Here is a 57671-nt window from a genome sequence, read left to right as displayed (position 1 = left end):
CCGGCAAGACCCATCAGCACCAGTGAAGGGTCAATGGCCATGATGGCGTCGATCACCGCCTGGCCTTGCTTCGGGTCATGGGCGATGCGGTTGTAGAGTGCGCCATGCGGCTTGACATAGCCGACGGTGACGCCGGCTGATGCTGCGAGGCCCTTGAGGGCGCCGATCTGGTAGATGACGTCGGCGATCAACTCGTCGCTCGTCACATCCATGTCGCGCCGGCCGAAGCCGACGCGATCGGGATAGGAGACATGTGCCCCGATCGAAACACCGTTTTCGGCCGCCGCCCGGACGGTCTTCAGGATGCCGACGGGATCGCCGGCATGAAACCCGCAGGCGACATTGGCACTGGAGACGATGGCGAGCATCGCCGCGTCATCGCCCATGGCCCAGGCGCCATAGCTTTCTCCGAGATCGCTGTTCAGATCGATGGATGTCATGTCGGTCTCCTCAAATCTGGCCCGGCCAAGGCGAGGCTGGGATTGCATGGAAAGTGAGAGGGGAAATGCCCCGTCTTGCAGAAACGGGGCGTTGCGTCTTAGCCGGCGGCCGAAAGCAGTGCGAAGATCGGGCCGATGGACTTGTAGCCCATGTACCAGGTCAAAGCGCAGGTGAGTACGCCCAGCACCAAAAGCCAGCGCGGATAGCGATAGCCGCCCATCAGGTCGGAGCGAGCCCAGGCCGCGTAGATGAAGATCGATAGACCGATTGGCAGGATGAGACCATTCAGACCGCCGACGAAGACCAGCATCTGGGCAGGCGGCGTTGTGATGATCACGTAGAAGAACAGCGAGACGGCGATGAAGATCACGGTCGCGATGTTGCGGGCGCGCTCGGTAATGTCCTTCTTGAACACGGTGATGAAGGACACCGAAGTATAGGCGGCACCAATCACCGAGGTGATGGCGGCAAACCACAGGACTGCACCGAAGATGCGGAAGCCGACATCGCCGGCGGCTGCCTGGAAAGCCTGTGCGGCGGGGTTGGCACCCTTGCCGGAGACATCGATGACGACGCCTGAGGCGACCACACCGAGGATGGCGAGGAAGAGCACGTAGCGCATCAGGCCGGTGACGGCGATGCCGGTCAGCGCTGCGCGATTGACGGCGCCGAGATTCTCGATGCCGACCTGGCCCTTGTCGAGCAGGCGGTGGGCGCCGGAATAGGTGATGTAGCCGCCGACGGTGCCGCCGACGATGGTGGTGATCGTGGCAAAATCGATCGTGCTTGGCAGGAAGGTCTGGAACAGCGCATCGCCGACGGGCGGCGCGGAGACGATGGCGACATAGAGTGTCAGGATGATCATCAGGATACCGGCAAAAATGATCAGCCGGTCAATGGCGACACCGGCGCCTTTCGACATGAAGATGGCGATGGCGATCAGGGCGCTGATTGCGCCGCCCCATTTGGGATCGAGCCCGAGCATGGCGTTGAGACCGAGGCCCGCGCCGCCGATATTGCCGATGTTGAAGAACAGGCCGCCGACAATGACGAGAATGGCCAGAACATAGCCGGTGCCGGGGATGGCGGCGTTGGCGATGTCGGAGGCGCGCATTTTCGTCAGGGTGACGATGCGCCAGATGTTCAACTGGACCACAAAATCGATGACGATCGAAGCCAGAATGGCAAAGGCGAAGGCGGCCCCAAGCTTGGTGGTGAACGTCGCGGTCTACGTGATGAAGCCGGGGCCAATGGCCGATGTTGCCATCAGGAAGACGGCGGCGGTCAGGGCCGCCCTGCGTGACTGGACGGATATGCCGCTGGGGCTGGTGCTGCTCTGGGAATGCGAATTCTGTTCCATGTTACCCTCTTTTTTGATCGCATATCGTCCGAAGTGTCTGCCGGATTGGACTGTCGATGTCTGCAGCGTCCTATCGTTTCACAATTCTGTCAAGATTGTTCAACGATTTTATTCTATCGTTCTACTAAATTGTTCAAATGTTGAGCGATTTGTTTCTAATTTGTGCAGGAAACAGGACCTGAGGTGCAGATTTTGGCCTTCTCTCCGCCGCAGTTCGGCCCTGTTCGCAGATCTGCTGGCGACACTGTTTCGACAGGGATCTTCCTTCCGGCCAGATCGCTACAGGAATCGCTGGCGATTAACTTGCTTTCGCCTGCGGCGGTCGGTTTCGTTTCTCTGCGAAGCACGATAACCATGCGGGCAAGTGGCGGCGTGCGTCTCAGGCCGCCGAAGGGGTATTCATGGCAGAGCAGGACACGACATCGGCACTGGCGCCACGACTGGCGGAGGAAATCCGCGACAGACTGATCGCGGGTGAATTGAAGCCCGGTCAACGCCTGTCGGAGGCGGCGCTCAGCGTCGATCTCGATGTGTCGCGCAATTCGCTGCGGGAAGCGTTCCGCCTGCTGACCAAGGAGGGACTGCTGCGCCACGAGCCAAATCGCGGGGTTTTCGTCTCGACACCCAGCATGGCCTCGATCATCGACATCTACCGGGTGCGGCGGGTCATTGAATGCCAGGCGATCGAGCGGGCCTATCCAAACCATCCGGCCGTCGCCCGCATGCGGGCTGCCGTCGACACTGCGCGAATCGCGCGGGATGCGAAGGACTGGAGCACCGTTGGCAGCAAAAACATGGTGTTTCACGCGGCGATTGTCGATCTGGCCGACAGCCGCCGGCTGAACGCCTTCTATGCGCAGATCGCCGCAGAACTGCGCCTGAGTTTCGGCCTGCTCGCCGATCCAGAACTCCTGCATGCGCCCTATGTCGAACTGAACGCAACCATCCTCGAAAGGCTCGAAGCCGGCCTGACGGCAGAGGCGTCCGAACTCCTGGAGGCCTATCTCGCCCAGTCCGAACGAACGGTCCTTGCCGCGTTTTCGCGCATAGAGGCCGCGAACTGAGGCTGCTTTGATGCAGCCCGCACGACAATGGTCCGCGCTGTCCCTGGCGATGGTCAGCGGGTCTGAGGATTAGAGACGGGCGTTGGCTGACGTTCTGAAAACGAAAAAGCCCGCCGCGGGAGGAGGTGCGGCAGGCTTTTCCTGATAGAACCGAACAGCGACCGGGAGGAGGAGTGTCGCCGTTCTCGCAGGCGTCCCCTTGGGAGGAGGAGCGGGGCGCCCGGTACACGAAGCTCTGCGGGAGGAGGTGCATTGCTTCGATGACCAGAAGATATCGTATTTTGCTGCATATTAAAGATGCGTTATTGCAGTGCAGCCATGCAAAAAGAGCGATGCTCTTTTCGGGCCGATCTTGTCGCAATCGATGGTGAAAGACCCTGACGTGCGCGTAGTCAGGGGCTATGCTCGCATCTGCGAAGCAGGAGCGAGCAGTTTGATGATGGTAGAAGAAGCGGTGGAATTGCGCGAGCGCATGACGATCCTCGGCGACCTCGAAGGGGCGTCCTTTGTTCCGTGGATCCGGCGGCATGCCGCAAAGCTCGGTCTTGATCATGTCATCTGCCATGCCAGTGCGGCGCGGATCGAACTCGAGATCGCCGGTCCGGAGGAGCTTTTGGACATGATGGAGATGGGCTGTTCGCTGGGGCCGATCGATGTCTGGGTGGAGCGGATCGAGCGTTCTGCGATCACCATCGAAACGCGCTAGAATTGTGATGGCCGTTTCCTGCATGCGGGCCTTGTGCTTGATATTTAATCAAGATTGCAAATGCGAAATATTTATGCAAACGTGTTCTGGTTGAAGGCCGGCGCCGCGGTGCCGTGCGATCAGCAAATCTATGATTTTGTTCAGAAAGTTTCGTCATGCTCTCCGATACGACAGGCTCGTGGACGCCCGTCGCCCTGTCACAAGATTTACCGGCTGGAACTGTGATCCCGGCTTATATCGTCAGCGGATCGATTGCGCTGTGGCGCAGCGATTCCGGGCGCATTGCAGCCTCGGCAGATCGGTGTCCGCATCGCGGAATGCGCCTTTCGCATGGATTCGTGCGCGGCGAGGCGATCTCCTGCATCTATCACGGATGGAGCTATGCCCAGTCTGGACACTGTCTGCGCATTCCAGCCCATCCGGGACTAAAGCCGCCGGAAACGATCCGGGTGGCGACTTATGTCGTCGAGGAGGCTGATGGCGTGATTTGGGTGGCTGCGGGTGCACCGGGCTCGATGCCACCAGGGCTCGATGGTTTCGTGCCGTTCCGGTCGCTGACAGTCCATGCCGCACGGGCCGCGATCGAGGACGCCGCCGGCGCCACCGCAGGTCCGGAAGGCCTGGTCGACATCACCTCGGGCGCCGGCAATATCCGGTTGCTTTTGTCTGCGCAGGACGGAGATCGGACCCTTGTGCATGTCCTGCTTGTGGGCGAAGCCGATGCTGCGACCCGGATCTCGGCCTCGCGGACCGTGGAGAGCCTGCGCCGCACGGCCGAGGATCGTCAAGAGAAGGCAGCCGCACAATGACGGATCAGGCGATGACGATGCAGGCCATGATTGACGAATGGTATCCGGTCGGCCTTCTCAGCCAGTTGCAGCCAGGCGGCCGCAAGACCGCCCTGATGGGTGCCCCGATCGAGGTCGCCTGCGACGCCGAGGGGCATGCAAGGGTGACGGCTGCAGATGGCCGCGTCCTTCCGGTGCGTGCGCGCTATGGCCATGTCTGGTCCTCGCTCGGCGCGCCGCAGAAGGAGCTGTTTCCCATCCCCGAGGCCGACCAGCCCGGACGTCGATTTGTTGATGTCGGCGTCGTCCGTGTGCGCTGCTCGCCCCTGCGCACTGTCGAGAATTTTCTGGATATCGCCCATTTCCCCTTCGTCCACACCGACATTCTCGGCGCCGAACCGCACACGGAGGTTCAGAACTACAAGGTCGAGATCCGCGAGGATGTCGACGAGGTCTGGGCGACGCAGGTGAAGTTCTACCAGCCGCAGGCGTCGAAATCGGCCAGTGGCGGCATCACGACGGAGTACATGTATCGCGTGCCGGCGCCGACCTGCTCGGTGCTCTACAAGACCTGCCCGCCGCGTCCGGACGAATGGGACGTCATCACGCTTTTTGTTCAGCCGCTTTCGGAAGATCTCTGCGATGTCTGGCCCTGGATGGCGCTGTTCGACGACGAGACGTCGATGACCGACCTCATTCATTTCCAGCAGACGATCTTCCTGCAGGATCGGTCGATCCTCGAAAACCAGATTCCGCGGCGCCTGCCGCTCGATCCGGGCATGGAAATCCCGACGCGGGCCGATCTTACCTCCATTGCCTATCGCCGCTGGCTCAAGCGGCACGACTATACCTATGGCGCGCAGCTGGTGGCCCAATGAAGCTCTACGACTACATCCTTTCGCCGAGTTGCTACAAAGTCCGCCTGATGGCGTCGCTGACCGGGGTGACACTTGACCTGCGTCCTGTCGATTTCCATCCGGGCGCCGAGCACAGGAGCGCTGCAATGCTGGCGCTGAACCCCGCGGGTTGCATTCCGATCCTCGAGGATGGCGACCTGCTCCTGACGGAATCCGCCGCCATGCTCGCCTATCTCGCGGCAAAGGCTGCGCCGGCATGGCTGGCTGGCGAAAAGCCGGAGGAGGCCGCGCGGGTTCAGCAATGGCTGGCCTTTTCCAGCCGGTTGACGGCAAGTCTCGGCGGCGCGCGGCTCCATGAAATGCTGCTGCGTCCCGGCGATATCGCGGTCTTGCAGAGGCAGGGCATTGCAGCGCTGCGCGAGCTGGAGGCGGGGCTGGTCGAACAAGGGGTGCGCGGTATGCGCTTTCTTGCCTCGGAGCGGCCGACGATTGCCGATATCGCCTGCTTTCCCTATGTGGCGCTGGCGCCTGATGGCGGCGTTGCGCTCGATCCCTATCCCGCGATCCGGCTCTGGTCGCGCGCGCTCCGGTCTCTGGACGGCTTTATCGAAATGCCCGGTATCCACCGGCTGCATGAGCTGAAGCCCGAACCGCCAATCCCAACGGTCGAGGTGTAGGATGACCGGTATCCTCCTGAAGAACTGTGCAGCGGTGATCGTCGACGACGGCAGCGGCCCGGTCGTGCGCCGCAATGTCGATCTCCTGACGAAGGGTCCGGCAATCCAGGCGATCGGCGAAAACCTCGGGCCGGACCTTCTGTCCGTCGGCACGACCGTGCAGGATGCAACCGGATGGTTCGTCTATCCCGGGCTCGTCAACACGCACCACCATTTCTTCCAGTGCTTCGTGCGCAACCGCACCGATCTCGACTGGACGAAACTCTCGGTCATCGAATGGCTGGACCGGATCTATCCGATCTTTTCGCAGCTGACCGAGGAATGCTTCTACCATTCGTCGGTCACGGCCATGGCCGAGCTGATCAAACATGGCTGCACGACGGCCTTCGATCATCAGTACAATTTCCCGAGGCATGCCGGAAAGCGGCTGATCGACCGGCAATTCGAGGCCGCTGATCTCTTCGGCATGCGTTTTCATGCGGGGCGCGGTGGCAATACGCTGCCGAAGTCGGAAGGCTCGACCATTCCAGACGCGATGCTGGAGACGACCGACGAATTCATTGCAGACTGCGCCCGACTGATCGACACCTATCACGACACCGATCCCTTCAGCATGCGGCAGGTCGTCGTCGCACCGTGCCAGCCGGTCAATTGCTACCGCGAGACTTTCGTGGAATCGGTGGCGCTGGCGCGCGATCGTGGCGTCATGATGCACACCCATGTCGGCGAGGGTGAGAGCCCGGTCATTCTGGCGCGCCACGGCAAACGCACTGTCGATTATCTGGAGGAGATCGGCTTTGCCGGTCCCGACGCCTTTTACGCCCATTGCTGGGAACTGACCCACGACGAACTGCAGACGATGGCGGCCAGCGGCACCGGTGTTTCGCATTGCCCGGAACCGGTCTATCTCGTCGGCGCGGAAGTGACCGACATTCCCGCGATGGCAGCTTTCGGGCTGCGTGTCGGCATCGGCTGCGACGGCGCGGCGTCCAACGACAATTCCAACCTGATGCACTGCCTGCATTCGGCCTACATGCTGCAATGCCTGGTGTCATCGACGCGCAGGCATCCGGTACCGTCCCCCGTCGAATTCCTTCGATACGGCACGACCGGCGGTGCCAGCCTGCTTGGCCGCTCCGACATCGGGCGGCTTGCCCCCGGCATGGCTGCCGACCTGTTTGCCATCGATACGCGCCGCATGGACTATGTCGGCACGCGGCATGATCCTTTGAGCCTGATTGCCCGCGTCGGCATCGGCATGGCGACGGACATGACCATGATCAACGGGCGGATCGTCTGGCAGAAGGGGGCGTTCGTCGGGCTCGACGAAGCGAAACTGTTTGCCGATGCCGAAGCGGCTCTTGCGACCATAGAATTCTAAAAACCAGAAGAGGGAACTGACATGCTGACCAATCTTACCCGCAGAACACTGATGCAGGGCCTTGCCGCCACCGGTCTCGCCGGCGCACTCGGCAGCCGTCTTGCGCTCGCCGCAGACGAACCGCTGGGCATCACGCTCGTGATCCCGTCGCCGGTCGGCGATGTCGGCTGGGGCCACGCGCTGGCCGCAGGCCTGGAGCCGATCAAGGCGGCCTATGGCGACAAGGTGAAGATCACCGTGCTCGAAAGCATTGCGGAAGGCCCCGACGCCGACCGCATCATGACCAAGACGGTCGCCGACGGGAACAAGTTCCTGATCGCCGGCTCCTTCGGCTATCAGAACGGCGCGCTACAGATCGCCCGTCGCGACCCGAGCGTCACTGTCCTGCATGCTTCCGGCTTCCAGGTCGCGCCGAACTTCTCGCCCTTTGCCGCCAAATATTTCCAGGGCACCTATCTGCTCGGCATGGCAGCCGCAGCGCTCTCCAAGACCGGCAAGCTGGGCTCGGTCTCGGCCTTTGCGATCCCCGAACTGATCACCTCCATCAACGCGTTTACACTGGGCGCCCAAAGCGTCAATCCGGACATCGAGGTCTCGGTCGTCTGGGTCAATTCCTGGTTCGATCCGGCCAAGGAGCAGGAAGCCGCCAAGGCGCTCATTGCACAGAAATGCGACGTGATCTTCTCCAATGCGCAGGACACGCCGTCCGTGATCGCGGCTTGCGAGGAAGCCGGCGTCTATTCGTTCAACCTCAACTCGTCGATGAAGAAATATGCCGAGAAGACCTATCTCGGTTGTGTCGCGACCGACTGGTCGCCGTTCTTCAAGGCATCGGTCGATGCGCATCTCGCCGGAAGCTTCAAGGGGGCCAATGCCTTCCTCGGCGTCTCTGAACAGGTCGTCGAGGTTGTCGACTGGAACCCCGATGTGCCGGCTGACACGATGACGAAGATCAAGGAGATCGAGGCCAAGATCGCCGATGGCAGTTTCTCGCCGTTCACTGGTCCCGTGACCAAGGCCGATGGCACCGAGGGTATCGCTGCCGGCGTTACGCCTGCCGATCCGGAGATCATTGCGATGGATTGGCACGTCAAGGGCGTCGCCACGCCGCTGCCGAAGTAAGCCATGAACGCCCCGCTCCTGTCGCTGCGCGGCATTTCGAAAAGCTACGGCCAGATCCACGCCAATCAGGCGATCGATCTGGACGTGGCTGCGCAATCGATCCATGCGATCCTCGGCGAGAACGGGGCGGGCAAATCGACGCTGATGAAGCTGATTTACGGCGTCGAGCAACCGGACGAGGGGACCGTCGTCTGGCAGGGACAACCCTTGCGCCTTGCCTCTCCCGCAGAGGCAAGGCGCAAGGGGATCGGCATGGTCTTCCAGCATTTCTCGCTGTTCGAGACCCTGACCGTTCTGGAAAACATCCGCCTCGTCGTACCCGGCCGGAAGGCCGAGCTTGCGCAGCGCATCAAGACGCTCGGGCAGGAGTTCGGCCTCGAAGTCGATCCGCTTGCCCATGTGCATGCGCTGTCGGTCGGTGAGCGGCAACGGGTGGAGATCATCCGCTGCCTGATGACCAATCCAAAGCTGCTGATCCTCGATGAGCCGACCTCGGTGCTGCCGCCGCAATTGGTGGAGAAACTCTTCGACACGCTGCGCCGCCTGCGGGACGGCGGGGTTTCCATTCTCCTGATTTCCCACAAGCTGGAGGAAATCCGGGCGATCTGCGACCAGGCGACGATCCTGCGCAGCGGGCGGGTGACCGGGGATGTCGATCCGCGCGAGCACGATACCCATGATCTCGCCCGCATGATGATCGGCCGCGACATGCCGGCGCCGATATCGGCGCTGCCTCAGTCGGGTGGCGAAAAGCGGCTGGAAATCATCGGCCTCGACCATAAGCCGGACGATCCCTTCGCTGTGTCGCTGTCTGGCATAACGCTTGAGGTGCGCGCCGGCGAAATCCTCGGGATCGCCGGCATTTCCGGAAATGGCCAGAGCGAGCTTGCCGCGCTGATTTCCGGCGAGACGGTTCTGGGCCGCGACCAGCGGGACCGGATCTACATGATGGGATCGGACGTCGGCAGGCTCGATGCCGCCGCGCGCCGGCAACGGGGTTTTGCCTTCGTTCCGGAGGACCGGCTCGGACGCGGGGCGGTGCCTGAAATGTCGCTTGTCCTCAACGGCCTGCTGACGGCGCATCCGCTGGGTCTGCTGCGGCACGGGCTTGTCGACAGGAAGCGGGCGATGGCGTTCACCCGCGACTGCATTCGCCAGTATGATGTGCGCACCCCCGGCCCGGATGCCGAGGCCGGAACGCTCTCCGGCGGCAATCTGCAGAAGTTCATCGTCGGCCGCGAAATCATGCTGTCTCCGAAGCTTCTGTTTGTCGCGCAGCCGACCTGGGGTGTCGATATCGGGGCGGCGTCCGCCGTGCGCAGCCGGCTGGTGGCGTTGCGCAACGAGGGCATGGCCATTCTCGTGATTTCCGAGGAACTCGAGGAACTGTTCGAACTTTGCGATGCGATCCAGGTGCTGCATCACGGAACGCTCAGCCCGCGGCTGGTGACACGCGACACGAAGCCTGAAGAGATCGGTCGCTACATGATCGGGGCACAGTCTTTAACCGGGGAGGAACACGCATGAGCTTCGCATCCGGTTCCCTTCTTCCGACGATGGTCCGCCGGGAACGCGCCTCACTTGCGGCGACGGTTCTGGCCCCCGTCCTTGCGCTGCTCGTTGCGCTGATCCTCAATCTCAGCCTCTACAGGCTGATGGGCCGCGATCCTGTTGCCATCGTCTATGCGATGCTTCTCGAGCCCTTCATGTCCTGGGCGTCGTTCTCGGAGGTGCTGCTGAAGGCCGGACCGCTGCTTCTGATTGCGCAGGGTCTGGCGATCGGTTTTCGTGCCAAGGTCTTTAACATCGGTGCCGAAGGCCAGTTCATTCTCGGTGCGATCTTCGCCTCGGCGATTCCGGTCTATTTTCCTCAGGCCACGGGTCAGTGGATCTGGCCGGCCATGCTGCTCTTCGGGGCCATCGGCGGGGCGCTCTGGGCATCAATCACCGCATTCTGGCGCGTGCGGCTCAATGCCAACGAAATCCTCGTGTCGCTGATGCTCAGCCTCGTGGCGGCGCAGCTTCTGAACTACCTGCTGCTTGGCCCGTGGAAGGACCCGAACGGTTTCAATTTTCCACAATCGGTGATGTTCCAATACGACGCCATGGTGCCGACCCTGATTGCCGGGACGCGTCTCAACGTCTCTTTCCTGATCACGCTTGTCCTGTCGCTTGCGGCCTTCGTCTTCATGCAGAAAAGTTTCAGCGGCTACAAGCTGCAGGTCGGCGGCCTTGCGCCGCGCGCGGCCGGTTATGCCGGTTTCAAGCAGGGTTCGGCGATCTGGCTTTCGCTGCTGATCGGCGGTTTTGCGGCAGGTCTTGCGGGGGCCGCCGAAGTCGCAGGCCCGATCGGACAATTGCAGCGGTCGATCTCGAGCGGCTACGGCTATGCAGCGATCATCGTCGCCTATCTCGGCGGCCTGCACCCGATCGGCATTGTGGTTTCGGCGCTGGTCATGGCCGTCATCTACATCGGTGGCGACAATGCCATGGTGTCCGCGAACCTGCCGATCGCCGCCGTGCGTGTCTTCCAGGGCAGCCTGCTGCTCGGCTATCTCATTGCCATCGCGTTTGTCCGCTATCGTCTCGAATGGCCGAAAACCGCCCCCAAAGCCGCGGACCGGAGCCCCTCATGAACGCCATCGAGTTCATTCTTGCCGGCATGCTGGCGGCCGCGACGCCGTTTCTTCTGGCGGCGCTGGGCGAACTCGTTGTCGAGCGCGCCGGCGTGCTCAATCTCGGGGTCGAGGGGCTGATGGCGCTCGGTGCTGTGCTGGCTTTCATCGTCGTCTATCAGGGCGGCGGGCATTTTCTCGGTTTCGTCGCAGCCGGGCTCGGCAGTGCGGCGCTGTCGCTGATCTTTGCCTTTGTCACGCTCGGCTTTCGCGCCAACCAGGTGGCGGCCGGCCTTGCCATCGGCATTCTCGGGCAGGGGCTGTCGGCGCTGTTCGGAAAATCCTACGAGAGCCTGACGGTCAAGGCTCTGCCCCGGCTGGCCGTTCCCGGTCTGTCTGATCTTCCTGTTGTCGGCGGCCTGTTCGTTCAGGACATCGTCGTGTGGATCTCCCTGGTCGCGACCTTGGCCATATGGGCGATGTTTGCCTATTCGAAACTGGGTCTCGTCCTCAGAGCGGTCGGCGAAAATCCGAAGGCGGCGCATGCCATCGGCTATTCGGTCATCACCGTCCGTGTGCTTGCCATTGCCTTTGGCGGGGCGATGGCCGGTTTTGCCGGGGCCTATGCGGCAGTGATCTACACCCCGCTCTGGGCCGATGGCATGATTGCCGGGCGTGGCTGGATCGCCATCGCCCTCGTCGTCTTCGGCACATGGCTGACCGGTCGCATTTTCCTCGGCGCCTGCCTCTTTGGGGCGGTTTCGCTCATGGGGCTGGCCGCGCAAGCGACCGGCCTTGATGTGCCCTCGCAATTGCTGTCGAGCCTGCCCTATCTCGTCACGATCATCGTGCTCGGCATCATTTCAGCCGACCGACGCCTTTTGAAACTCAACGGCGTCGCCTCGCTCGGCGAACCCTTCGAACGGTAACTACGCCGAAGGCCTGTCAACGAAGGCCCGCCAGCCGCCGAAGTCCGAGATATCGACCGCGTCTTCGAGGCCAACAGGTTCGACCAGAAAACCCTTGGCCTCGCTGCCATCACTCAGCAGGATCGTGCCGATCCCGAGGGGGGACGGAATGGCGGCGACAAACTGACCGAAGGCCGCGGCCGACAATCGCCAGACCTCGACCGCGATCTGTGCGCCTGTATCATCCGAGCAGCGGATCAGGCCGGGTTTTGCCGGTGTCTGGCCGGCAAGGCTGTACAGCCGATAGCTGGCAGCGGTCTTCGCCGTCCGTACGAAGCTTGCCTCAAGTGCCTTCAACTGGCCATTCAGCGGCATGCCGGAGAGATGCGCGCCGACAACCACCAGATCGATGCCAGGTGCGCTGATATCGGCCGTCGGCCGTGCCGGAGGCTGGGGCCAGCCAGTCGCACCGAGTGTCAGGCCGCTGGCCTGATGGATTCTCGCCGCAAGCGCTGCGGTCATTCCATCCTTGCCGGATGCGGCCAAAAGCGTGACGCTGGCGGGAAGGCCGTCGCTGCGGGTGCCGGTCGGCACGGCGATGCCGCACATGTCGAGCAGGTTGACGAAATTGGTGTAGGTGCCGAGACGCGAGTTCTCGCGGATCGGTTCCGCCGCGAGTTCGGCCGTCGTGTAGTGGCGTGGCGCTGTGGGCACGCAGAACAGATCGACAGAGGCGATCAGCGGTGCCACTTTCTGTTTCAATGCCTGCAGGGCATAGAGCCCGTTGAAGGCATCTGCGGCGGTCAGCGTTTTTGCGGCCCCATAGATTTTCCGGGTGACGGGATGGAACGAGGCTTCGCTGGCGTTGAAGAAGTCCTTGACCGCCGCATAGCGCTCGGCGACCCAGGCACCTTCATACAGCAGATTGGCCGTCGCATAGAAGTCATCGAACGGCACGTCGACGAGGGTATGGCCGAGTTCAACCAGCCGGTCGAGCGCCGCCGCGTAGGCTGTCTCCATGGCGTCGTCGCCAAAGAAGTGGCGGTCGTGTCTGGCCGGAACGCCGATCTTCAGGACGGGCGGCAGCGGGCCGTGACCGGTTGCCGGGACGGATTTGGAATAGGCATCACTGGGGTCGTGGCGCGCAGCGACGGAGAAGACCGACCATGCGTCGGCGGCTGTCAGCGCGAAGATCGAAACGCAGTCGAGCGTGCGGCAGGCGGGTATGACGCCCGTCGTCGACAGTGCGCCGACGCTCGGTTTCAGGCCGACAATGTTGTTGAGCCCGGCCGGGATGCGGCCGGAGCCGGCGGTGTCCGTGCCGAGCGCGAAGCTGACGATGCCGTGTGCGGTTGCGACCGCCGAGCCGGAACTGGAGCCGCCGGGCACAAGCGAGGGGTCGATCGCATTGCGGGGGATCGGATAGGGCGAGCGCATGCCGACAAGGCCGGTGGCGAACTGGTCGAGATTGGTCTTGCCGATGACGATGGCACCCGCGTCCTTCAGCAGGCGCACGACGGTGGCGTCCCTGTCCGGCAGATAGGCATAGTCCGGGCAGGCGGCGGTCGTCGGCATGCCGGCAACGTCGATGTTGTCCTTGACGGCGAAGGGGATGCCCCAGAGCGGCTTTGCTGTCGGATCGAAGGAACCGAGCCCAGCCACCTGTTCAAGCAGGTCCTGCCGGTCCGCCAGATGCAGGAAAATGCCGGGATCGGCGATGGCCGCGATGCGCTCGAACAGCGTTTCGATCATGTTCGACGCCGGCCATCCGCCGGCATAGGCCGTGTGCAGGGAGCCGATATCGAATGCAGGCGTATCTGTCATGCCAGTTCCTCTTGCAGTATTTTCACGGGCCGATCCCACTGGATCAGGACCACGCATCCGGTATCGCTCCAGACGGAATGTTCGGAGCCTTCCCTGTTGACGACGAGGCTGCCGGGACCGTAGTCGCCGGCCTCGTCGGATTGCGTGCCTTCCAGCACCACGATGGTTTCGAGCCCCATGTGCCGATGGCGTGGCACAGCGGCGCCGGCTTCGTATTTCAACAGGGCCACGCCCGGCTGGTCGGTCTCGAAGGGCTGGATCCAGTGGATCGTCACCGCGTCGCGGAAGGGTTCGAAGGACAATGTCTTCCAGCCGCCAGCGGTCAGGCTTTCTCTCGTCGTTTCCGGCATCAGGCTATTCCTTTGATGATATCGTCGACCGAGCCGACCCAGCCGACAATGGCGCCCTGGGCGGTGATCATCGCAATTGCCGCCGTCTTGAATTCCGGGAAATAGCTTTCCGTCGCTTCTTCGGCGAGCAGGCATTCATAGCCGCGGTCATTGGCCTCGCGCATGGTGGTCTGGACGCAGACCTCCGTGGTGACGCCGGCAAAGACGATTTGTTCTATGCCGCGCGCCTTGAGGATATCGCCCAGCGGCGTCGCGTAAAATGCGCCCTTGCCGGGTTTCTCGATGACGATCTCGCCGTCGATCGGCGCGAGTTCGGAAAGGATCGCAGTGCCGGCTTCGCCTGCGATCAGCACCCGACCCATCGGACCCGCGTCGCCGATCTTCAGCGCCGGATTGCCGCGATTGCGTTTGGCGGGTGGCAGGTCGGAAAGATCGGGGCGATGGCACTCCATGGTGTGGATGACCGGCAGGCCAGCCATCCGGAAGCCCTCGATGAGGCGCTTGACGTCGGGAATGATCTTCGTGATCCGGCCGACATCATTGCCGAGGCTGGCGCCGAAACCGCCGGGCTCGGCAAAATCGCGCTGCATGTCGATCACGACAAGCGCGATGGCATCGCGCTTGAGCGGGAAGGCGAAGGGCTCTGCCTTGATCTCTGCTGTGTGTTTTTCTGGCATCAGTGATGCCCCGCCATATGCGCGCCGATCACGGAGATATCCGCTGAAAGTGCCGGTGTCTCGTAAACCAGCTTGCCGTCCGACATGACCATGATCCGGTCGGACATCTCGAGAAGTTCGTCGAGATCTTCCGAGAGCAGCAGGACGGCGGTGCCGGCATTGCGGGCTTTCATGATGCGGGCGCGGATTTCGGCGACGGCCGAGAAATCCAGCCCGAAGCAGGGATTGGAGACGATCAGCAAATCGACATCGCCCGTCAGCTCGCGGGCAAGCACCGCGCGCTGCACATTGCCGCCGGACAGAGAGGCGATCGGCGAGGCATGCGACGCCGTCTTGACCTTGAAATCGGAAATCAGCGACGCGGCCCGCTTGCGCATCGATTTCATGTCGAGCCAGAGCGCATCGCCGCCCGCTTTCTTCACATCGAAGGTGCGGAAGGCGAGGTTTTCCGTGACCGTCATCCTCGGGGCGCAGGCATTGTTCAAGGGCTCCTCGGGAATGAAGCGGACATTGTTGATGCGGGTTTCCTGCCGTGTGGCAGTGTAGAGCGCGCCCTTCACGGTGATGCTGCCGGCGTCTGCCGGGCGCTGGCCGGCCAGCACTTCGGCGAGTTCCTTCTGGCCATTGCCGGAAATACCGGCAATGCCGACGATTTCGCCGGCATGGACGGTCAGATTGCCGATGTCGATCGTCTTCAGCCCCGTGCGATCCGGCGCCCTGATGTCGCTGACCACCAGAATGGGCCTGGCGTCTGATGGCACCGGCAGGCGCGTGTCGAGTTCGGCAAGCTTGACATCGCCGATCATCATCGCGGCCATGTCCCGGGTGGTCAGGTCCTTGACCAGTCCGCTGCCCGCCATCTTGCCGCGCCTGAGAACGGTGACGGCGTCGGCAAACTTCGTCACTTCGTGGAATTTGTGGCTGATCATCAAAACCGTCAATTCGCCGCGTTCGGTCATGCCGCGCACCAGACCGAGCATCTCGTCGGCTTCGGCCGGCGTCAGCACCGAGGTCGGCTCGTCGAGGATAAGGAAACTGCGGCCGAGATATAGCTGCTTGACGATTTCGAGCTTCTGCTTCTCGCCCGCCGCAAGCTCGCTCACGGGACGGTCGAGCGGAATCTTGAACGGCATGCGCTCCATGAAGGCGGTGAGATCCCTGCGCTCCTTCGCCCAGTTGATGATCGCAGGCACATGGGTTCGGTTGATGACCAGATTTTCGGCCCCGGTCAGCGAGGGCACCAGCGTGAACTGCTGGTAGACCATGCCGAGCCCGTAGGTGGCGGCGTCGCGCGGCGACTGGACCGTGACTTCCCGGCCGTTGACGGAGAGAGACCCTGATGTCTGATGGTAGAAACCCATGATGCACTTGACCAGTGTCGATTTGCCGGCGCCGTTTTCGCCGAGAAGGGCGTGGAAACTCCCGGCCGGAATATCGATCGAGACAGTGTCGAGCGCTGTGAACGAGCCGAAGCGCATGGTCATGCCGATGGTCTGGACGCCGACGGCCTTTCCGGCCTGGGGCAGGGGCGTGTCGCGGATGTGGGCGATCATGGCAGTTGCCTTTCGAGGTTGGTCTGCGGGGCGCGGCTCGTGTTCAGCGTGTTCATGCGGTCGCCTTTTCGACGATGATGGCGACGGGGCCGCCACCGGGTGGGCCCTGATGTTCGGCGCCGCCGGAGACATAGAGGTCGGTCATGCCGAACAGACCGGAAAGCACACCGCCGACAAAGGCGCGCGCGTGGCGCGTCGCGGCAATATCGGAATCGTCGAGCATGGTGTGGCGCCTGCCGCGAACAGCGCCAGACGGATCCGGTTCGGCCTTGGCCAGGACGGCGGCAAGCTTTCCCGGTGGCAGACGTTCATAGGCGGCTCGAACGGAGGCCGTGTCGATCGCGTCCTGCATGACGGCATGGTCGATTAAGAGCGGCCCGGACCACGCGTCGCTCATGCCCAGCACGATGATTTCGTGATCGACAAGCTCGACGCCGGCTGATGTCGAGGCACGCCCGGAAAACAGATCGAGGCGATTGCAGATATCGGTGTCGTCTATCCCGTCGAGATCGAGTTCGCCGAGTGCCACGGCGACGCCCAGCGCCGATGCACCGCGCGAAAATCCCATGGATTTCAAGGTCTCGCGGGTGACAGTTGTTTCGCCGCGCGCATAGGTTTCCGTCACCCGCGCCAGCGTCAGCAGCGGACATTTGATCTGGACGAAATGCACGTCGCCCGGCTCGACGATCCCCGCATCCGCCATGGCCTTGCGGACGCCGTCGGCCACCAGTTTGATCTGTGCGCGACGTCCGAGATTTTCAGGCAACATGTCCGGTGTCCGCGATACGCCGATGGCCAAGGCCCGTGCCGGGGCGGCTTCCACCTTTGCGCGGCAGAAGACGGTCCAGTGCGGCGACAGCGCGCCCTCCGTGCCGCCTGACATGACGATGGAAACGCCGGTTGCGCCATGCCGGGCAAACAGGGCTTCGAATGCGCTTGTCGCGTATCCGCGCGTAAAATCATTGACGCAACCATTGCCCTCCGTCTTGCCGAGCACGGCGACGACGGTCTTTGGGTCGAGGCCGCCGGCAAACAGCGCCTCGACGCCGGAGACGTCGGCCGGGCCGCTGGCCGCAACGCGGTAGAGGGCAGCGCTTGGCGAAGGCATCAGGGCAGGGCCTCGATCAGCGATACGGAGTCCGAGATGGCGCCGAACACGCCCCCTTGCATCTTTACCATCTTGATGGCGGCCAGATGATTGCCGTAGTCGGTGGCGCCGCAGCAATCCTCCAGCATGACACATTCAAAGCCGCGGTCATTGGCCTCGCGCATGGTGGTCGAGACGCAGACATCGGTGGTGATGCCGGTGAGGATGATGTTTTCGATGCGCTTCTGGTTGAGAATGAGTTCGAGATCCGTGGCGCAGAACGAGCCCTTGCCGGGCTTGTCGATGATGACCTCGCCCGCGATCGGATAGAGTTCGGAAATGATGTCCCAGCCCGGCTCGCCGCGGGTGAGGATGCGGCCGCAGGGGCCCGCATCGCCGATGCCGGCGCCGATGCGTTGCGAGCGCCAGCGCTTGTTGGCGGGAAGGTCGGCAAGGTCGGGGCGATGGCCTTCACGCGTGTGGATGATGTGGTAGCCCTTGGCACGCATGGCCGAAAGCACCGCCTTGATGGGTTCGATCGGTGCCTGCACCAGGGACAGGTCGTAGCCCATGTGGTCGACATAGCCGCCTTTCCCACAGAAGTCCGTCTGCATGTCGATTATGATCAGGGCGGTATTATCGGGCCGCAGCGCGCCGTTATAGGGCCACGGATAGGGGTCTGCCTTGATAAAGTGCTGCGTGCCTTTTGCCATAGCATCCATCGTGTGAACTCCTATTCGCCCGCCAGTTTGAAAGTTTTGCCATAGGTGCGGACAGGTTTTTCGAAGCCGCAGGACGTGCCGTCGGTCACCTTGACCTCGGCTTCCCAGGGCAGACGGTACTGTCCGGCCACCAGATCGTGCATGTAGCTATAGGGCGCATCGCCGGCGCCGCCGGCAACCGCGACATAACCGCGATGGCCAAACTGGTAGATGTTGTTTTCGACGCCCCAGCCGAGGCGTGCCTCGCGCACCAGATCGGGCCGAACCTCGGCGGTGATGATCTCGTTGACGCGGCCGGATGTGCCATGCGCGATGATCGCGCCATCGAAATTGCAGATCATGCCTTCGCCCATCGAATCGAAGGTTCCGTCCGAGCCGCACATGCAGACATTGGCGGTGACCATGAGATTGCAAAACGCGTTCGACTGGTTGGTGAATTTCCAGCTGTCGCGGATCGGGGCCGTGTAGCCGGCCGTGCGGATCATGATTTCGGCACCCTTGTAGGCGCATTCCCGGGCCATTTCCGGGAACATGCCATCATGGCAGATGATCAGCGCCAGCTTGGCGCCTTTCGGGCCGTCGATCACGGGAATGCCAAGATTGCCCGGCTCCCATGGCTCCACCGGCACCCAGGGGTGCATCTTGCGATAATAGAGTTTCAGATCGCCCTGATCGTCAATGATCAGGCCGGAATTGTAGGGCATGCCATCGGGATTGAACTCCATGATGGAAAAACAGCCCCAGATGGAATTGTCCCTGCAGGCCTTTTTGAAGGCTGCGACCTCGGGGCCGTCTAGACGGCACATGATCTCCGGATTGATGTCCATCGACAGGCCGTGCAAGGCGTATTCCGGGAAGACCACGAGATCCATGGTGCCCTGATTGCGGCGGGCCTTGGCCACCATCGCGACGATGACCTCCGTCTGTCGCGCCAGGTCGTCCCGCGTCACGACCGTGGGAAGCTGCAATTGCACGAGCCCGATGCCGACGCCGTGTTCGGATTTGTTCAGTCCACCTAGACCGTTCATGCCAGTCTCCTATTTGGTAATCGAAAGCGCGCCGGGTGCACCCGCAAGCGAGCGCGTCGGCGAAGAGGTTGCCACAAGGATGGCGAGAGTGAGCACATAAGGGGCCGCGTAGAAGAGATAGTATCCCTGCGTGACACCGACCGACTGAAGCGCCGGGCCGAGCGCGCCGGCGCCGCCGAAGAGAAGCGCAGCAAGGAAACAGCCGATCGGGTTCCAGCGGGCGAAGATCACCAGCGCCACGGCCATCAGTCCCTGTCCCGATGAAATGCCCTCGTTCCAGGATCCGGGATAATAGAGCGACAGATAGGCGCCGCCGACCGCGGCGAACGATCCACCGGCGGCCGTTGCCAGCAAGCGCACCGTATCCGGGTTGAGGCCCATGGCGCGGGCGGCGTCAGAACTGTCGCCGACGACGCGCAGGATCAACCCGACCCGCGTATTCCTGAAAGCCCACCAGAGGGCGACCGCCAGAAGCGCGCCAATGACGAACAGGACATTGATGTTGAGGGCCGATTGGATCTGTGGCAGATCCGACCAGCCGCCCAGCGGAATGGATGGCAGGCGCGGCGCGACCGGCTGGATGAAGGATTTCCCGAGGAAGAAGGCTAGGCCCAGACCGAACTGCATCATGGCAATGCCGATGGCGATGTCATTGACCTTGGGGAACTTGCAGATCCAGCCGTGGATCAGGCCGAAGACGGCACCGGCGGCCATGGCGGCAAGGACCCCGAGCCAGGGCGAACCGGTCATCACGGCGACCGCATAGGCGGTCATCGCACCGAACACCAGCGTGCCTTCAAGGCCGAGATTGATGCGCCCGGAGCGTTCGGTCATCGATTCCCCGAGGCTGACGAAGATGAAGGGGGTGGAGACGCGGATGGCGCCCGCGAGGATGGCCAGGGGAACGCCCCAGAGGCCGATGCCAGTGTCTTCCATCAGACTGTTCCTCCTTTAAGCGCAGGCGTTTTCCAGAGGTCGGGATTGAAGATCTTGAACCGGCCGTAGAGGGTTTCGCAAAGCAGGATGACCACGAAGAGCGTTCCCTGAAGGACGAGCACGGTGGCATCCGGAAGCCCCATGCGCCGCTGGATCAGGCCACCCGAAGCGTCGATGCCGCCCAGCAGGATCGCAACCGGAATGACCGCCAGCGGATTGTGGCGGGCAAGGAAGGCGACGAGGATGCCGGTATAGCCGTAGCCGGCGGCGAGCGAGGCATTGGCGCTGCCCTGAACCGCTGCAACCTCGATCATGCCGGCCAGACCGGCGAAACTTCCGGCAAGGGCCGTGAAGCCGACGATCAGCCGCCCGACCGGCAGGCCCTGGATCTGGGCGGCGCGGACATTGCCGCCGGCGATGCGCGCCGCAAATCCGAAGCTCGTTGCCTCGATCAGGATCCACGAGAGGATGCAGGCGAGAATGCCGATCACCAGACCCCAGTTGACGTCCATGCCGGGAATGTTGCCGAGCAGGTATTCCGGCGGAAGCGGTGCCGTTGAGGGCTTGTTGAGGGAGGCCGGGTCGCGCAGCGGGCCTTCGATGACATGGTTCATCAGGGCAATCGCGATATAGGCCAATAGCAGCGAGGCGATGGTTTCATTGACGCCGCGATAGTGGCGCAGAAGGCCGGCCATGCCGATCCAGATCCCGCCCATGAGCATGCCGGCGATCGCCATGACCGGAAGAACGATGATGGGTGAGACGGAACCGGTCAAGGGCAGCGCGGCCGCTGCCGCCGCGACGCCACCCAGCACGACAGCCCCTTCTCCACCGATGATGACGAGGCCTAGCCGGGCAGGCAGAGCGACGCAGAGCGCGGTGAGCAGCAGGGGCGCGGCCCGGCTCAGGCTGTTCTGGATGGAAAACCAGCTGCCGAAGCCGCCGGTGTACATCAGCTTGAAGAGCTCGATCGGCGATTTGCCGACCACTGCGATGAAGATGGAAAAGAGCGCCAGGCCGGCAAGGATCGCCCCCAGCGAGATCGCCACCGGCTCGGCCCGCCGGGCGATCCATTCCAGGATCGGCCGGACATTGCCGTTGCTTGCGGATAACTGAGACAGGCTGGGTGTGTTTGCCTCGATCGTCATGGCGCTCTTCCTTTGGTTCAGGATGTCGAGCCGATCACGCCTTCGACGAGATAGGCCATGCTTTCCAGCTCGATCGCATCTTCCGCAAGTGTCTGTCCGGCCATGACGACATCGCCGCCCTTGTTGTCCTTGATCGGCCCCTTGTAGACCGCGAAGTTGCCCGTCATCATTTCGGCGTGGGTCGCCTCGAACTTCGTGCGGGCTTCGTCGGAAACGCCCGGTCCCAGCGGGCTCATCTTGACGAAGCCATCCTTAAGGCCGCCGCGAACGAAGTTGCCGAGCGGCGTGCCGGCCTGCGCCTCGGTGACGAATTTCGTGTAGACATTGCCCCATGCCCATTCCGCGCCGGTCAGGTATTTTTCCGGGGCAAGCGGGCTCTGGTTGGCGTGGTAGCCGCAGACGAAGGCACCGCGGCCGGCCGCCGTTTCGACGACGACCTTCGGGCTGTCGACATGGCAGGTGATGACATCGGCACCCTGGTCGATCAGCGCGTTGGTGGCTTCGGCTTCCTTGACGGCGAGCGACCATTCGCCGGTGAAGATCACCTGGCAGGTGATCGTTGGATCGACGGAGCGGGCGCCGAGCAGGAAGGAGTTGATGTTCTGCAGGACCTGCGGGATCGGCTTGGCGGCAACGAAGCCGATCTTCTTGCTCTTGGAAGCGTAACCGGCAGTGATCCCGTTGAGAAACTGGCCCTGGCCGATATAGCCGAAATAGGAGCCGGTGTTCACAGGGTTCTTGCCCTCCTGCCAGAGACCACCGCAATGGCGGAACTGCATGTCGGGATATTTTTCGGCGATGGCCAGCATGTGGGGGTCGAAATAGCCGAAGGAGGTCGGGAAGATGAGACCTGCGCCATCAAGGTTGATCATCGATTCCATCGTCTTCTGGACATCGACGGTCTCAGGCACGTTTTCCTCCTCGACAACGGTCACGCCGGACATGGCCTTGATGACCGCAGCACCTTCGGCATGGGCCTGGTTGTAGCCATAATCATCCTTGGGGCCGACATAGATGAAGCCGACAGTCAGGGCCGTCTGTGCCGCAGCGGGTGTCGTAATGAGAGAAGGGGCGAGACCGAAGGCTGCCGCACCGGCGGCCGTCGTCTGCAGGAAGCTGCGGCGATTCATGGGAAGGAATTTGGTCATGGCGGGCTCCTGGCGGCGCATTGCCGGGTTCAAAAGGGTCACAGTAAACTGTATGCAATGACCGTGCCATTTCTTAAAATGTTGTTTTTAAACGGTATATTTTCCCAGAAAATTTAGGGCGCGTAAACTGTATGCAATTTTTCTGCGCTTTGATCCTTTTTTAAGCATAGGTGAGCCCAAGATGGCTGCGAAAGCGATGCGGCCGCCGACCAGATTCGCAGGCATTTCCTGCGTCATTGACAAGCCAGAGCCTGCGCGGCATCTGTATGCAGTATGGGTTCAAGCAGATTCGATCCGTGAAAAGCGCCAGGAAAAAAGAAATCATCCGCTCCGGAACGACTGTCGAACAGATGGTGCGGGCGATCGCCGATCTGATCATCACCGGTGCCATGCGCCCCGGTGAGCGCCTGGACGAGATTTCCATGGCCAATCGTTTCGACGTGTCCCGCACCCCGGTGCGCGAGGCGCTTGGCCAGCTCTGCGCCATCGGTCTGGTCGAGCGCGAACCCAACAAGAGCGCCGTCGTGACCAATGTGACGCAGCGTCACCTCGCCTCGATGTTCGAGGCCATGGCCGAACTCGAGGGGATCTGCGCACGCCTCTCGGCGGAGCGCATGACGGTGGATGAGCGCCGGATGCTGGAGGCGGAACACATGGCGTCTGAGCGGCTGGTCAACGAGGGCGCAGAAGACGATTATGCGGCTCACAACACTGAATTCCACACGCGTCTCTATCGCGGCGCGCACAATGATCATATTTTTGAACTGGTGACCCAGACCCGCGCTCGTCTGGCGCCGTTTCGCCGCGCCCAGTTTCGGCTTCCCGGCCGTCTTTTGCGCTCCTACGAGGAACATCAAGCCATCGTAGCGGCGATCCTGCAGGCGGATGCGGCCAATGCAAGCCGCGCGGCCTATGCGCATGTCGCCACCGTGAGCGATGCCAGTGTCGTATTTGCCCGCGACGTGGAACCAGTCTCTGGAATCGATTGACGCCAGGCGCCATAGGTTTGGCTGAAACCCTGTCTCTCTCTTCCCGCGGCCGTAGATCTGGAGATACCCCTTACCCTTACGGCGAGACCCCTTTGACTGGCAGCACGGGCAATCGCGCGCCGTTGATGAGGGAGGCGGGCCGGGCCTTGTCTGGCATCATCCATGATGGCCCGAGCGCATCGCGCAACACTATTGTTGAATGAATTCTAATGTACGGACTTCATTGTTTTTTCCATTTCATCTTGCTTTTTTCAGCGGAACTTTTTTCGGCATGATGGGTTTTCTGGCCGAGGATCGCTGACCGATCCAGCAAGGAGAATTCGATGAAAAAGATACTTATCGCAACGGCGATTATTGCCCTGTCGACAGCGTCGGCTTTTGCCCAGACAGCGACACCGACTGCCAATCCTGAGGGTGATACGCCCGCTGTGGCCACGCCGTCGGAACAGAACGCGACCGCACCTGTCGAAGGCGCGAACAGCTTCACCGAGGCCCAGGCAACCGACCGTATCACGGAAGCTGGCTATACCGATGTGATGGAGCTCAAGCTCGACGACCAGGGCCTGTGGCAGGCCAAGGCCAACAAGGACGGCAAGCCGGTTCTTGTCTCGCTCGATTACCAGGGCAACATCGTCGCCAAGTAATCGCGGTACTCGCGACCGAATAACAAAACAATCAGGAGAAACACCATGACAAAGACCGTTACAGGACTTTTCGACCATTATTCCGACGCAACCGCTGCTGTCGATGATCTCAAGGCAATGGGTATTTCAGACGGCGATATCAGCGTTGTTTCCAACAATTCGGATGGCCGCTATTCGGATGACAACGACGCAGCTGAGGGCGCTGGCGCGGGTGCCGGCATCGGCGCCGCTGTGGGTGGCGCTGGCGGTCTTCTGACCGGTCTCGGCATCATGGCCATTCCAGGCGTTGGTCCGGTAGTCGCAGCCGGTTGGCTTGCAGCCACTGCAGCCGGTGCCGTAGCCGGTGCCGTCGTTGGCGGCGCGGCCGGTGGACTGATCGGTGCGTTGACGGATTCCGGCGTCGATGAAGACGATGCTCATGTCTATGCGGAAGGTGTTCGTCGCGGCGGCACGCTCGTGACTGCCAAGGTCGACGAACCTCTGGTATCCGAGGCCGAAGCCATCCTGAAGCGTTCCAACTGGGTGGATCTTCCGACCCGACGGTCCGAATATCAGGGCCAGGGCTGGACCCGCTTTGATGAAAACTCCGAGCCCTATGCACAGACGGAAATCGACGCCGATCGTGCGCGCTACGCCGGCCGACGTTCCTAACAGGCCATCGGTTTCCCATCTCTGCTTTTTCAGGGTCGTCCATGTGGCGGCCCTGATGCCATTGTCGAAAGCCAATGGCACTGTTTCCGCTTCAAGAGCGTCCGCGGGATGATCGACCTGCCTGGCGCCGGGTGGACGTTTTTGCATCGGGTGGCGCGCCATCACAATTCCGACCCCTATTTGATGAAAGCATAGGCAACTGATCATTCGGAGTTGCCTAAACCCGGCCTGTTTTGCGCAATATCGTTCGGCCCGAAGCGTGCCGACGACGGGTAAAAAAAACGGCCGCGCAACATCCAATCTATTCGTCTTCCCTAATAAAATATGATCCGCCCGTTTTTTTTAACAATTATGAAACACTAATTTTCAATACTTCTGCGAGCACCACGCCAGAGAGCGTGAGGATCATGATGATCCAGGTTCTGCGTCAGGACCTTCCCGCCGTGCCGATGTTTCCGAAATCTCCAAGGGTGGCCCTTCTGCGCGAAAGAGGCTGAACCCTTGTGCCGGCAATACCGGCGGCGAGGAAATTTCATGCTGTTTGGTTTGTTTACGCGTCTCTCCCTCACGGCCAAGATCGCGACCATTATCGTGATGGCCAATCTCATCGGTCTCGGCGTTACGTCGTATTTTTCCTGGACGTCCGAAACGGCAGCAGCGCTCGAAACAGCCTATGTCAACTGGCAGCGCAACACGCGGCAGATCGGTGAAATCGCCGAAGGCGGCGTCAAGTGGAAAAAGGCACCTGCCATTCGCGAAGCCTATTCCCTGTACCGCGCCTCGCCCATCGAAGGCATGGTGCATTTCGAAGCTGTCACCGGCAAGGGTGAAACAGCTGACAGCTGGACGTCAGACGGCGCTGACGCCGCTGTTTTGAAGGCTTCGGCTACTGAGACGATCAAGGCTGTCGGTGACGAGCCTGTCTGGAACAAAACCGGCGACGGCTTCGTGACGCTGGCTTTGCCGCTTGGCAAGGACAAGAGCGGCCAACGCATCGGCTATATCGCGACCGTCTGGTCGACCGAACTCATCTACGCCGAAAGCAACATGAAATCTCTGGCCTTTGCCGGCAAGCAGGCCTTGGTCATTGCCCTCGTCATCGGTGTTTTCCTGCTTGCCATGCGGCGCAATGTCGGCAGGCCCCTGGCCAAGCTGACCAACCGTATCGACGCCTTTCAAAAGGGTGACCTGGATAGCCCGGTGGCATTTCTGGAAAAGCGCGACGAAATCGGCGTGATCGCCCGGGCGCTCGACGCTTCGCTGAAGGAAGCGAGCGCCAAGCTTCTGCAGGAAAGGTCCGCCGCCATCCAGCGCGACGAGCTGGATGCCGAGCGTGTCCGCTTTTCCGAACAGGTCGGCGAGGCTGCCCGCAACCAGGCCGACGTCGTCGCCCGCATCGGCCATGCGCTGGAGCAACTCGCCGAAGGCGATTTCTCCCTGCGGCTTCCCGATCTCGGTCCCGATTTTGAAAAACTGCGCAACGACTTCCACAAGATGATCGACGCCGTATCCGAAACCGTCCGCGAAATCGGCGGTGCCACCGCAGCAGTGGATTCCGGCACGTCCGAACTTGCCCGTGCTGCCGACGACCTGGCCAAGCGGACCGAGACGCAGGCGACCTCGCTGGGCGAGACAGCCAATGCGCTCGATGACATCACCAACACCGTCCGTTCGTCTTCGACCCGCGCGGAAGAGGCCGGCCGCATGGTCGCCGAGGCCAAGACCGGCGCCCACAATTCCGCCGTCGTGGTGCGCGAAGCCATCGGCGCGATGAACAAGATCCAGGGGTCTTCCAACCAGATCGGCCAGATCATCGGGGTGATCGACGAAATCGCCTTCCAGACCAATCTTCTGGCGCTGAATGCCGGCGTCGAGGCAGCCCGTGCCGGCGATGCCGGAAGGGGATTTGCGGTCGTTGCCCAGGAAGTGCGCGAACTGGCGCAAAGGTCAGCCAATGCGGCAAAGGAAATCAAGAACCTGATTTCCGCCTCCAGTGCGGAAGTGGCGGCCGGTGTGTCGCTTGTCAATCGCACCGGGGACGCGCTGGGCCTCATCGAGGATCAGATCAGCCGCATCAACGACAGCATTGCCTCTATCGTGCAGGCCTCGCGCGACCAGGCGACCGGCCTGCTCGAAGTCAACAGTTCAATCGGTCGCATGGACCAGGTCACCCAGCAGAACGCCGCCATGGTCGAGGAAACCAACGCGGCCTGCCACGATCTCAGCAATCAGAGCCGTCTTCTGAAGCGCGCCGTCAGCAACTTGCGTATCGATGCCGGTGCAGAACAGCGTCCCGTCCAGCGTGCTCCGGCTGCGCCTACGCGCGTAGACCCCAGACCCAGCCCTGCGCGGCAGCCTGCACATCGCAGCTCCGGCGCCAATGCCCTCGCCTCTTCCCCCGATACATGGGAGGAATTCTGAAACTCGGGCAACGCCCCGATCGGGTCGTAAAAGAACACTCAATCTCAAAAAAGGAAACATCCATGACAAGCAAGAAAATTGCAGTTCTCGTCGCCTCCGCAGCGATCTTCCTTTCCGCCGGCATCGCCTCCGCTGAAGAAGCCTATGTCGCACCGGTCAAGGACTATCTGGAGACCAATGTGAAGACATGGATCAATGATCCCGTCATCATCGAAGCAATCAAGGCGCAGAACGCGGCAAATGCCGCCCTGACCCAGGCTGACGTCGATGCGCTCGACCAGAAGTGGCGTGCCGAAGTTGAAGGTTCTGACCGCGCCATGATCGATGGCGTTCTTGCGAACGCGGTCTCGGCCCTTCTGAAGGCCAAGCAGGAAGCGTCCGACGGTACCATCACCGAAGTCTTCGTGATGGATGCAAAGGGCCTCAATGTCGGCCAGAACGACGTGACGTCAGACTATTGGCAGGGCGACGAGGACAAGTTCCAGAAGTCCTTTGGCGCCGGTGCCGGTGCTGTCTTCGTCGATGAAGCCGAAAAGGATGAATCGACACAGATTCTGCAGTCGCAGGCAAGCATGACGATCGTTGATGAAGCGGGTGCGCCGATCGGCGCCGTTACCATCGGCATCAATCTCGATTCGCTCTGATCTGACGACTGCCCTGAAATCCAACGCCGTCAGCCCTCGCTGGCGGCGCTTTCCATTTGCTCCCCTGCACGCGACGGGCACCTTGCCTCTGGATGCTCCCGGTCGCTGGTATTAACCCTCCAGCCCCCTGATGTCGTCCGGGGTCAACCGGATATCGAGTGCCGAAAGGCTGTCCTCGAGTTCGGCGACCGTCCGCGGGCCAATGAGCGGGATCACCGGAAAGGGCTGGGCAAGGACATAGGCGAGCGCGATGTGGATCGGTTTGCGGCCGGTGCGGCCTGCAAGCTCGATCGCGCGGTCGCGACGTTTGAAATTCCGGTCGCTGTACCAGCAACGGACCAGTTCTTCGTCCTCCGTCTTGTCACGGCCGGCGCGGTCGGTGAAAAAGCCGCGGCCCTGGCTCGACCAGGCGAAGTTCGGCATTTGTCGCTCGGTCAGCCATTTTTTCCATTCGTCGTTTGATGCTGAAACACATCCGGCCCAGATCGGGTCCAGCATTTCGGCCAGCGAAAAATTGTTCGAGAGGGCAGCCGGTGGTGTCTTGCCGTGCGCCGTTGCGTAGGCGGTTGCCGCCTCGAGCCGCTCGCGCGTCCAGTTGGAGCCTCCGAAAATGCCTCGTATGCGCCCTGTGCGAACCTCGGCATCCATGGCATCGACGAACTCGCCGACGGGCACATCCGGGTTGTCCCGGTGCATGAAGTAGACGTCGACATGGTCGGTTTTCAACCGCTCCAGCGACTGGGTCAGTTGTTTGCCGATCCGGTCCGGATAGACAAGCGGCGAATGCGCGCCCTTGCCGATCACCACAACGTCCTCGCGCGGAACCCTGCGGCTTGTCAGCCACTCGCCGAAGATCGCCTCGGTGATGCCGCTGTTGTAGATCCAGGCGGTGTCGAAGACATTGCCGCCGGCCTCGTAGAAGGCGTCGAGGGTCAGGGATGCGGCAGCGACATTGGGGAAGAACTCAAAGCCGAGTGCCACGACCGAGGCCGGCTTCGCAATGCCCGGAATGAACCGGCGCGGGACGCTTTTGCCCGCCTTGACGGTTTCGCCGCGGATGTTGAACGGGCGCTGGGCTGCTTTCTCGATCCCGTATTCGAGGCCTATCGAGGCGCGCCACTGGTCGAGCACCTTGAGATTGCTGATCGAATCGGCCCAACTCATGCCGGGTGCGGTAAATTCCTGACGCCCGGCGCGAATGGCATCGCCGGCAGCATCCACCTCGAAGGAGTAAAGCCAGCGATCCTCGGCAACCGCGACCGTGTCGCGGCTTCCATCCTTGCGGATGATTTCGATCTTTCCCGTGCCGCCCTGGTGACCAGATGCAAACCAGAAATCCGCAACCTCGATGCGGCCCTCCGATCCGATAATGCGCAGGACGTTGTCCTGTCGCGCCAGGATCGAGCAGGAGACCTCTGCGACGATGCCGGTTTCAAACTGGAGGATGGCGGAGGCCCACTCGTCGACACCGGTTTCGCCGAGATGCCCGGCACCTGACACTTTCACCGGCTCCAGAAACGGTTTGCCCTGCGTTGCACCGGCAATCAGCCGCGCCATGGAGACCGGATAACCACCGACATCGAGAATCCCGCCGCCGGCGAGGCCGTTGGAAAACAGACGATGTTCCGGCCGGACCGTGCCCATGTCGAAACCGAAGCTCGACTTGATCAGCCGGACGGTTCCGATCGTGCCGCTCTCGACCAGATCAACGATCTTCGCGGTCTGCGGATGCAGGCGGTACATGAAGGCTTCACCGGCAAAGACGCCGGCCTTGCGGGCCTCGTTGTAGATCGTCTCCGCCTCATAGGCTGACAGCGCGATGGGCTTTTCGACCAGGACATGCTTGCCCGACCGGATCGCCTTGATCGCCCATTCGGCGTGGGAGGTGTGGGGCGTGGCAATGTAGATGGCGTCGATCGCGGGATCTGCGAGCAGAGCATCGTATCCCGCAACGATACGGGCGCCGGGAAAGCCCTCGGCCAGCCCGGGTTTTGACGGATTGCGGCTGGCAATGGCGACAAGAGTTCCCGTTTGGGAATGGGCGATGCCGGCTGCAAAGGTGCGGGCGATGCTGCCGGGGCCGATGATGCCCCAGCGAATGGTCTGCGTCTCGGTCATTGCGGTCTCCAGAATTGCCGGGTGCTGCGGCTAGCGGATACGGTTGCCGGCACTGTCGAAAAGGAAGGAACTGGCCGCGGAAAGACCGACGGTGAGCTTCTCGCGGCTGATTGCCGAGCGGGACTCGGCCCGTTCGATGATGATCCGTTCGTCTGCGGAGACATGGGCATAGACATAGCTGGTATTGCCGAGGTGCTCGGCGACATCGACCTCGACGACGAGGTCGGTATCGCCAGCGCCAGCTGCCCGGAAATGCTCCGGCCGGATCCCGATGCTGACCTCATCTCCTGTTTTTACGGCAGATGATGTTGCTGGAATGCGCAATTGTGCGTCCGGCTGGTTTTCAAGCGAAACCGTGATCACACCGCTGGCGACGGATGCGACCCGGGCTTTCAGGAAATTCATGCGCGGCGAACCGATGAAGCCGGCAACGAAGGTGTTGTTCGGGTTGTCATAGAGATCAAGCGGCGCACCGACTTGCTCGACGACGCCGGCTCGCAGCACGACGATCTTGTCGGCAAGCGTCATCGCCTCGACCTGGTCGTGCGTCACGTAGATGATGGTGGTCTTGAGCGTCTTGTGCAGCTTGGCGATCTCGACGCGCATGTGCACGCGCAGTTCCGCGTCGAGGTTGGACAGCGGTTCGTCGAACAGGAAGACATCCGGGTTGCGCACGATGGCACGACCGATGGCAACGCGTTGCCGCTGGCCGCCGGATAGCGCCTTGGGCTTGCGGTCCATCAGCGGGCCAAGTTCGAGAATGTCTGCCGCATCCGTGACGCGGCGTGCGATCTCATCCTTGGCCATGCCGGCGAAGCGCAGGGCAAAACCCATGTTTTCCCGCACGGTCATATGCGGGTAGAGGGCATAGGACTGGAAGACCATGGCGATGCCGCGTTTGGAAGGATCGACATCGTTCATCACAGTGCCGCCGATCGTCAGTTCGCCGGAGCTTATGTCCTCTAGGCCTGCAATCATCCGCAGCAGCGTCGATTTCCCACAGCCCGACGGCCCGACGAAAACGACGAACTCGCCGGTTTTGATCGACAGGTCGACGCCCTTGATGATCTCCAGTGCGCCGAAGCTCTTGCGTATCTCGGTGAGGCGGACATCGGCCATGATGGGTCTCTCAGTTGATGGTGAAAGCGGTGGTGCTGGTCGCGAAGCGGCGGCTGCTGACAGTCAGCGTCAGCGTGCCGCGCTCGTCGCCGGCCTCGATCCAGAACCCGGTGGCGCCGCCCTTCAGCGTGTGATCGGACGGGCCGATAATGCGGGCCGGACCTTCGAGCGAGAGCGATACCGGCTCCTCGAAGAACGGCAGAAGGTTGCCGCATTGGTCGAGCGCGCGAACGACGACACGCACGGCGTCCTTTTCTCCGGCCCGCAGCGCCGTGTCATCGGGGATAACCTCCAGCGTGGTCGGAACCGGATCGGCCGGTAGCGTCAGCGACTTCACGACCTTGCCGTCGACATAGCCGGTGAACGTGCCCTCGCGCCAGACACGGCCCCAGGTGCCGAATTCTTCGGGTGTCACGGACCGGAGATCGAGGACCACGGGCGGGTGCGCCAGATTCGGATAATTCTCCCTGTCGGGATAGACGCGCTTGGCCGGCCACTCCCCGAACGTCACCTCGATGTAATCGCAGTTTGTGAGGATGATGAGCGGCAGCACGCCGCCGATATTGCGTTCGCCACGCGCCCAGAATGTCACGGGCTGGAGCACGACGCCGTCCTTCGGCGCGCCCTGCGAGGCATAGGCATAGGCGGCAAGTTTCGGGATACGGTACATGTCGAGCACGCCGTGGTAGCAGATGCGGTCGCCCGCCCCGAAATCCTTGTGGGTGTTGTAGTCGAACATGCACCAGCCGGTGGAACCGGAAATATTGCTGTCGCCGGCCACCGCGTCCAGGATCAAAAGATGGCGCGTCACGTGTTCGGCCTGCCGCTGCTCCTGGTCGAAACGCTTGGTCGGATACATGTGCCCGTTATATTCGGTGATCATGTAGGGGATCTGCCGGGTGATGCCGGTGGTCTCCACCCGGTCGCGCAGGACGACGCGGCCGCGATTGTTTCCGGGCATTTCCTCCTGTCCCAAGATGAAGTCGTTCATCGTATAGACGTCTTCGAGCATTTCCGAGTTGGTGATGAAACGCACGCCGCCGGTCTGCCGTGTCGTGTCCAGTTCGCGGGCGAGCCGGTTCGTCTCGGCGTAGAATTCGTGATCGTCCTGGCTTTCGTTGATGCGCACGCCCCAGATGATGATCGACGGGTGGTTCCAGTCGCGCTCGATCATGCGGCGGACGTTCTCGATGGATTCCTTTTTCCATTCGTCCCCGCCGATGTGCTGCCAGCCGGGGATTTCCTCAAAGCACAGCAGCCCGATCTCGTCGCAGCGCTCGATAAACCATTTCGACTGCGGATAGTGCGAGGTGCGCACGATGTTGCAGGCAAGTTCGTATTTGAGGATGTCGGCATCCTTCTCCTGCGCCCGCCGGCCCATGGCATAGCCGGTGTGCGGCCAGCTCTGGTGGCGGTTGAGACCGCGCAGTTTCAGCGCGTGCCCGTTGAGGAGGAAGCCGTCGGGGGTGAATTCGGCAGTCCGGAAGCCGAAACGCTGCGTCACCCCGTCTTGCCCGTGTTCCGTCCCGAGCGCGAGCGTAAGGCTGTAGAGCACGGGATTGTCGATGTCCCAGAGATCGAGGCCGGTGAGGCCGTCGAATGACAGAAATGCGTCTTGACCGCTGACGGAGACAGAGGCAGTCGCGACTTCGCCGGCGCTCCCGTTCCGGTGGATCGTGGCGGACAGCGTGCCGGCAAACGGCCGGCCGTCCGGATTTGCGATGAAGATGCGCGCGGTGACCGATTTTCTTTCGGCAAGGGCGTCGGGTGTCTCGATCTTGACGTTTGAGATCGAGACCGGGCTTGCCACTTTCAGCCAGACGTCGCGGTAGATGCCGGCAAAGCAGAGATAGTCGATCTGCCCGCCGAAGGGCGGGATTTCAGGGTTTTCCGATCCATCGATCTTGACGGTTATGATGTTCTCGCCGCGCTTTAGATGTGGGGTCAAACGGGCTTCGAACGGCGTATAGCCGTCCTTGTGGGCGATGACCCTGTGGCCATTGAGATAAACCGCGCTATCGGCCATGGCGGCGTCGAAGACCAGCGAGACTTCGCGTCCCTCGAAGCTGTCGTCCCAGACCAGGACCTTCTGATAGGTAAAGGCTTTCTGATAGATGGTTTCATCGAAATAGTTGTAGGGGAGCTCCACCGCCGTGTGCGGCAGGCGGACGGTTTCACCGTTCAGCGGCCGATCGGTCGTGGCCGGGTCGAAACCCTCCGCAAAGATCCAGTTGCCGTTGAAGCTTTCATAACTGCGCATTGACGAAATCCTATTTCACGGAACCAAGCATGCCGGCCACGAACTGGCGCTGCATGATGAAGAAGACGAGGAGGGTGGGCAGCGTCGCGAGGATCGTACCGATCATGACGACGCCGAAATCGGGGTAGTAGGCGGAGGCGAGCGAAGAGACGACAAGGGTGATCGTCTTGGTCTCGTTGGACTGCAGCACGATCAGCGGCCAGAGATAGTTGTTCCAGCTGGTCATGAAGATGATCACGAACGCCGCGGCAAAGGTCGAGCGCATCACAGGCACGTAGATGTAGAGGAAGATCTGCCATTCCTTCAGCCCGTCGACCTTGGCCGCATCGCGCAACTCGGTCGGAAACGCCTTGGTCGACTGGCGGAAATAGAAGATGATGAAGGCCGATGCGATGGTCGGCAGCAGAATGCCGATATGGGTGTTGATCAGCCCGGCCCGTCCCATCATCATGAACAGCGGGATCATCAGGGCTGCGAACGGCACCATCAGGGTGAGCAGGACCAGCGCATAGAGGCGGTCGCGCATCTTCGAGCGGAACATCTCGAATCCATAACCGGCAAGCGACGAGACCGCGATCGTCAGCAGCGTCGTCAGGATAGACACCTTGGCCGAATTCCAGAACACCAGCGGCACGTCCACCTGGGTGAAGAAGTTCACCACATTGGTCGAGAAGGCCGCGCCAAAACTCGTCTTGCCCTTGATGATGTCGATCGATGTGTTGGTCGAGCTGATCAGCATCCAGAGGAAGGGAAACACCGAGACGAAGGCGGCGATCGACAGCGTGATATAGGTTGCGGTCTCGGGCAGAAGGCGGCGGACGCGCGGCGATGGTGTGGCGATCTGGGTCATGAACGCTCCCGTGCGGCATAGAATTGCAGGAAGGACAGAACGGCCACCATCAGGACGATGACGTAGGAGACCGTTGCGGCATAGCCGAAACTCGGCATGAAGCGGAAGGTCAGGTTGTAGATATAGAGGGACAGGGTGATCGTCGCATCCGCCGGGCCGCCCTTGCCCTCGGTCAGGTTATAGACCTCGTCGAAAAGCTGGATCGTGCCGATCGTCGAGATGATCGTGGTGAACAGGATCACCGGCTTCAGCATCGGTATGGTCAGGTGCACGAAGCGCGCCCAGGCGGGAACGCCGTCGATGCGGGCCGCCTCGTAGATCGACTTGTCGATGTTCTGCAGGGCCGCCAGGTAGAAGATCATGTTGTAGCCCGTCCAGCGCCAGGTAATCGCCAGAATGACCAGCACCTTTGCCCAGAAGGGCTCGGTCAGCCAGCCGATCGGCATGCCGATGAGACCAATGGCCATCAGTGCCTGGTTGATGACGCCATCGACCGAGAACATGCTCTTGAACAGCACCGAATAGGCGACCAGCGAGGCGACGCAGGGCAGGAAGATGGCGGTGCGGAAGAAGCCTGCGAATTTCAGCCGATCCATGTTCAGCAACGACGCCAGGATCAGCGCCAGCACGATCATGATCGGCACCTGGATGACAAAGAAGGTCGTGGTGTTGATCAGCGCCTTCAGGAACACCGGATCATTGGCGAGGCGGGTGATGTTCCCGAAGCCTGCGAATTTCAGCATCATGCCCTTGCCGGAATAAAAGGACAGAAACAGCGAACGGAAGATCGGATAGATCAGGAAGATGCCGATGAGGGTGAGGGCCGGGGCGATGAACAGCCAGCCGTTCACGTCGTAATAGCGCTTCAACCCGCCTGTTTTTGCAAGAGCCATGGTCGTCGTTCCGCTTCTGGAAGATTGGTCTGGTCGATCGCCTCTGCGCGCCGGGCGCCACCGGGCGGCCTTGTCGAAGGCCGCCCGCTTTCGCGGTGGACGGGCACGTCAGCACCCGTCGCTGGGAGGAGGACTGCTTACTGGATCTGGCCTTCGGCCTGACTCTGGATCTGCTTCAGGACCTCGTCGATATTGGCGCCCTGGGCAAGTGACGGAAGATGCGCAGTGACGGCCGTGTCCACCTCGTTGGTGAAGATGCCGTAGTTGACCGGCGGGACCTTCGAGAGCCAGTCGGAGAAGTTCTGCCAGACGGTTTCGCCGCCGAAGAACTCGTCCGCCTTCATGTAGGCTTCACCGGTGCGGGCCGCCAGCAGCGAGCCGACGGCGCCACGCTCCGTGAGGATCTTCTGGTAGAAGTCGATGTCCTTGGCGTAGGTTTCGTTGAGGAAAGCAATCGCCTCTGCCTTTTCAGCCGAGCTTTCCAGCACGTACCAGCTTGATCCGCCGAGATTGGAGGCATGCGTCGCGCCTTCGATGCCGAGGCTCGGAATGGGCGCAACGCCCCATTTTCCGGACTGGTCGGCCTGCGCCTTGACCGTACCGGTGATCCAGACGCCGGTGGTGACCGTCGCCACGTCGCCGGACGTGAAGCTGCCGACCCAGTCGGACCAGCCGGACGACGGCTTGTAGACGCCGGCCTGCAGGATCTTCTGCTGGGTTTCGAGTGCTGCCTTGAGGGCGGTGTTGTTTTCGATGCTCAGATTGCCCTCAGCATCGAAGTACCACTGGCCTGCCGACTGCATCAGGATGCGGGTAAAGCCGGCATCGGTGATGTCGAGGCCCATCATCTTCTTGCCGGTCTTTTCCTCGACCTGCTTGCCGATTTCGATGAAGCGATCCCAGGTGATGTCCTGGACATCCGCCGGCTTGAAACCGGCCTGCTCGAGATAGTCCTTGCGGTAGTAGAAGCCGGTGACGCCGCTGTCGAACGGCATGCCGTAGACCTTGCCGTCTACGGTCATCAGCTGCACCTTGTAGGGTGCGAAGCCGGAATAATCGACCGTGCCGCTCATCTCGGCAAAGGCGCCGGGGAAGGACTGGAGGTATTTCTGCGCGCCGTAGTCCTCGATCAGGACGATGTCCGGCAGCGCGTCGGTCGTGCCCGAAGACAGAGCTGTCTGCAGCTTCTGTTCAACGTCGGCCTTGGCAAAGTCGACGATGTTGAACGTTGTTTCCGGATGCTTGGCGGTGTAGCGCTCGCCGGCTTCCTTCATGATCGCGACGTTGAAGTTGGGGTCCCAGCACCAGATGGTCACTTCGCCGGCGAATGCGGCGGTGGTTGCAAAAAAGCTGGCACCGGCGAAAGCTGCAGCCGCAAAACGCGACAGAATTGTCCTGTTGTCCATGTATTCCTCCCGAGCGAATTTGGATCGGCATGGTCTCCTCCCGTGCCGATATGCAAAGATTTACCCAAAACTGGAAAACACGCAAGGAAAATTTAGTAAATATTTATTGCGCCTGCGAAGGGCTTTAAAAAGGCTCAGGAATTCATGGCCTTGCGACAGCTGTCCCTGTGAATCAGTTCTGTGGAAATGCGAACCTGCTTGCCATAGGCGCGACCGGCCAGGCGCTCCAGCAGGAGATCGACGGCGACTTCGCCGATGTGCTCGCCGTGAACCCTGACCGTCGACAGCGGCGGCATCAGGAATTGCGCGACGGGGATATCGTTGAACGAGATGACGCCGATGTCGTCCGGTATGGAAAGACCAGCCTCCTGGATGGCCCTGTAGGTGCCGATGGCCATATTGTCGTTGGATGTGACGATGACATCAGGCTTTTCCCGGAGTGCGAGCAGGTCGCGGGCGAGGCGATAACCGGTCTCCAGCCGAAGGCTTTGACCGGATGTGCAATCGGCAAGGGCCAGCAGTTCGGGATCGAACGTGCCATGCTGCTTCTGCCAGTCGATATACGCAGCGCAGCGCTTTTCGCCGAACGGGGTGACGGTGCCGTTCAGCTTTTCATGGCTGCCAATGAAGCCGATCCGCCTGTACCCGTTGGCCTGCAAGGATTCCAGGATCTTCACGGTGGCCATTCCCATATCGGAGAGGACACTGTCGATCTGCTCGATCCTCGGGTCGAAATCGGCAAAGACCACCTGCCTTGCATATTGCTGCAGCCATTCGATCTCGTTGTCGGAGTGTTTTCCGATGACGATGACGCCCGACGCGCCTTCCAGCAGCGAGGCCTCGGGAAGGGCATCGGAATGAAAGACCTTGACGATCTCGGTCTTGAGGTCGCGGCAGCGGTTTTCGATGCCGAGGCGGACGCCGACATAATAGGGATCGGCGATTTCATCGGACGGTTCGAGGAAGTGCACGATCACCAGTTTCGTCAAAAGGCTGGGCGCGGTTTGGCCGTTGGCCTTGTTGCGATTGCGCGGCGTCTCGTAGTTCAACGCCTCCGCCGTTTCGATGATCGCCTGGCGTTTTGCCGGAGAAATGGAAAGGGCGGGGTCATAGTTCAGGACCCGCGATACCGTGGCAGACGAGACGCCCACGGCCTTGGCGATTTCCTTGATCGTTACCATTCCCATCGTTCCATTTTTCCGCCTGCCGCCCAGCCTGCCACAGCCACGCATCGGAGGAAACAGATTTCAGTAAATTTTTACTGAGTGATTCCACGTTTTCACGCGTTTGTGGCGCCTAGCCCCGGCTTTGCTGCATATAGCCAAGGCCGGATCTGTTCAATCCCTGCCTTGCCGAGGCGCTTCACGGAAAAATTTACTGCGGCCCCGATCCCGGTCTCCAGGCCGATCCTTGCCGGTGCGTTGCGCTGGGGATCAGTATCTGAGCCTGTTTGCCAGGCGGTGGATATGCGCGGTTCCGACGCCACAGCAGCCGCCGATCAGCGATGCGCCGGCCTCCACCCAGCTTGCGGCGAAATCGCAATAGACATCCCCGGTCAGATCCTCGCGGGTGGCGTGGAGGGCCTCGTTGGCGGCGCCCTCTTCCTGAAGCGGTTCGAAGGCGTTGGCATAGACACCGATTGCGATCTGCGCCTTGTGTTCGCCAAAGATGTTTGCGGCCACGCGCACGGCGTCCGCCATCACTTCCGGACGACTGCAATTGAAGAGCAGGCCCTGAAGACCGGCGGAAACTGCCCAGGTTGCTGCCTGTTCAACGGTTTCGCCGGAACGCAGTCGTGGCAGACCGACGGTCGTTTCGGCGGGTGCGTCCGTCAGCGTGAAGGAAATCCACAGTGGTTTTCCGGTGCGGGCAACCGCCAGCCGCACGGCTTCACCCTCGGCGATCAGGGAGAGCGTCTCGCCCAGCCAGACATCGACGTAGGGTGAAAGACCGGCAACGAGGACGCAGAGATAGTCCTGGACCTTCGCCGGCTCGAAAAGCTGCGGCTCGTAGGACCCGAAAATCGGCGGCAGAGATCCGGCGACGCGCACCTTGCGTGCGGTAAACGCATCGGCTGCCTCGCGGGCCAACCGCCCGGACAGGGCGATCAGCGCTTCGCCCTCGGTGCGGAACCGGGTTTCGCCGATATGGAAGGGCACCAGGGCGTAACTGTTGGTGGTGACGACGTCGGCACCTGCCTCCATGAACTCCCGGTGCACGTCGCGAACGATGTCCGGCGTGTCAATCAGCGCCAGAGCCGACCACTCGGGCTGGCGCAGTTGCGCACCAAGGCGAACCAGTTCCCGGCTCATGCCGCCGTCGAGAATGAGGATATCGTTCATGGAATCGGCTCCGGTTGCGCGGTTTGCAGTCGGCCACGTCGGTATCGCAGCGCCCGGGCACATTAATAGGCCACTTCGACGTTCTGCCGCAAATTTTCACACAGAATGCGGCGTAAGCACACAATATCGCCCAATGAAACGGGAGAACCGCAGCCTGCTTGTTCTTGACGTCGTCGAAGGATATGCCTGCCACGCGGCACAAGCGCCGCTTGCGCCATGAACGGAGGCGTTGGAATGTCGGGACCACTCGATGCGTTTGACCGGAGCATTCTGGAGATCGTCCAGAGAAATTGCCAGTTAAAGGCTGAAGTCATCGCCGAGCAGGTCGGGCTATCGGCGTCTGCGGTGCAACGGCGGCTGAAGCGCATGCGCGAAGATGGCGTGATTGCAGCCGAGATCGCCGTCGTCGACAGGAAGGCAGCCGGCAATGCAATGACCTTCATCGCCGGCATGGAGATCGAACGCGAAAACTATGACGCGCTGTCGAAATTCCGCCTCTGGGCCGACAGGCAGGACCATATCCAGCAGGTCTATTATGTCACGGGTTCGGTCGACCTCATTGCCATCATTACGGCAAGGGATGTTGGCCACTACGACGAAATCACCGCCGGCATCATGGCGCAGAACCCGCAGATCCGGCGGATCCACACCAATGTCGTGCTGAAGGATATCAAGCTGGGCCTCTTCGTTCCCGTCGATGCCTGACCGGTCAAGGGTGGGCGCCGGGCCTTGTGGTTGTCAGTCGATGTCCTTCAGCGCATCCAGCGGGCCCATCAGCGCAGTGCGCGGCGGCACCAGTTCCGGGCGGATCAGGTGCAGTTGCGGTGCCGAGCGTGGCTGGTCGATGATTTCGAAGGCCTTGGCGATCATGCTTTCCACGTCCTGGCGGATCATGATGACGGGAAAGGGCAGGAAGGAACCGAACGGGTCGTAGTCGTAGCAGCCGACGACGATATCGGCGAAGGTCTCATGCGGATGCTGGCCGAGGAACCGCAGGAGGCCTTCGAAATTGATCGAGGAATTGATGAAAAAGGCGCGGGGCAGGTGGCCTTCACGCGCGTAGAAGGTTTCGAATGCCTTCTGGGTCATGGCTGGCGAATAGCCCGTTGGCTGGATGCATTCGTCCGGATCGACGCCGAAGATTTCGCGCTTCACCTCGCGGAAACCGCGGATACGCTCGCGGCTGGCATGGTCGTTGCGACCCCCGAACAGATAGAGTTCCTCCGGCTCTAGCGGTCGGTCACCCTGGCAATGGCGGATGATCGCCTCGGTCAGCAATCTGCCGCCTTCGTAGTTGTCGCTGATGACGGAATGGGTCTTGGTGCCGGGCAGGTCGAGATTGATGTGTTTGAGACCAGCCGCTTCGCAGACGGCATGCACGCCGTCCGGGTCGGTGGCGCCGGCGACGAAGAGTTCGTCGATAGAATATGAGATCAGCGTTTCCACCGTCCGGCGCTCTTCCTGCGGATCGCGGCAGGCGCTGACGACGATCGGGCACTGGCCGCGAGCGCGCACATGGGCCTCGAAGGTCTGGGCCATCGAAGAAAAATAGCGGTTGTCATGCACCGGCAGCAAGAGGCCGACGAGGCCGGAGCGCGAACTGCGCAGCCCGCGTGCCTGGAGGTTCGCCGTATATTGGTGTTTTTCGGCAAGGCTGCGGATCAGGTCGGCCGTGCTTTCCTTGATGCGGCGCTTCTGCCAGGTTCCATTGAGCACGGCACTGACGGTGGAAGCCGAACATCCCGACAGCACCGAGAGGTCGTAGATCGTCGCCTTCTTCTTGCTCTCTTGCCGCATGGTTCCCCCAGTCTTGCCCCAGTCCTTCCCCGGCCGTGCGGGCGGAAAAGCGCAGTGTTTCTAATGCATTGAATTCACCGCATAGAACGGGGAGCCAAAGCCTGCGAAATCCACTCATGCTCTAGTGCCAATCTCCCCTTGACGAAACAATAAATCTATTTGATATTAATTGCACCATCGATTGTGCAAAAAAGAAATATCGATTGTGCAGCGCGGTACCGCTTGAGGAGGCGGTTTGGAGGATAGGGCCAGCCCGCATCCATCCATGATCAGATTTGGAGGGTCCGTCGTCCCCGGCGGCCGGATTATGCCCCGATGGGGTTTGGAGGAGGAAATCGCATGAAGAAATTTGTTGTCGCGGCGCTTGCTGCGTCCTTGTCGCTTGGTGTTGCGTTTTCGGCATTCGCTGCCGACAAGGTGGGTGTGGTCGTCAAGATCGGCGGCATTCCGTGGTTCAACGCCATGGAGGCCGGCATCAAGGAGCAGGGTGCCAAGCTCGGTCTCGATGCCTTCATGGTCGGGCCGACCAGTGCCGATCCGGCGCTTCAGGTGCGCGCCATCGAAGATCTGATCGCCCAGGGCGTCAAGGTCATCGGCGTCGTACCGAATGATGCCAAGGTGCTCGAACCCGTGCTGCAGAAAGCCAAGGATGCCGGCATTTTCGTCGTCACCCATGAATCGCCGAGCCAGAAGGGCGCCGACTGGAACTTCGAACTGGCGTCGTCCACCGGTTTCGGTGAGGCGCATGGCAAGCTGCTGGCGGAAAAAATGGGCGGCAAGGGCGATTATGCTGTCTTCGTCGGTTCGCTGACCGTGCCTTTGCACAATGCCTGGGCCGATGCCGCCATCGCCTATATCAAGGCCAACCATCCGGACATGACGCTTGTTGGCGAACGCTATGGGGTGGCTGAAGATGTGGACAAGAGCCGGTCGACGGCGCTTGACCTGATCGCCGCCCATCCGAACCTTCATGGCTTCCTCGCTTTCGGCAGCCAGGGTCCGATCGGTGCCGGCCGTGCTGTCGAAGAGCGTCGCAAGACCGGCGAAATCTTCGTGCTCGGGCCGTTTTCGCCCGGCCAGGGCCAGAAGCTCATCAAGTCGGATGCCATTTCCGGCGGCTTCATGTGGAATCCGAAGCAGGCTGGCGAAGTCTTCGTCACCATGGCCGATCGCCTGATCAAGGGCGAAAGCGTCAAGGACGGCGACGACATTCCGGGTCTCGGTGTGATCAAGCCTGTTGGCAACGACATCATCGTCGACCAGTTGCTGCCGATCAACAAGGACACTGTGGACGAACTGGCCGGCATGGGCCTCTGATCCACAACAGGGTTCTCCCGACTGCTGGGCCGGCTTCGGCTGGCCCGGCAGGTTCCCTGACCGCATTTCCTGTTAGGCATTCCGAATGACCGAGCCCTCCGGCGCACATGCAGGCCCAAGGCCGCTTCTGTCCCTGCGCAACATCAATATGACCTTTGGCGGCGTCAAGGCGCTGAAGAATGTCAGTTTCGATGTCCTGCCGGGCGAAGTGCACTGCCTGGCCGGCGAAAACGGCTCCGGCAAGAGCACGTTGATCAAGATCATCACCGGCGTCTACCGCCCGGAACCGGGTGCTGTCATTGATTACGATGGCCAGACCTATGCGCAGATGTCGCCGGTCACGGCGCAGAACGGTGGTATCCAGGTGATCTGGCAGGACCTCGCTCTGTTTCCCGAGATGACCGTTGCCGAAAACATCGCCTTCCAGACCCTGCTCGGCCGCTGGCCGCGCTTCGTGAATTATGGACACATGCGCGAGATTGCGATCCGGGCCTTGAAAAAGCTGGGCGTGACGCTTGATGTCGACCTGCCGCTCAAGGACTTTCCGATCGCCCAGCGCCAGATCGTGGCGATCGCCCGCGCCCTGGTCGGCGAGGCGAAGATTGTCTTCATGGACGAGCCGACGGCGTCGCTGACCCAGTCCGAGACCGATCACCTGCTCGAGATCGTGCGCACGCTCTCGACTTCAGGCGTTGCCGTCGTGTTCGTCAGTCACCGGCTGGCCGAAGTGCTTGAGATTTCAAGCCGTCTGACGGTGCTGCGCGACGGCGCGCTTGTCGGCGTCTATCCGACCGAGGGTCTGACCCAGTCGCGGATCACCGAACTGATGACCGGCCGAACCTTCGACCAGCACGTGCGCGCCAAGACGCGCGACGCAAACCCCGTCGTGCTGGAGGTGAAGAACCTGACGCGACCGGGCCAGTTCGAGGATGTTTCCTTTACCGTCCGCAAGGGCGAAACGCTTGGCATCACCGGCCTGCTCGGCGCCGGGCGCACGGAAATCGCACTCTCCCTGTTCGGCATGTCGAAGCCGCAATCCGGCGAGATTTTTCTGGACGGCAAGCCCGTGCGGTTTTCCTCGAACCGCGAGGCAATCGAGGCCGGTGTCGCCTATCTTTCCGAGGACCGGCTGTCGCTTGGTCTGATCCAGCCACAGTCGATCGCCGACAATCTCGTGATTGCCTCGCTTGACGGCATTCGGTCCGGCGGCTTGCTGTCGGACGAGCGCAAGCAGCGGCTGGTTGCGCAATGGATCGCCGATCTCGGCGTCAAGATCGGCAAGCAAACCGATGCGATCTCGACGCTGTCGGGCGGCAACCAGCAGCGCATCGCGATTGCAAAATGGCTGGCGACCGATCCGAAACTCCTGATCCTCGATGCGCCGACCGTCGGTGTCGATGTCGGTGCGCGCGCCGGGATCTTCGAGATCGTTGCGAAACTGGCCGAAAGCGGTCTGGCGATCATCCTTATCTCCGACGAGGTGCCGGAGGTCTATTTCAACGCGGACCGCGTGCTGCATATGGCCGGCGGCCGGATCAGCGGCGCTTTTGATCCGCGTCAGTGCACGCTGAAGGACATCGAGGCTGCCGTCTATGCGTAAGATCATTCAATCCCACGCCACAGAATTTGCACTTCTCGCCGTCATCCTGCTCATCAGCCTGTTCCTGTCGCTGGCAACAGAGCGCTTCTTCACGCTCGGCAATGCCTTTGACCTTTTGAACACGAGTTCGGTCAACATCATCTTTGCCGTGGGCTTGCTGGTGGTGCTGATCGCCGGCGGCATCGACATCTCGTTCGCGGTCGCGGCCTCGGTCGTCCAGTATGTCGCGGCGCTTCTGCTGGAAAGCATCGGCGGTGGCGGCTGGATCTCCGGCCTTGTGATCGCGGCTGTTCTCGGCGTGTCGCTCGGCGCGATCAATGCGCTCTTGATCCACCGGTTCAAGATCATCTCGATCGTCGCCACCATCGCCACCTTCAATATCTATTTCGGCCTGCTGATGTTCTTCACGCGTGGCGTGTCGATCTACAATCTGCCGGACTGGCTGACGAGCCGCGTTATCCTGTTCGAGCATGAGATGGCCGATGGCAGCTGGGTGGAAATCACGCTTCCGGTTCTGGTCATGGTCGTCTGCGTCATCGCCACCTGGGTGCTGATCACCCGTACGACCACCGGGCGACAGCTCTATGCCTTCGGCGACAATCCGGAGGGCGCGCGCCGCTTCGGCATCAATGTCGGCGCCATGCAGTTCATCGCCTTTGGCTGGCTGGGCCTGATGGCCGGCATCGCGGGTCTGATCCAGGCGCACTATGCGCAGGAGGTCGTGCCCAATGCGCTTTACGGCCGTGAACTGGATGTTCTCGCAGCGGTGGTTCTCGGCGGCGCGCGCCTGGGCGGCGGCAAGGGCACGGTGCTCGGCTGCGTGCTCGGCGTGCTGATGATTTCGATTACCCAGAACGGCCTCAACCTGATGGGTGTCTCGCCCTTTGCCTTCAAGATGATCATCGGCGCCATCATCCTGGTCGCGATCACGCTGTCCAACACCAGCATCGAGCGTCTCTTGCCATTCATGCGGGAAGGAGCGCGCCGATGAGATCCTTCCTCAACCGCGTCTCGCATTGGGTCGGTCCTGACATTGCCGGGCCGGGGGCCGCCTTCATTGCCGTGATGATCGTCTTCAGCATCGGCTCGCCGCAGTTCCTGACGGGGGCGACCTTTGGCTCCGTGGCGTTCCAGTTGCCCGAGCTCGGGCTGTTGACGCTCGCCATGCTCCTGCCGATCCTGACCGGCGGGCTCAATCTGGCCATCACCTTCACCGCCAATATCGCCGGCCTGACGGTCGCCTGGTACCTGCAGAAGAATGGCGGTGTCGATGCCGGACCTGGCGCCTTCCTGATCGGCAGCCTGCTGGCCATCGGCGTCGGCGCTTTGAGCGGCCTGCTGATGGGCCTGGTCATCGCCTATACCAAGGCGCATCCGATCCTGGTCTCGCTGTCGATGATGATCTTTCTGCGTGGCCTTGGCGAATTCCTGACGCGCGGCGGCGATGTCTCCGGTTTCCCGGCCTTCCTGCAGCCGATCGGTCACGGCAGCATTCTCGGCGTGCCGATCCCGCTTCTGATCCTCATCGCCTGCGTACTCCTCTGGCATGTGCTCCTGACCCGCACCAAGCTCGGCTTCGGCACCTATATGATCGGGTCCAACATCGAGGCCGCGCGCTATTCGGGCATCAACACCCGCAAGGTGCTCGTGCTCGTCTACATGCTGTCGGGTGCGATGTGCGCGATAGCCGGCATCATCATGCTGGCGCGGTTCAATTCGGTGCGGGTCGGCCACGGCGAATCCTACCTGTTGATCACGGTGCTGGCCTGCTTCCTCGGCGGGGTCAATCCGTTCGGCGGCTTCGGCCGGGTCATTCCGGTCTTCCTCGCGCTGGTCGTGCTCCAGCTTCTGTCATCGGGGCTCAATCTGATGGGCGCCAACCAGCACTTAGCAACCGCCGTCTGGGGCATCCTGCTCATCGCCGTGATGCTGCTGCGCTGGGCATCCTCGCATTTCAAGATTTTCAAACGCAAGAAGGGATAGGACCATGGAAGGTTTTGGCGTTCACACAAGCATGTGGACAATGAACTGGAACCGCGAGGGCGCGGAAAAGGCAATTGCCGCCGCGGTGAAGTACAAGATGGATTTCATCGAGATCGCGCTCTTGAACGCGCCTGCGGTCGATGCGGATCACAGCCGCAAGCTTCTGGAAAAACACCAGTTGCGCTCGGTCTGCTCGCTCGGCCTGCCGGAACATGCCTGGGCTTCCGTGCATCCCGAAAAGGCCGTCGAGCATCTCACGGTCGCCATCGACAAGACGGCGGACATGGGCGCCGAGGCCCTGTCCGGCGTGATCTTCGGCGGTATCGGCGAGCGCACCGGCGTGCCCCCGACCGAGAAGGAATATGACAACATCGCCCGCGCATTGCAGGCGGCGGCGAAACACGCCAAGACACGCGGCATCCAACTGGGGGTCGAAGCGGTCAATCGCTATGAAAACCACCTGATCAACACGGCGGCGCAGGCGGTCGATATGATCGAGCGCGTCGGTGCCGATAATGTCTTCGTTCACCTCGATACCTATCACATGAACATTGAGGAAAAGGGTGCGGCCAACGGCATTCTCGTGGCCCGCGATCACCTGAAATACATCCATCTCTCCGAAAGCGACCGCGGTACGCCCGGCTACGGCAATGTGCCCTGGGACGAGATCTATGCGGCGCTTGCCGCGATCGGCTTCAAGGGCGGGCTGGCAATGGAGAGCTTCATCAATATGCCGCCGGAGGTCGCCTACGGGCTTGCGGTCTGGCGCCCGGTTGCCAAGGACGAAGCGGAAGTCATGGGCAACGGCCTGCCCTTCCTGCGCAACAAGGCGGCGCAATACGGCCTGATCTGACGCGAACGCTCAACGGAAAGGACCATCGGATGGCGAAGGAGATGCGGGAAAGACCAGACGCCCGCATCGCCGTGCTCGATGTCGGCAAGACCAATGTCAAGCTGAGTGCCGTCTGCCAAGACGGGACGATCCTGGAAACAGTTTCCGTCGCCAACCGGGTCGTGGACGGACCGTTTTGGCGGGAACACGATCTTGTCGGGATCGGAGACTGGGTGATGTCATCGCTGACAGAGCTTTGCCTTCGCCACGACATCACAGCCGTCGTCACCTCCGGTCATGGGTCCGGCGGTGTTCTCGTCGGGGGTGACCCGGATCACAATGGCGACGGTGCGGCGCTGCCGATGATCGACTACGAGCAGCCGCTGCCGGAAGACATCCGGCTCGGTTATGTGCCGCTGTCCGGCTCGTTCTTCGATCGTGGCAGCGCGTTGATGCTCGGGGCCACGCATCAGGCGAGGCAGATGTACTGGATGCAGCAGGTCCAGCCGGAGGCCTTCGCCAAGGCCCGGTGGTTTCTTGGCGTCCCGCAATACTGGGCCTGGCGACTGAGCGGCGTCGCTGTTTCGGAAGCCACCTTTCTTGGCGCCCAGTCGCATTTCTGGAACACGGTCGAACGGCACTGGGCGCCGATTGTCGCGGCCTGCGGCTGGCAGGCTCTGATGCCGCCCTTTGCTGCGGCATGGCAGAGGATCGGCAAGATCCGGCCTGCACTTGCGGATCGCTACGGTATCGCGCGGGATATCGATGTGCTCGCCGGCATCCATGACAGCAGCGCCAATTTCTATCGCTACCAGGCGGCCGGTCTTGAGCAAGCAACAGTGGTCTCGACGGGAACCTGGATCGTCGCGCTCAGCAGCACGGTTGCACTCGCGCGGCTGGACGAACATCGCGGCATGACCTGCAATGCTGATGTCGACGGCCGGCCAGTGGGCGGCGCGCTGACCATGGGCGGGCGCGAGTTTTCCCTTGTTGCTGGTCAGCAGGCAGAGGGGCCGCCGGTTTCCATCGAGACACTTCTCCGTCTGGTGGACCGGGGCACGATGGCGTTGCCATCCTTCGGCGACGATGACGGGCTGTTTCCCGGCAGCGCCGGACAGGGCCGTATCGTCGGGCCTTTGCCAGGTGATCCGGCCGAGCGCAAGGCGCTTGCGGTGCTCTATACCGCGCTCCTGACAGCGGAATGCCTCGATGCGCTCGGCAGCGAAGGCCTCGTGGTGCTCGATGGCAATTTCCTGCGCGAGCCGCTTTATGCCGGGCTCGTGGCTGCCTTGCGTCCTGGTCGAGAGACACTCTACAGCCTTGATGCCTATGGCGTGGCCTCCGGTGCCGCGCTTCTGGCCGGCCATGCAACACGACGGGACAAGGCGCCGATCGCGCTCAATACGCCGGTTTCCATCGCCTTTCCTTCTATCCCCGGCACAGGCGATGCTCTTGCCGGCTACGCGCAGCGCTGGCGTCGGCTTTCGCGCTCCAACACACAGCTTCACACCGATACACAGGCCCACCCCAAACCGGGGAATATGACAGAAAGGTCTACACCATGAGCACCACTTCCACGGACGTTGCGGCGCTGCGCCGCGAAATGGTCGATATCTGCCGAAGGATGAATTCGAGCGGCATCAACCAGGGAACTGCCGGCAACCTATCGGTGCGCACCGATACCGGGTTCCTGATCACGCCGTCTTCGCTGCCCTATGATACGATGCAGCCGGAAGACCTCGTGGAGATGGATTTAGACGGCACCTATGTCGGCCGCCGCCCGTCCTCGGAGTGGCGTTTCCACCGCGATATCCTGCGCCAGCGGACCGACATCAATGTCGTGCTTCACTGCCATTCGATTTATGCGACGACGCTGGCCTGCCATCACAAGACCATTCCGAGCTTCCATTATATGACCGGTATTGCCGGCGGTACCACCGTGCGCTGTGCCGGTTATGCGACCTTCGGCACGCAGGCCCTGTCCGACAATGCGCTTACAGCACTGAAAGACCGCACCGCCTGCCTTCTTGGTCAGCACGGTCAGATCTCGCTTGGCAAGGATCTCGAAAGCGCCCTTTGGATGGGAATCGAGATCGAGACCCTGTCGCGCATGTATGTACAGGCGCTGACGCTTGGCGAGCCGCCGGTGCTGCCCGATGATGAGATGGAACGGGTCATCGCCCAGATGCGCCGCATGAGCTATGGCAATGCGCCCGATCCGGAAGGCGTCAACGATCTTGCCCGGCCGCGCGCGCAGGCCTGACCCGGATTTATCCGCCTGCCGCCGGGGGAGTGCCCTCGGCACGCAGCTTGTCGAAGACATGCGCCTTTGCATGGCGGATGCTGTCGTCCAGCGGGTGACCTGCTGCCAGATGGATGGCGATGGCGCTTGCCAGCATGCAGCCGGTGCCCCGCATGCTGGCGGAGAGACGCGGAGCGTCGAACCGCGCAACCGTTCCGTCGGCAGCTACCAAAAGGTCCGTCGATCGAGGGCCTGCCGCATGACCGCCCTTTATCAGGATCGCATTCTTTCCTGAAAGCAGAGTGCGCGCCTGCACGATCGCTGCGTCATCGCCGGCTGCAGGATGCGATGCGCCGGCGAGCAGGGCGAGTTCCGGAAGGTTCGGGGTGACGAGACGGCAGAGCGGCATCAGGTCCTGTTTCAGGCTTTCGATTGCGTCCACGCTGAGGAGGCTGCCGCCCGACGAGGAAACAAAAACCGGGTCGAGCACGACCGGCAGGTGTCTGTGTTCGCCAAGCACGGCCGACACGGCTGCAATGATTTCCCGGCTTGCCAGCATGCCGATCTTGATCGCGGCGACGGGGTTTGCCTCGAGTGCAGCCCGCATCTGCGCCGCCACAAGATCGGCGTCGAGCGTTTCCACTGTTCGGACGGCAGCATGGGTCTGGACCGTGATCGCCGTGACCGCAAGGCAGGTCCTGCCACCAATCGCAGCGATGGTCTCGATATCGCGGGCAATGCCGGCGCCACCGGAAGAATCGCTTCCGGCGATGACGAGCACACAGGGGGGCGCGTCTAGCGCCATGCTTTTGTCTTCTCGATCCATTGCCGTGTCCGTTTTTCCGGGTCTTCGTTCAGGGTGATGTCGGTGACGACGGCGGCGCTGTTGGCACCGGCTGCAAAGACCCCGTCCAGCCGATCGATGGTAAGTCCGCCGATCGCCACCAGCGGCAACGCCCCGATTTTCTGTTTCCAGTCGGAAAGCCGCTCGAGCCCCTGCGGTGCCCAGGGCATCTTTTTCAGGATCGTCGGATAGACCGGGCCGAGCGCAATATAATCGGGCCTGGCGGCAAGGGCTGTTTCGAGTTCGGCCTCGTCGTGGGTGCTCAGCCCAAGCTTCAGTCCGGCCTTGCGGATTGCCGGCAGATCGGCAGTCGCCAGATCCTCCTGTCCGAGATGGATGAAATCGCAGCCTTCTTCGATGGCCAGTTGCCAGTAATCGTTGACGACCAACTGGCAGTCATATTGGCCACAGATTTCTCTTGCCCTGCGGATTTCAGCCCGCACGACCGGCTCCGGCGCATCCTTGATGCGCAATTGCAGGAGCTTGACGCCGAGGGGCACGAGGCGGTCGATCCAGGCGGCGCTGTCGACGATCAGGTAGAAGGGGTCGAGCCTCACGAGAACACCGCCTTGCCGATAACCGGTGTCGAGGGCACCGCCATGTCGCGCGGTTCCAGAAGTCCGGCCTGATAACCGGAACGGCCAGCTTCGACAGCTCTGGCGAAGGCTCCGGCCATCTGCACCGGGTCGCCAGCGCCGGCAACAGCCGTGTTCAGGAGAACGGCATCGAAGCCGAGTTCCATGACGAGGGCTGCGTGCGATGGACGACCGAGGCCCGCATCGACGATCAGCGGCACGTCAGGGAAATGTGCGCGCATGCTGCGCAGCGCTGGAATGTTCTGCGGTCCCATGGCGCTGCCGATCGGCGCACACCAGGGCATCAGCACCCTGCAGCCGGCATCGAGCAGTTTTTCGCCGACCACCAGATCGTCGGTCGTATAGGGGAAAACCTCGAAACCCTCAGCACAGAGGATGCGGGCAGCTTCCACCAGCGCGAAGACATCCGGCTGCAGCGTGTCCTGATGGCCGATGACTTCGAGCTTGACCCAGTTGGTGCCGAACACCTCGCGCGCCATCTTCGCGGTCAAAACCGCTTCGGATGCCGTGTGGCAGCCGGCGGTGTTGGGCAGGATGCGCCGGCCAAGGTCGCGGATCATGCCGAAGAAGGCGCCGCCCTGTTGTCCGCGCGCCATTTCGCGGCGGAGCGACACGGTGAGGATTTCGGTTTCCGAGACGATGATCGCGTCGGCAAGGATGGCCGGAGAGGGGTAGCGCGCTGTGCCGAGCAGCAGGCGTGATGAGACGGGCGTTGCGTAGAGTTCGAGCATGTTCAGCCTCCCTGCATCGGGGAAAGGATTTCGATCCGGTCGTGGTCGCTGAGAACTCGCGACGCACGGTCCTTTCGGTGGACGATCTCGCCGTTGACAGCCGTCGCCAGCCAGTCGCCTTCGTAGTCGAGCGTCACGAGCAGGTCGGCCAGCGTCGCGCTTTCGAGATCCTCGTTTTCGCCGTTGACGATCAGTTTCATGGCGCAACTCCTTCCTGTGCGGGAACGCGTGTTGGGTGGATTGGTCTCCGCTGCGATCGATGGGCTCGGCCCGCGCCTGCACCGATTGTCTCGGCGACCTGACGCGCCATGGCCGGCGCCAGAAGAAAGCCGTGGCGGTAAAGGCCGTTGACGAAAATCTGCCGGTCCTGCTCGATCATTTGCGGCAGGTTGTCGGGAAAGGCGGGGCGAATGCCGGTGCCGGTCTCGATCAGTTGCGCCTCGCCGAAGCAAGGATGCAGCGTGTAGGCGGCATTGAGCAGTTCCATCAACGAGCGGGCGGTGATCGGACCTTTATCTTCACTCTCGATCATCGTCGCGCCGACCATGAACAGGCCGTTGTCACGCGGGACAATGTAGAGCGGAATGCGCGGATGCAGCAGGCGGACGGGGCGTGACAGCGTGATCTCGGACGTCTTGAGAACAAGCATTTCGCCACGCACCGCGCGCAGGTCGTTGAGGCTTCCGATCCGGTGGCGTCCGGTGCAGTCGACGACCCTGTCGAAGCCGGCCTGTTCTTCGTCCGGATCGATGCCGAAAGAAAAGGCGACGCCCATGCCGAGCAGTTTCAAATGAAGGCTCGCCAGTGCCGCGCGCGGATCGAGATGCGCCTCGTTGCGGAAGAACAGCGCCTGGCGAAAACGACCGGCCAGCGCCGGCTCCAGTGCTGCTATACCCGCCTCGTCCAGCCAAGTGAAACCGGAGGTGCGGCTGGCGAAGCGCCGCAATTCCGCGTCATCGCGTGCCGGAGCGACCACCAGCGTGCCGTTTCGACGAACATGGCCGGGCAAGGCCGCGTTCCACCAGTCTGCAGCCTTGCTGCCGAGCGTCAGCACCGCATCGGGTGCGCTTTCGCGTTCGCACCAGGGCGCCAGCATGCCGCCGGCGTAACCGGACGCGCCGGTGCCGACACCGGGTGCCGTATCGACGACCTTGACCGTGACGCCGGCAATTGCGAGTTCATGGGCGATGGTGAGGCCGGCAACGCCGGCCCCCTTGATCAGAACCCGCATGTCACTCTCCGGCTGGTGCGTCGGGCGTTTCACTCAGCGGCACGTAGAGCTTGCCGCCTTCCCGGAATTTGGCCGCCATTGCCTCCAACCCTTCCTTCTGCGCCTCGGCGCGGATGTCGTGGGAAATCCGCATCGAGCAGAATTTGGGACCGCACATGGAGCAGAAATGCGCGACCTTGTGGGCTTCCTTCGGCAGGGTCTCGTCGTGGAAGGCGCGTGCGGTTTCCGGATCCAGGGAGAGGTTGAACTGGTCCTCCCAGCGAAACTCGAAACGGGCTCTCGACAGGGCATCGTCGCGCATCTGGGCTGCCGGATGCCCCTTGGCCAGATCGGCTGCGTGGGCGGCGATCTTGTAGGTGATGACGCCGATCTTGACGTCGTTCCGGTCCGGCAGACCCAGATGCTCCTTCGGCGTCACATAACAAAGCATCGCGGTTCCGAACCAGCCGATCATCGCCGCGCCGATACCAGAGGTGATATGGTCGTAGCCTGGCGCGATGTCGGTGGTCAGCGGTCCGAGCGTATAGAACGGGGCTTCGCCGCAGACTTTCAGCTGCTTGTCCATGTTCTCCTTGATCTTGTGCATCGGCACGTGGCCGGGCCCTTCGATCATCACCTGGCAATCTTTTGCCCAGGCGATCTGCGTGAGTTCACCGAGCGTTTCCAGTTCGGCAAACTGCGCGGCGTCATTGGCGTCGGCGATGGAGCCCGGACGCAGGCCGTCGCCCAGCGAAAACGAAACGTCATAGGCCCGGCAAATGTCGCAGATCTCGTCGAAATGCTCGTAGAGAAAGCTTTCCCTGTGATGGTGCAGACACCACTTGGCCATGATCGACCCACCGCGCGAAACAATACCGGTGACCCGGTTGACGGTCAGCGGGATATAGGCGAGGCGCACGCCGGCATGGATGGTAAAGTAATCGACGCCCTGTTCGGCCTGCTCGATCAGCGTGTCGCGATAGACTTCCCATGTCAGGTCCTCGGCGATGCCGCCCACCTTTTCCAGCGCCTGATAGAGCGGCACGGTGCCGATCGGCACGGCAGAATTGCGGATGATCCAGTCGCGGATATTGTGGATGTTGCGGCCGGTGGAGAGGTCCATGACGGTATCCGCGCCCCAGCGAATGGCCCAGACCATTTTCTCGACCTCCTCGGCCATCGAGGATGTGACGGCGGAATTGCCGATATTGGCATTGATCTTCACCAGGAAATTGCGGCCGATGATCATCGGCTCCAGTTCCGGGTGGTTGATGTTGGCGGGGATGATGGCCCGACCGGCAGCAACCTCCTGGCGGACGAATTCACCGGTCACGTGATCGGGAATATGGGCGCCGAAACTTTCACCATCGCGGATCAGCGGTGATGTGGGGGCAGCGCGCCCGAGGTTTTCGCGGATGGCGATGTATTCCATTTCCGGCGTGATGATGCCGGCACGGGCATAGGCCAGCTGGGTGACCGCCTTGCCGTTGATTGCCCGCCACGGTGCATGGCGCACGGGGAATTCCGGCGTCAGCCTCTCGCCGGAGACAAAGCCGTTGTCCTCCGGCTTCACATGGCGGCCGTCATAGGTCTCGATATCGTCGCGCTGCGCAAGCCAGTTTTCGCGCAGGCGCGGCAAGCCGTTTTCGATGCGGACGCTGTGGCTTTCGTCCGTATAGGGACCGGAGGAATCGTAGACGATGACCGGTGGTTCGCCGGCGGTCGGGTGCAGGCTGATTTCGCGCATGGGCACGCGCAGATCGGGGTGGAGGGTGCCGGATGTGTGGATCTTGCGCGAGGCGGGCAGCGGGCCTTGCGTGACAGTCGGATGGATGGTCTTGGCGGCGATATTCATCGTGAGGCTCCAATGTTGCGTTGGAGACCCAGTTCTGGAGAGCCGGAAAGATGAAAAGACGCCGACACGGATTCCGGATAAACGGAATCGGAGTCGTAGCAGCGCTTGCACCGTCCCTACGCCAGTATGAACTGGATCAGGTTCAACGGGTCACTGCGCGCGCTAGCAGTATCTCAGCCCCTTGCCGGGACTCCCCTGGTGAATGGCTCAAGTTGAAAGGTCAACGACCGGTTTGTCAAGGCTTTTGCTGGCGGCGTCGAGGATCTCCCGGGTGATGGCGATATCCTGAACGACGATACCGGTCAGGTCGGCAATGGTGATATCCGCCCGGTTTTTCCGACCAGGGGCCATCCCCGCAAGCACTCCGCCGAGTTCGCTGCAGCTGTCCCGGGTGATCAATCCGGCGTCGAAGGCTGCCGAAAATTCGCCGTGCGCCAGAGACTGGTCGAGGTGATCGGCGATCCTGATGTCGGCGCGCGCCACCAGTGCCGTGTCCAGTTCGTGCTTGCCTGGCGCATCCGCACCGACAGCGGTGATGTGCGTGCCGGGTGCAATCCATTCGCTTGGGATCAACGGTTGGCGCGCCGGTGTCGTGGTGATGATGATGTCTGCGGATCGGCAGAGTGCTTCCAGATTGTCTGTCGTTTCGACCGGAATGCCTTCCCCTGCAAGCGTTTGCGCAATCGTCGCCGATTTCACTTCGGAACGGCCCCATAGGGTGAAGGTGAGGGACGTCTCGCGCATCGCCCGGTGCAGGCAGCGGATCTGCATACTGGCCTGGATACCCGAGCCGACGATAGCGACGCGGCGCGCGTCCGGTCGGCAGAGCGCCCGCGTGGCGATGGCACCGCCCAGCCCGGTGCGCAGATCCGTGAGGAAACCTTCATCCAGCAGGATTGCCTCCAGCTGGCCGGTCGTTGCCGACAAAGCCAGCATAACGCCGCTTGATGTCGAGAGACCGATCGAGGGGTTGCGGTAGAAGCCGCTGGCGATCTTGACGACGAAAAGGGGATCACCCGAGATATGCCCGTATTTGATATGACAGTCACCGTCGACTTCGGGGAAGGCGAGATAGCCGACCGGCGGGATCGTCGCTCGCCCTTGCGATGCCGCGATATAGGCCTGCTCGACCGCCGCCAAGCCGGTGTCGAGATCAACCAAAGCCTCGATTTCGGAGCGCGACAGGATGATCATTCGGCCTCCGATCGCTCCTGGTTCAGGTATTTGTAGACGGTTGCGCGGCCCATGCTGAGGACCCGCGAAATATAGGTTGCTGCATTCCGGCCGCCGAACGCGCCATCGGCCGACAGGTCCCTGACGAGCTGCTGCTTCTGCTCGCGCGACAGCGTGGCAACGATCAGCCCGCGCGATGTCGTCCAGTTCCTGACGTATTCGTTGATGCGCTCGTGCCAGTCCTCCTTGAACAGGCTTGCCGGTCTGTCGTGATCGACGGGCACCGAGGCAAAGGCGCTGAGCGCCTGCATCACCGCATGGAAATGCGAGACGTCGGCATTGATGCAAAGCACGGCGATCGGCCGCCCAGCCATATCCCGCAGGATGATGCTGATCGACTTGATGCGGCGTCCGTCCCAGTTGACCTTTTCATAGGGACCGAGAATGCGCTCGGTCGGGCGGAAGTCGATCTCGTTCAGGAGGGATGGCTCGCCGATCTCGCGTTTTGAAAAATTACCGGCGATGTGGACCGCCGTTTCCGTCTCGAGGTCATGCAGGACGACCTCGACAAAGGGCTGGAACAGCTGGGCGACACCATCGCAGACGGAGGCAAAGGGGGCGAGTTCGGGTCTCATATGCGAACCCTCACTCCCGCATGAAGTCCGCGAGACGGGACAGTCCAGCTTCCAGATGATGTTTCTGGGCGCCGATACCGATGCGGATGTACCCGTCCAGGCCGTAGACGTCACCCGGCACCAGCATCACGCTTTTCTGTTCGCGAACGCGGTCGACCAGAACCGAGGAATTGATGTCTCTGTTGTAGCGGACAAAGGCCATGCCGCCGGCGCGGGGCGGCAGATAAGAGAAGAGATTGTTATGGTCCCCGATCCATGACGTCAGGAACGCCCGGTTTTCCCGCAGCAGGCGGCGGCTGCGCGTGAGAATTTCGGCACGCTTGGCCGGCTGCAGAACGATGTTGGCAATGTATTCGCTGAGCGCCCCCGTGGTGATCGAGGTGTAGTCCTTGCGCTGCCAGGTTTCGTAGATCTCCCGTGCCGGGCCGACCAGCCAGCCGAGGCGCAGGCCGGGCAGGGCCATGGCCTTGGACAGGCCGGCGGTGACCACGGCTTTTTCATAGAGATCGGCGAAGCTGATGGATTCCTCGGTGTCGAGTTCCGAGCCCTTGTATATTTCGTCGGCATGCAGATAGACGTCGTGTTCGCGGGCGATATCGACCAGCGCGTCCATGGTTTCGCGGGGCAGAAGGCTGCCGGTCGGATTGTTGGGATTGCACAGGCTGATGAGCTTCGTCTTCGGCGTGACTGCGGCGCGAACCTCGTCGAGATCCGGCAGCCAGCCGAGGTCCTCGCGCAGCACGATCTCCTTGACGGTGACGCCCAGCGCCTTGGCCCAGCCGCGGATCTGCAGGTAATTCGGCACGACCAGCACCATCTCGTCGCCGGGCTCGAGCAGGGTCATCACCAGGATGAAATTGGCTTCCGCCGAGCCGTTTGTGACCATCACGTTGTCGCGGTCGCGGTCCTTGTAGAGGCGGGCGATCGTATCGCGCAGCTCGACGCCGCCATTGGTCCAGCCGTAGCCCAGCTCGACCTCGTGCAGGCCAAGCAACTGCTGCGGCGTCAACAGTTCCTTCAGGGAATAGGGATGAACCCCGCTGTCGGAGAGGTTGAACTCCACCAGGTTTTCGTAAAGCGACTGGATTCGCTCGAGCGTGAATTCCTCGATCTGCATGGGTGCTCTCCGGGACGATTGGCGTTGCAATCTTTGTAAGCCGGACTTTGTATCCCGGAAAGCGTAGACAGTAAAGTCCCGTATGGACTAAGTGTCCATGATCGATACCGTTCGATGTCCGATCTTTATCGATCGGTTTTCTGTCAGCGCGCCGCCCAGCTTGCCCCGCGGCGGAAAATCGTCCGCATTTCCGGCACGTCAAACTCTTTTGCCTGATGGCCGAGCGAGGAATAGAAGACGCGGCCCTTGCCGTATCTTCGCTTCCAGACGACCGGCATGACGACGCCGTCGATCCAGTGCGCGTGGTCGCCGGTAAAGGTCGTCGTCGCCAGTACCTCGTTGGAGGGATCGACATGCATGTAGTATTGTTCGGACGTGTAGGGGAAATCGAAGATGCCCTGCATGACAGGGTCGTCCGGCTTTGTGATGTTGACGCGGTAGTCGATGATATTGCCGGGATGGGCCACCCACTGGCCGCCGATGATGAACTGGTAATCGACGCAATCGCGGAAACTGTCGCCGGCGCCGCCGTGATAGCCGGCAATGCCGACGCCGCTTTCGATGGCGGCGGCAAGATTGCTGATTTCGTCTTTTTCGATCTTCGACATGGTGACGATCGGCACAACCAGCGAAAGATCGTGCACCGCAGGATCGGCGAAGGCCTCGGTGCTGGCCTCGACACGCACCTTGAAGCCGTCCTCCTCCAGAATGTCCTTGATGACGGCGGCACATTCCTCCGGCTCATGGCCGCTCCAGCCGCCCCAGACGATTAGTGCTTCACGCATGGTCTTTCCTCCTGATTGCATTCCGGCTGAGGCTCATCGCGCCAGCCGTCCGTCGACAAGCGAACCCGACAGGGCGTCCGGCCGCTTGGTCACTGTCGTGATGGTGATTGTTCGTCCGGTCGCAGAGGCCGTCTGAAAGGCTTCCATGACCTCGAGCACATGCAGCGCCAGATTGCCGTTTGCCCGGTGCGGGCGGTCCGAGCGGATGGCATGCGCCATGTCGGC

At 61.8% G+C, this 57671-nt stretch carries 54 protein-coding genes, 1 pseudogene and 1 riboswitch (2 of these 56 running past the window's edge); of the genes and pseudogenes, 23 read left to right on the top strand and 32 right to left on the bottom strand.

Features of this window, described 5'->3' with window-relative positions; all coding sequences use genetic code 11:
• Both AX760_RS01260 and AX760_RS01255 read right to left on the bottom strand, forming a co-directional pair.
• Positions 1–440 carry the 5' portion of a LamB/YcsF family protein gene (locus tag AX760_RS01260; RefSeq protein WP_071831005.1) on the bottom strand. Its footprint begins 325 nt before the window's first position, so the window shows 440 of its 765 coding nt (coding positions 1–440); it begins with the start codon at positions 438–440; its stop codon lies beyond the left edge, outside the window.
• A gap of 98 nt (positions 441–538) precedes the next feature.
• Positions 539–1801: pseudogene (locus tag AX760_RS01255) on the bottom strand (NRAMP family divalent metal transporter).
• A gap of 401 nt (positions 1802–2202) precedes the next feature.
• Between AX760_RS01255 and AX760_RS01250 the strand changes: the two are divergent.
• From AX760_RS01250 to AX760_RS01205, 10 genes are all read left to right on the top strand, one after another.
• A complete protein-coding gene (locus AX760_RS01250) occupies positions 2203–2865 on the top strand; it encodes a GntR family transcriptional regulator (protein ID WP_071831004.1) in 663 nt (220 codons plus the stop codon).
• A gap of 439 nt (positions 2866–3304) precedes the next feature.
• Positions 3305–3571 carry an acylphosphatase gene (locus tag AX760_RS01245; RefSeq protein ID WP_087149133.1) on the top strand — a complete coding sequence of 89 codons (267 nt, stop codon included), beginning with the start codon at positions 3305–3307 and terminating at the stop codon, positions 3569–3571.
• 155 nt (positions 3572–3726) lie between these two features.
• Positions 3727–4380 carry a Rieske (2Fe-2S) protein gene (locus AX760_RS01240; RefSeq protein ID WP_071831002.1) on the top strand — a complete coding sequence of 218 codons (654 nt, stop codon included), beginning with the start codon at positions 3727–3729 and terminating at the stop codon, positions 4378–4380.
• An 11-nt stretch (positions 4381–4391) separates the two neighbouring features.
• Complete coding sequence (locus AX760_RS01235) at positions 4392–5237, top strand: aromatic ring-hydroxylating oxygenase subunit alpha (protein ID WP_071831043.1); 846 nt, start codon at positions 4392–4394, stop codon at positions 5235–5237.
• Positions 5234–5893, top strand: coding sequence for a glutathione S-transferase family protein (locus AX760_RS01230; RefSeq protein ID WP_071831001.1), 660 nt, complete (start codon positions 5234–5236; stop codon positions 5891–5893). The genes AX760_RS01235 and AX760_RS01230 overlap by 4 nt, the downstream gene beginning before the upstream one ends.
• A gap of 1 nt (position 5894) precedes the next feature.
• Positions 5895–7274 (top strand): amidohydrolase, encoded by a 1380-nt coding sequence (locus tag AX760_RS01225; RefSeq protein WP_071831000.1) that lies wholly within the window; start codon positions 5895–5897, stop codon positions 7272–7274.
• Between the two features lie 24 nt (positions 7275–7298).
• On the top strand, positions 7299–8396 hold the full coding sequence (locus AX760_RS01220; RefSeq protein ID WP_175551988.1) for a BMP family ABC transporter substrate-binding protein: 1098 nt from the start codon (positions 7299–7301) through the stop codon (positions 8394–8396).
• A 3-nt stretch (positions 8397–8399) separates the two neighbouring features.
• Positions 8400–9923 carry an ABC transporter ATP-binding protein gene (locus AX760_RS01215; protein ID WP_071830998.1) on the top strand — a complete coding sequence of 508 codons (1524 nt, stop codon included), beginning with the start codon at positions 8400–8402 and terminating at the stop codon, positions 9921–9923.
• Positions 9920–11032 (top strand): ABC transporter permease, encoded by a 1113-nt coding sequence (locus AX760_RS01210; protein WP_071830997.1) that lies wholly within the window; start codon positions 9920–9922, stop codon positions 11030–11032. Before AX760_RS01215 ends, AX760_RS01210 begins: the two co-directional genes overlap by 4 nt.
• Positions 11029–11940: an ABC transporter permease gene (locus AX760_RS01205; RefSeq protein ID WP_071830996.1), complete on the top strand. Its 912-nt coding sequence runs from the start codon at positions 11029–11031 to the stop codon at positions 11938–11940. The genes AX760_RS01210 and AX760_RS01205 overlap by 4 nt, the downstream gene beginning before the upstream one ends.
• On the opposite strand, the gene atzF is transcribed toward AX760_RS01205, so the two are convergent.
• The 10 genes from atzF to AX760_RS01155 are packed head-to-tail and all read right to left on the bottom strand — an operon-like array spanning position 11941 to position 22392.
• Positions 11941–13743, bottom strand: a complete 1803-nt coding sequence (gene atzF, locus AX760_RS01200; RefSeq protein WP_071830995.1) for an allophanate hydrolase — start codon at positions 13741–13743, stop codon at positions 11941–11943.
• Positions 13740–14093, bottom strand: coding sequence for a cupin domain-containing protein (locus AX760_RS01195; protein ID WP_071830994.1), 354 nt, complete (start codon positions 14091–14093; stop codon positions 13740–13742). Before AX760_RS01195 ends, atzF begins: the two co-directional genes overlap by 4 nt.
• The gene (locus tag AX760_RS01190; protein WP_071830993.1) at positions 14093–14770 is read right to left on the bottom strand and encodes a cysteine hydrolase family protein; all 678 of its coding nucleotides are present in this window, start codon (positions 14768–14770) and stop codon (positions 14093–14095) included. Before AX760_RS01190 ends, AX760_RS01195 begins: the two co-directional genes overlap by 1 nt.
• Positions 14770–16320 carry an ABC transporter ATP-binding protein gene (locus AX760_RS01185; protein WP_071831042.1) on the bottom strand — a complete coding sequence of 517 codons (1551 nt, stop codon included), beginning with the start codon at positions 16318–16320 and terminating at the stop codon, positions 14770–14772. The genes AX760_RS01190 and AX760_RS01185 overlap by 1 nt, the downstream gene beginning before the upstream one ends.
• A gap of 55 nt (positions 16321–16375) precedes the next feature.
• Positions 16376–17431, bottom strand: a complete 1056-nt coding sequence (atzD, locus tag AX760_RS01180) for a cyanuric acid amidohydrolase (RefSeq protein ID WP_071830992.1) — start codon at positions 17429–17431, stop codon at positions 16376–16378.
• Entirely contained in the window at positions 17431–18132 is a 702-nt protein-coding gene (biuH, locus tag AX760_RS01175) for a biuret amidohydrolase (protein WP_071830991.1), read from the bottom strand. The genes atzD and biuH overlap by 1 nt, the downstream gene beginning before the upstream one ends.
• A gap of 11 nt (positions 18133–18143) precedes the next feature.
• Positions 18144–19160, bottom strand: coding sequence for a formamidase (locus AX760_RS01170; RefSeq protein ID WP_071830990.1), 1017 nt, complete (start codon positions 19158–19160; stop codon positions 18144–18146).
• A gap of 9 nt (positions 19161–19169) precedes the next feature.
• Positions 19170–20096, bottom strand: coding sequence for an ABC transporter permease (locus tag AX760_RS01165; RefSeq protein WP_071830989.1), 927 nt, complete (start codon positions 20094–20096; stop codon positions 19170–19172).
• Complete coding sequence (locus AX760_RS01160; protein WP_071830988.1) at positions 20096–21244, bottom strand: ABC transporter permease; 1149 nt, start codon at positions 21242–21244, stop codon at positions 20096–20098. The genes AX760_RS01165 and AX760_RS01160 overlap by 1 nt, the downstream gene beginning before the upstream one ends.
• Positions 21245–21261: 17 nt before the next feature.
• Positions 21262–22392 (bottom strand): BMP family ABC transporter substrate-binding protein, encoded by a 1131-nt coding sequence (locus AX760_RS01155; protein WP_071831041.1) that lies wholly within the window; start codon positions 22390–22392, stop codon positions 21262–21264.
• Between the two features lie 266 nt (positions 22393–22658).
• On the opposite strand from AX760_RS01155, the gene AX760_RS01150 reads away from it, so the two are divergent.
• From AX760_RS01150 to AX760_RS01130, 5 genes are all read left to right on the top strand, one after another.
• Complete coding sequence (locus AX760_RS01150) at positions 22659–23381, top strand: GntR family transcriptional regulator (RefSeq protein WP_071830987.1); 723 nt, start codon at positions 22659–22661, stop codon at positions 23379–23381.
• A 323-nt stretch (positions 23382–23704) separates the two neighbouring features.
• On the top strand, positions 23705–24025 hold the full coding sequence (locus AX760_RS01145; protein ID WP_071830986.1) for a PepSY domain-containing protein: 321 nt from the start codon (positions 23705–23707) through the stop codon (positions 24023–24025).
• Between the two features lie 45 nt (positions 24026–24070).
• Positions 24071–24676 carry a general stress protein gene (locus AX760_RS01140; protein WP_071830985.1) on the top strand — a complete coding sequence of 202 codons (606 nt, stop codon included), beginning with the start codon at positions 24071–24073 and terminating at the stop codon, positions 24674–24676.
• 537 nt (positions 24677–25213) lie between these two features.
• Entirely contained in the window at positions 25214–27097 is a 1884-nt protein-coding gene (locus AX760_RS01135; protein ID WP_425348799.1) for a methyl-accepting chemotaxis protein, read from the top strand.
• Positions 27098–27159: 62 nt separating this feature from the next.
• Positions 27160–27741 (top strand): PDC sensor domain-containing protein, encoded by a 582-nt coding sequence (locus AX760_RS01130; RefSeq protein ID WP_071830983.1) that lies wholly within the window; start codon positions 27160–27162, stop codon positions 27739–27741.
• A 111-nt stretch (positions 27742–27852) separates the two neighbouring features.
• Here AX760_RS01130 and AX760_RS01125 read toward each other — a convergent pair whose 3' ends face one another.
• The 8 genes from AX760_RS01125 to AX760_RS01090 all read right to left on the bottom strand — a co-directional run bounded on the left by AX760_RS01125 (position 27853) and on the right by AX760_RS01090 (position 38729).
• The gene (locus AX760_RS01125) at positions 27853–29859 is read right to left on the bottom strand and encodes an aldo/keto reductase (protein ID WP_071830982.1); all 2007 of its coding nucleotides are present in this window, start codon (positions 29857–29859) and stop codon (positions 27853–27855) included.
• A gap of 30 nt (positions 29860–29889) precedes the next feature.
• On the bottom strand, positions 29890–30978 hold the full coding sequence (locus AX760_RS01120) for an ABC transporter ATP-binding protein (protein ID WP_071830981.1): 1089 nt from the start codon (positions 30976–30978) through the stop codon (positions 29890–29892).
• 10 nt (positions 30979–30988) lie between these two features.
• Positions 30989–33238, bottom strand: coding sequence for a glycoside hydrolase family 2 protein (locus AX760_RS01115; RefSeq protein ID WP_071830980.1), 2250 nt, complete (start codon positions 33236–33238; stop codon positions 30989–30991).
• Between the two features lie 10 nt (positions 33239–33248).
• Positions 33249–34088, bottom strand: a complete 840-nt coding sequence (locus tag AX760_RS01110) for a carbohydrate ABC transporter permease (protein ID WP_071830979.1) — start codon at positions 34086–34088, stop codon at positions 33249–33251.
• On the bottom strand, positions 34085–34981 hold the full coding sequence (locus AX760_RS01105; protein WP_071830978.1) for a carbohydrate ABC transporter permease: 897 nt from the start codon (positions 34979–34981) through the stop codon (positions 34085–34087). Before AX760_RS01105 ends, AX760_RS01110 begins: the two co-directional genes overlap by 4 nt.
• 137 nt (positions 34982–35118) lie before the next feature.
• Complete coding sequence (locus tag AX760_RS01100; RefSeq protein ID WP_071830977.1) at positions 35119–36387, bottom strand: ABC transporter substrate-binding protein; 1269 nt, start codon at positions 36385–36387, stop codon at positions 35119–35121.
• 134 nt (positions 36388–36521) lie between these two features.
• Positions 36522–37568, bottom strand: coding sequence for a LacI family DNA-binding transcriptional regulator (locus tag AX760_RS01095; RefSeq protein WP_071830976.1), 1047 nt, complete (start codon positions 37566–37568; stop codon positions 36522–36524).
• Between the two features lie 252 nt (positions 37569–37820).
• Positions 37821–38729: a homocysteine S-methyltransferase family protein gene (locus AX760_RS01090; protein WP_071831040.1), complete on the bottom strand. Its 909-nt coding sequence runs from the start codon at positions 38727–38729 to the stop codon at positions 37821–37823.
• A 234-nt stretch (positions 38730–38963) separates the two neighbouring features.
• On the opposite strand from AX760_RS01090, the gene AX760_RS01085 reads away from it, so the two are divergent.
• A complete protein-coding gene (locus AX760_RS01085; protein ID WP_071830975.1) occupies positions 38964–39434 on the top strand; it encodes an Lrp/AsnC family transcriptional regulator in 471 nt (156 codons plus the stop codon).
• A 33-nt stretch (positions 39435–39467) separates the two neighbouring features.
• On the opposite strand, the gene AX760_RS01080 is transcribed toward AX760_RS01085, so the two are convergent.
• The gene (locus tag AX760_RS01080; RefSeq protein ID WP_071830974.1) at positions 39468–40526 is read right to left on the bottom strand and encodes a LacI family DNA-binding transcriptional regulator; all 1059 of its coding nucleotides are present in this window, start codon (positions 40524–40526) and stop codon (positions 39468–39470) included.
• A gap of 339 nt (positions 40527–40865) precedes the next feature.
• Here AX760_RS01080 and AX760_RS01075 point away from each other — a divergent pair, with 339 nt between their 5' ends.
• From AX760_RS01075 to AX760_RS01045, 7 genes are all read left to right on the top strand, one after another.
• Positions 40866–41843, top strand: coding sequence for a substrate-binding domain-containing protein (locus AX760_RS01075; RefSeq protein WP_071830973.1), 978 nt, complete (start codon positions 40866–40868; stop codon positions 41841–41843).
• Positions 41844–41928: 85 nt separating this feature from the next.
• Entirely contained in the window at positions 41929–43443 is a 1515-nt protein-coding gene (locus AX760_RS01070; RefSeq protein WP_071830972.1) for a sugar ABC transporter ATP-binding protein, read from the top strand.
• A complete protein-coding gene (locus AX760_RS01065; protein ID WP_071830971.1) occupies positions 43436–44434 on the top strand; it encodes an ABC transporter permease in 999 nt (332 codons plus the stop codon). Before AX760_RS01070 ends, AX760_RS01065 begins: the two co-directional genes overlap by 8 nt.
• Positions 44431–45426 carry an ABC transporter permease gene (locus tag AX760_RS01060; RefSeq protein ID WP_071830970.1) on the top strand — a complete coding sequence of 332 codons (996 nt, stop codon included), beginning with the start codon at positions 44431–44433 and terminating at the stop codon, positions 45424–45426. The genes AX760_RS01065 and AX760_RS01060 overlap by 4 nt, the downstream gene beginning before the upstream one ends.
• A 4-nt stretch (positions 45427–45430) precedes the next feature.
• Entirely contained in the window at positions 45431–46279 is an 849-nt protein-coding gene (locus tag AX760_RS01055; RefSeq protein ID WP_071830969.1) for a sugar phosphate isomerase/epimerase family protein, read from the top strand.
• A gap of 29 nt (positions 46280–46308) precedes the next feature.
• Positions 46309–47823 carry an FGGY-family carbohydrate kinase gene (locus AX760_RS01050; RefSeq protein ID WP_425348797.1) on the top strand — a complete coding sequence of 505 codons (1515 nt, stop codon included), beginning with the start codon at positions 46309–46311 and terminating at the stop codon, positions 47821–47823.
• Complete coding sequence (locus tag AX760_RS01045) at positions 47820–48521, top strand: class II aldolase/adducin family protein (protein WP_071830968.1); 702 nt, start codon at positions 47820–47822, stop codon at positions 48519–48521. The genes AX760_RS01050 and AX760_RS01045 overlap by 4 nt, the downstream gene beginning before the upstream one ends.
• Positions 48522–48528: 7 nt before the next feature.
• Here the strand turns inward: AX760_RS01045 and AX760_RS01040 are convergent, their stop codons facing one another.
• From AX760_RS01040 to AX760_RS00990, 11 genes are all read right to left on the bottom strand, one after another.
• Positions 48529–49305, bottom strand: a complete 777-nt coding sequence (locus tag AX760_RS01040; protein WP_071830967.1) for a hydroxymethylpyrimidine/phosphomethylpyrimidine kinase — start codon at positions 49303–49305, stop codon at positions 48529–48531.
• Complete coding sequence (locus AX760_RS01035; protein WP_071830966.1) at positions 49296–49901, bottom strand: thiamine phosphate synthase; 606 nt, start codon at positions 49899–49901, stop codon at positions 49296–49298. The genes AX760_RS01040 and AX760_RS01035 overlap by 10 nt, the downstream gene beginning before the upstream one ends.
• Entirely contained in the window at positions 49898–50671 is a 774-nt protein-coding gene (locus AX760_RS01030; protein WP_071830965.1) for a thiazole synthase, read from the bottom strand. The genes AX760_RS01035 and AX760_RS01030 overlap by 4 nt, the downstream gene beginning before the upstream one ends.
• A gap of 2 nt (positions 50672–50673) precedes the next feature.
• Positions 50674–50871, bottom strand: a complete 198-nt coding sequence (gene thiS, locus AX760_RS01025; RefSeq protein WP_071830964.1) for a sulfur carrier protein ThiS — start codon at positions 50869–50871, stop codon at positions 50674–50676.
• A complete protein-coding gene (gene thiO, locus AX760_RS01020) occupies positions 50868–51902 on the bottom strand; it encodes a glycine oxidase ThiO (RefSeq protein ID WP_071830963.1) in 1035 nt (344 codons plus the stop codon). Before thiO ends, thiS begins: the two co-directional genes overlap by 4 nt.
• Before the next feature lies 1 nt (position 51903).
• Complete coding sequence (gene thiC, locus AX760_RS01015) at positions 51904–53736, bottom strand: phosphomethylpyrimidine synthase ThiC (protein ID WP_071830962.1); 1833 nt, start codon at positions 53734–53736, stop codon at positions 51904–51906.
• Between the two features lie 95 nt (positions 53737–53831).
• Positions 53832–53943, bottom strand: a riboswitch (TPP riboswitch).
• The gene (locus AX760_RS01010) at positions 53944–54930 is read right to left on the bottom strand and encodes an ornithine cyclodeaminase family protein (RefSeq protein WP_071830961.1); all 987 of its coding nucleotides are present in this window, start codon (positions 54928–54930) and stop codon (positions 53944–53946) included. It lies immediately after the preceding riboswitch.
• Entirely contained in the window at positions 54927–55544 is a 618-nt protein-coding gene (locus AX760_RS01005; protein ID WP_071830960.1) for a helix-turn-helix transcriptional regulator, read from the bottom strand. The genes AX760_RS01010 and AX760_RS01005 overlap by 4 nt, the downstream gene beginning before the upstream one ends.
• Before the next feature lie 10 nt (positions 55545–55554).
• On the bottom strand, positions 55555–56661 hold the full coding sequence (locus AX760_RS01000) for an aminotransferase class I/II-fold pyridoxal phosphate-dependent enzyme (protein ID WP_071830959.1): 1107 nt from the start codon (positions 56659–56661) through the stop codon (positions 55555–55557).
• Positions 56662–56804: 143 nt separating this feature from the next.
• Complete coding sequence (locus AX760_RS00995) at positions 56805–57446, bottom strand: ThuA domain-containing protein (protein ID WP_071830958.1); 642 nt, start codon at positions 57444–57446, stop codon at positions 56805–56807.
• 33 nt (positions 57447–57479) lie between these two features.
• Positions 57480–57671: the 3' end of a Gfo/Idh/MocA family protein gene (locus AX760_RS00990; protein ID WP_071830957.1), read on the bottom strand. Its footprint extends 909 nt past the window's final position; 192 of the gene's 1101 nt are visible here — the last part of the coding sequence; the start codon falls outside the window, past its right edge; it ends in the stop codon at positions 57480–57482.

The sequence above is a fragment of the Pararhizobium antarcticum genome (genome assembly GCF_001885585.1).
Lineage (GTDB): Bacteria > Pseudomonadota > Alphaproteobacteria > Rhizobiales > Rhizobiaceae > Pararhizobium > Pararhizobium antarcticum.
This window is presented reverse-complemented; position numbering and strand designations above follow the sequence as displayed.

Bases quoted from the DNA above. Each gene is read 5' to 3' on its own strand.
- AX760_RS01250 (WP_071831004.1), top strand. From the start codon at position 2,203: ATGGCAGAGCAGGACACGACATCGGCACTGGCGCCACGACTGGCGGAG.
- AX760_RS01245 (WP_087149133.1), top strand. From the start codon at position 3,305: ATGGTAGAAGAAGCGGTGGAATTGCGCGAGCGCATGACGATCCTCGGC.
- AX760_RS01240 (WP_071831002.1), top strand. From the start codon at position 3,727: ATGCTCTCCGATACGACAGGCTCGTGGACGCCCGTCGCCCTGTCACAA.
- AX760_RS01235 (WP_071831043.1), top strand. From the start codon at position 4,392: ATGACGATGCAGGCCATGATTGACGAATGGTATCCGGTCGGCCTTCTC.
- AX760_RS01230 (WP_071831001.1), top strand. From the start codon at position 5,234: ATGAAGCTCTACGACTACATCCTTTCGCCGAGTTGCTACAAAGTCCGC.
- AX760_RS01225 (WP_071831000.1), top strand. From the start codon at position 5,895: ATGACCGGTATCCTCCTGAAGAACTGTGCAGCGGTGATCGTCGACGAC.
- AX760_RS01215 (WP_071830998.1), top strand. From the start codon at position 8,400: ATGAACGCCCCGCTCCTGTCGCTGCGCGGCATTTCGAAAAGCTACGGC.
- AX760_RS01210 (WP_071830997.1), top strand. From the start codon at position 9,920: ATGAGCTTCGCATCCGGTTCCCTTCTTCCGACGATGGTCCGCCGGGAA.
- AX760_RS01205 (WP_071830996.1), top strand. From the start codon at position 11,029: ATGAACGCCATCGAGTTCATTCTTGCCGGCATGCTGGCGGCCGCGACG.
- atzF (WP_071830995.1), bottom strand. From the start codon at position 13,743: ATGACAGATACGCCTGCATTCGATATCGGCTCCCTGCACACGGCCTAT.
- AX760_RS01195 (WP_071830994.1), bottom strand. From the start codon at position 14,093: ATGCCGGAAACGACGAGAGAAAGCCTGACCGCTGGCGGCTGGAAGACA.
- AX760_RS01190 (WP_071830993.1), bottom strand. From the start codon at position 14,770: ATGCCAGAAAAACACACAGCAGAGATCAAGGCAGAGCCCTTCGCCTTC.
- atzD (WP_071830992.1), bottom strand. From the start codon at position 17,431: ATGCCTTCGCCAAGCGCTGCCCTCTACCGCGTTGCGGCCAGCGGCCCG.
- biuH (WP_071830991.1), bottom strand. From the start codon at position 18,132: ATGGATGCTATGGCAAAAGGCACGCAGCACTTTATCAAGGCAGACCCC.
- AX760_RS01170 (WP_071830990.1), bottom strand. From the start codon at position 19,160: ATGAACGGTCTAGGTGGACTGAACAAATCCGAACACGGCGTCGGCATC.
- AX760_RS01165 (WP_071830989.1), bottom strand. From the start codon at position 20,096: ATGGAAGACACTGGCATCGGCCTCTGGGGCGTTCCCCTGGCCATCCTC.
- AX760_RS01160 (WP_071830988.1), bottom strand. From the start codon at position 21,244: ATGACGATCGAGGCAAACACACCCAGCCTGTCTCAGTTATCCGCAAGC.
- AX760_RS01155 (WP_071831041.1), bottom strand. From the start codon at position 22,392: ATGACCAAATTCCTTCCCATGAATCGCCGCAGCTTCCTGCAGACGACG.
- AX760_RS01150 (WP_071830987.1), top strand. From the start codon at position 22,659: ATGCAGTATGGGTTCAAGCAGATTCGATCCGTGAAAAGCGCCAGGAAA.
- AX760_RS01145 (WP_071830986.1), top strand. From the start codon at position 23,705: ATGAAAAAGATACTTATCGCAACGGCGATTATTGCCCTGTCGACAGCG.
- AX760_RS01140 (WP_071830985.1), top strand. From the start codon at position 24,071: ATGACAAAGACCGTTACAGGACTTTTCGACCATTATTCCGACGCAACC.
- AX760_RS01130 (WP_071830983.1), top strand. From the start codon at position 27,160: ATGACAAGCAAGAAAATTGCAGTTCTCGTCGCCTCCGCAGCGATCTTC.
- AX760_RS01125 (WP_071830982.1), bottom strand. From the start codon at position 29,859: ATGACCGAGACGCAGACCATTCGCTGGGGCATCATCGGCCCCGGCAGC.
- AX760_RS01120 (WP_071830981.1), bottom strand. From the start codon at position 30,978: ATGGCCGATGTCCGCCTCACCGAGATACGCAAGAGCTTCGGCGCACTG.
- AX760_RS01115 (WP_071830980.1), bottom strand. From the start codon at position 33,238: ATGCGCAGTTATGAAAGCTTCAACGGCAACTGGATCTTTGCGGAGGGT.
- AX760_RS01110 (WP_071830979.1), bottom strand. From the start codon at position 34,088: ATGACCCAGATCGCCACACCATCGCCGCGCGTCCGCCGCCTTCTGCCC.
- AX760_RS01105 (WP_071830978.1), bottom strand. From the start codon at position 34,981: ATGGCTCTTGCAAAAACAGGCGGGTTGAAGCGCTATTACGACGTGAAC.
- AX760_RS01100 (WP_071830977.1), bottom strand. From the start codon at position 36,387: ATGGACAACAGGACAATTCTGTCGCGTTTTGCGGCTGCAGCTTTCGCC.
- AX760_RS01095 (WP_071830976.1), bottom strand. From the start codon at position 37,568: ATGGTAACGATCAAGGAAATCGCCAAGGCCGTGGGCGTCTCGTCTGCC.
- AX760_RS01090 (WP_071831040.1), bottom strand. From the start codon at position 38,729: ATGAACGATATCCTCATTCTCGACGGCGGCATGAGCCGGGAACTGGTT.
- AX760_RS01085 (WP_071830975.1), top strand. From the start codon at position 38,964: ATGTCGGGACCACTCGATGCGTTTGACCGGAGCATTCTGGAGATCGTC.
- AX760_RS01080 (WP_071830974.1), bottom strand. From the start codon at position 40,526: ATGCGGCAAGAGAGCAAGAAGAAGGCGACGATCTACGACCTCTCGGTG.
- AX760_RS01075 (WP_071830973.1), top strand. From the start codon at position 40,866: ATGAAGAAATTTGTTGTCGCGGCGCTTGCTGCGTCCTTGTCGCTTGGT.
- AX760_RS01070 (WP_071830972.1), top strand. From the start codon at position 41,929: ATGACCGAGCCCTCCGGCGCACATGCAGGCCCAAGGCCGCTTCTGTCC.
- AX760_RS01065 (WP_071830971.1), top strand. From the start codon at position 43,436: ATGCGTAAGATCATTCAATCCCACGCCACAGAATTTGCACTTCTCGCC.
- AX760_RS01060 (WP_071830970.1), top strand. From the start codon at position 44,431: ATGAGATCCTTCCTCAACCGCGTCTCGCATTGGGTCGGTCCTGACATT.
- AX760_RS01055 (WP_071830969.1), top strand. From the start codon at position 45,431: ATGGAAGGTTTTGGCGTTCACACAAGCATGTGGACAATGAACTGGAAC.
- AX760_RS01050 (WP_425348797.1), top strand. From the start codon at position 46,309: ATGGCGAAGGAGATGCGGGAAAGACCAGACGCCCGCATCGCCGTGCTC.
- AX760_RS01045 (WP_071830968.1), top strand. From the start codon at position 47,820: ATGAGCACCACTTCCACGGACGTTGCGGCGCTGCGCCGCGAAATGGTC.
- AX760_RS01040 (WP_071830967.1), bottom strand. From the start codon at position 49,305: ATGGCGCTAGACGCGCCCCCCTGTGTGCTCGTCATCGCCGGAAGCGAT.
- AX760_RS01030 (WP_071830965.1), bottom strand. From the start codon at position 50,671: ATGCTCGAACTCTACGCAACGCCCGTCTCATCACGCCTGCTGCTCGGC.
- thiS (WP_071830964.1), bottom strand. From the start codon at position 50,871: ATGAAACTGATCGTCAACGGCGAAAACGAGGATCTCGAAAGCGCGACG.
- thiO (WP_071830963.1), bottom strand. From the start codon at position 51,902: ATGCGGGTTCTGATCAAGGGGGCCGGCGTTGCCGGCCTCACCATCGCC.
- thiC (WP_071830962.1), bottom strand. From the start codon at position 53,736: ATGAATATCGCCGCCAAGACCATCCATCCGACTGTCACGCAAGGCCCG.
- AX760_RS01010 (WP_071830961.1), bottom strand. From the start codon at position 54,930: ATGATCATCCTGTCGCGCTCCGAAATCGAGGCTTTGGTTGATCTCGAC.
- AX760_RS01005 (WP_071830960.1), bottom strand. From the start codon at position 55,544: ATGAGACCCGAACTCGCCCCCTTTGCCTCCGTCTGCGATGGTGTCGCC.
- AX760_RS01000 (WP_071830959.1), bottom strand. From the start codon at position 56,661: ATGCAGATCGAGGAATTCACGCTCGAGCGAATCCAGTCGCTTTACGAA.
- AX760_RS00995 (WP_071830958.1), bottom strand. From the start codon at position 57,446: ATGCGTGAAGCACTAATCGTCTGGGGCGGCTGGAGCGGCCATGAGCCG.